The 55,857-nt window shown below is 70.3% G+C and carries 53 protein-coding genes (2 of these 53 cut by a window edge); 24 read left to right on the top strand and 29 right to left on the bottom strand.

Going from position 1 to position 55,857, the window contains the following annotated elements; translation table 11 throughout:
* The 3 genes from G4D86_RS38955 to exoL all read right to left on the bottom strand — a co-directional run.
* Positions 1-454 carry the 5' portion of a serine O-acetyltransferase gene (locus G4D86_RS38955; RefSeq protein ID WP_163999364.1) on the bottom strand. Its footprint begins 65 nt before the window's first position, so only the first 454 of its 519 coding nucleotides appear in the window; the start codon lies at positions 452-454; its stop codon lies beyond the left edge, outside the window.
* 79 nt (positions 455-533) lie between these two features.
* Positions 534-2,069, bottom strand: a complete 1,536-nt coding sequence (exoM, locus tag G4D86_RS38950) for a spore coat polysaccharide flippase ExoM (protein ID WP_163999363.1) — start codon at positions 2,067-2,069, stop codon at positions 534-536.
* Positions 2,066-3,190 (bottom strand): spore coat polysaccharide deacetylase ExoL, encoded by a 1,125-nt coding sequence (gene exoL / locus G4D86_RS38945; protein WP_163999412.1) that lies wholly within the window; start codon positions 3,188-3,190, stop codon positions 2,066-2,068. Before exoL ends, exoM begins: the two co-directional genes overlap by 4 nt.
* A gap of 406 nt (positions 3,191-3,596) precedes the next feature.
* Between exoL and ccmA the strand changes: the two genes are divergently transcribed.
* From ccmA to G4D86_RS38905, 8 genes are read left to right on the top strand one after another with little or no spacing between them, the layout of a single operon-like run.
* On the top strand, positions 3,597-4,253 hold the full coding sequence (ccmA, locus tag G4D86_RS38940) for a heme ABC exporter ATP-binding protein CcmA (RefSeq protein ID WP_163999362.1): 657 nt from the start codon (positions 3,597-3,599) through the stop codon (positions 4,251-4,253).
* On the top strand, positions 4,250-4,954 hold the full coding sequence (locus G4D86_RS38935) for a heme exporter protein CcmB (protein WP_163999361.1): 705 nt from the start codon (positions 4,250-4,252) through the stop codon (positions 4,952-4,954). Before ccmA ends, G4D86_RS38935 begins: the two co-directional genes overlap by 4 nt.
* Positions 4,955-4,957: 3 nt before the next feature.
* Positions 4,958-5,845, top strand: a complete 888-nt coding sequence (gene ccsA / locus G4D86_RS38930; protein ID WP_163999360.1) for a cytochrome c biogenesis protein CcsA — start codon at positions 4,958-4,960, stop codon at positions 5,843-5,845.
* A 2-nt stretch (positions 5,846-5,847) separates the two neighbouring features.
* Positions 5,848-6,033, top strand: a complete 186-nt coding sequence (locus tag G4D86_RS38925) for a hypothetical protein (protein ID WP_163999359.1) — start codon at positions 5,848-5,850, stop codon at positions 6,031-6,033.
* 4 nt (positions 6,034-6,037) lie between these two features.
* Positions 6,038-6,520 carry a cytochrome c maturation protein CcmE gene (locus tag G4D86_RS38920; protein ID WP_163999358.1) on the top strand — a complete coding sequence of 161 codons (483 nt, stop codon included), beginning with the start codon at positions 6,038-6,040 and terminating at the stop codon, positions 6,518-6,520.
* The gene (locus G4D86_RS38915) at positions 6,517-8,541 is read left to right on the top strand and encodes a heme lyase CcmF/NrfE family subunit (protein WP_163999357.1); all 2,025 of its coding nucleotides are present in this window, start codon (positions 6,517-6,519) and stop codon (positions 8,539-8,541) included. The genes G4D86_RS38920 and G4D86_RS38915 overlap by 4 nt, the downstream gene beginning before the upstream one ends.
* Positions 8,542-9,096, top strand: coding sequence for a TlpA family protein disulfide reductase (locus G4D86_RS38910; protein ID WP_163999356.1), 555 nt, complete (start codon positions 8,542-8,544; stop codon positions 9,094-9,096).
* Between the two features lie 26 nt (positions 9,097-9,122).
* Positions 9,123-10,385, top strand: coding sequence for a zinc ribbon domain-containing protein (locus G4D86_RS38905; RefSeq protein ID WP_163999355.1), 1,263 nt, complete (start codon positions 9,123-9,125; stop codon positions 10,383-10,385).
* 23 nt (positions 10,386-10,408) lie between these two features.
* On the opposite strand, the gene G4D86_RS38900 is transcribed toward G4D86_RS38905, so the two are convergent.
* Complete coding sequence (locus tag G4D86_RS38900; protein WP_163999354.1) at positions 10,409-11,287, bottom strand: alpha/beta hydrolase family protein; 879 nt, start codon at positions 11,285-11,287, stop codon at positions 10,409-10,411.
* Between the two features lie 281 nt (positions 11,288-11,568).
* Between G4D86_RS38900 and G4D86_RS38895 the strand changes: the two genes are divergently transcribed.
* The 7 genes from G4D86_RS38895 (at position 11,569) to G4D86_RS38865 (ending at position 18,826) form a co-directional block, all read left to right on the top strand.
* Entirely contained in the window at positions 11,569-11,997 is a 429-nt protein-coding gene (locus G4D86_RS38895) for a hypothetical protein (RefSeq protein WP_163999353.1), read from the top strand.
* 228 nt (positions 11,998-12,225) lie between these two features.
* On the top strand, positions 12,226-12,816 hold the full coding sequence (locus G4D86_RS38890; protein WP_163999352.1) for a peptidoglycan-binding domain-containing protein: 591 nt from the start codon (positions 12,226-12,228) through the stop codon (positions 12,814-12,816).
* A 9-nt stretch (positions 12,817-12,825) separates the two neighbouring features.
* On the top strand, positions 12,826-14,925 hold the full coding sequence (locus tag G4D86_RS38885) for a hypothetical protein (RefSeq protein WP_163999351.1): 2,100 nt from the start codon (positions 12,826-12,828) through the stop codon (positions 14,923-14,925).
* Entirely contained in the window at positions 14,922-16,523 is a 1,602-nt protein-coding gene (locus G4D86_RS38880; RefSeq protein ID WP_163999350.1) for a hypothetical protein, read from the top strand. The genes G4D86_RS38885 and G4D86_RS38880 overlap by 4 nt, the downstream gene beginning before the upstream one ends.
* 107 nt (positions 16,524-16,630) lie before the next feature.
* A complete protein-coding gene (locus G4D86_RS38875; protein WP_163999349.1) occupies positions 16,631-17,137 on the top strand; it encodes a cytochrome c-type biogenesis protein in 507 nt (168 codons plus the stop codon).
* Between the two features lie 3 nt (positions 17,138-17,140).
* Positions 17,141-18,112, top strand: coding sequence for a tetratricopeptide repeat protein (locus G4D86_RS38870; protein WP_163999348.1), 972 nt, complete (start codon positions 17,141-17,143; stop codon positions 18,110-18,112).
* A gap of 21 nt (positions 18,113-18,133) precedes the next feature.
* The gene (locus tag G4D86_RS38865) at positions 18,134-18,826 is read left to right on the top strand and encodes a hypothetical protein (RefSeq protein ID WP_163999347.1); all 693 of its coding nucleotides are present in this window, start codon (positions 18,134-18,136) and stop codon (positions 18,824-18,826) included.
* Between the two features lie 11 nt (positions 18,827-18,837).
* Here G4D86_RS38865 and G4D86_RS38860 read toward each other — a convergent pair whose 3' ends face one another.
* Positions 18,838-20,214 carry an RING finger protein gene (locus tag G4D86_RS38860; protein ID WP_163999346.1) on the bottom strand — a complete coding sequence of 459 codons (1,377 nt, stop codon included), beginning with the start codon at positions 20,212-20,214 and terminating at the stop codon, positions 18,838-18,840.
* 125 nt (positions 20,215-20,339) lie between these two features.
* On the opposite strand from G4D86_RS38860, the gene G4D86_RS38855 reads away from it, so the two are divergent.
* Positions 20,340-22,103: a family 43 glycosylhydrolase gene (locus tag G4D86_RS38855; protein WP_240360713.1), complete on the top strand. Its 1,764-nt coding sequence runs from the start codon at positions 20,340-20,342 to the stop codon at positions 22,101-22,103.
* 138 nt (positions 22,104-22,241) lie between these two features.
* Complete coding sequence (locus tag G4D86_RS38850; RefSeq protein WP_163999345.1) at positions 22,242-22,820, top strand: hypothetical protein; 579 nt, start codon at positions 22,242-22,244, stop codon at positions 22,818-22,820.
* Between the two features lie 56 nt (positions 22,821-22,876).
* On the opposite strand, the gene G4D86_RS38845 is transcribed toward G4D86_RS38850, so the two are convergent.
* The 9 genes from G4D86_RS38845 to G4D86_RS38805 all read right to left on the bottom strand — a co-directional run bounded on the left by G4D86_RS38845 (position 22,877) and on the right by G4D86_RS38805 (position 33,123).
* Positions 22,877-24,079: a GNAT family N-acetyltransferase gene (locus G4D86_RS38845; RefSeq protein WP_163999344.1), complete on the bottom strand. Its 1,203-nt coding sequence runs from the start codon at positions 24,077-24,079 to the stop codon at positions 22,877-22,879.
* Between the two features lie 52 nt (positions 24,080-24,131).
* Positions 24,132-25,301 (bottom strand): DegT/DnrJ/EryC1/StrS family aminotransferase, encoded by a 1,170-nt coding sequence (locus G4D86_RS38840; RefSeq protein WP_163999410.1) that lies wholly within the window; start codon positions 25,299-25,301, stop codon positions 24,132-24,134.
* Positions 25,298-26,416, bottom strand: coding sequence for a GNAT family N-acetyltransferase (locus G4D86_RS38835; protein ID WP_163999343.1), 1,119 nt, complete (start codon positions 26,414-26,416; stop codon positions 25,298-25,300). Before G4D86_RS38835 ends, G4D86_RS38840 begins: the two co-directional genes overlap by 4 nt.
* A 35-nt stretch (positions 26,417-26,451) precedes the next feature.
* On the bottom strand, positions 26,452-27,531 hold the full coding sequence (locus G4D86_RS38830; protein WP_163999342.1) for a gluconeogenesis factor YvcK family protein: 1,080 nt from the start codon (positions 27,529-27,531) through the stop codon (positions 26,452-26,454).
* 113 nt (positions 27,532-27,644) lie between these two features.
* Positions 27,645-29,012 carry a polyisoprenyl-phosphate hexose-1-phosphate transferase ExoE gene (gene exoE / locus G4D86_RS38825; protein ID WP_163999341.1) on the bottom strand — a complete coding sequence of 456 codons (1,368 nt, stop codon included), beginning with the start codon at positions 29,010-29,012 and terminating at the stop codon, positions 27,645-27,647.
* A 95-nt stretch (positions 29,013-29,107) separates the two neighbouring features.
* Positions 29,108-29,845 (bottom strand): CpsD/CapB family tyrosine-protein kinase, encoded by a 738-nt coding sequence (locus G4D86_RS38820; RefSeq protein ID WP_163999340.1) that lies wholly within the window; start codon positions 29,843-29,845, stop codon positions 29,108-29,110.
* Between the two features lie 30 nt (positions 29,846-29,875).
* A complete protein-coding gene (locus tag G4D86_RS38815; protein ID WP_205520123.1) occupies positions 29,876-31,303 on the bottom strand; it encodes a GumC family protein in 1,428 nt (475 codons plus the stop codon).
* A gap of 14 nt (positions 31,304-31,317) precedes the next feature.
* Entirely contained in the window at positions 31,318-32,466 is a 1,149-nt protein-coding gene (locus G4D86_RS38810; protein WP_240360712.1) for a porin family protein, read from the bottom strand.
* An 84-nt stretch (positions 32,467-32,550) separates the two neighbouring features.
* Complete coding sequence (locus G4D86_RS38805; RefSeq protein WP_163999409.1) at positions 32,551-33,123, bottom strand: polysaccharide biosynthesis/export family protein; 573 nt, start codon at positions 33,121-33,123, stop codon at positions 32,551-32,553.
* A 369-nt stretch (positions 33,124-33,492) separates the two neighbouring features.
* On the opposite strand from G4D86_RS38805, the gene G4D86_RS38800 reads away from it, so the two are divergent.
* A complete protein-coding gene (locus G4D86_RS38800) occupies positions 33,493-33,693 on the top strand; it encodes a hypothetical protein (protein ID WP_163999337.1) in 201 nt (66 codons plus the stop codon).
* Positions 33,694-33,922: 229 nt separating this feature from the next.
* On the top strand, positions 33,923-35,959 hold the full coding sequence (locus G4D86_RS38795; RefSeq protein ID WP_163999336.1) for an amylo-alpha-1,6-glucosidase: 2,037 nt from the start codon (positions 33,923-33,925) through the stop codon (positions 35,957-35,959).
* A gap of 41 nt (positions 35,960-36,000) precedes the next feature.
* On the opposite strand, the gene G4D86_RS38790 is transcribed toward G4D86_RS38795, so the two are convergent.
* Together G4D86_RS38790 and G4D86_RS38785 are read right to left on the bottom strand one after the other, a co-directional pair.
* Positions 36,001-36,945: a CPBP family intramembrane glutamic endopeptidase gene (locus tag G4D86_RS38790; RefSeq protein WP_163999335.1), complete on the bottom strand. Its 945-nt coding sequence runs from the start codon at positions 36,943-36,945 to the stop codon at positions 36,001-36,003.
* A 195-nt stretch (positions 36,946-37,140) separates the two neighbouring features.
* The gene (locus G4D86_RS38785) at positions 37,141-37,935 is read right to left on the bottom strand and encodes an SDR family NAD(P)-dependent oxidoreductase (RefSeq protein ID WP_163999334.1); all 795 of its coding nucleotides are present in this window, start codon (positions 37,933-37,935) and stop codon (positions 37,141-37,143) included.
* Between the two features lie 226 nt (positions 37,936-38,161).
* Between G4D86_RS38785 and G4D86_RS38780 the strand changes: the two genes are divergently transcribed.
* Positions 38,162-38,590, top strand: a complete 429-nt coding sequence (locus G4D86_RS38780) for an EVE domain-containing protein (protein WP_163999333.1) — start codon at positions 38,162-38,164, stop codon at positions 38,588-38,590.
* Here G4D86_RS38780 and G4D86_RS38775 read toward each other — a convergent pair.
* The 4 genes from G4D86_RS38775 to G4D86_RS38760 form a co-directional block, all read right to left on the bottom strand.
* On the bottom strand, positions 38,553-40,037 hold the full coding sequence (locus G4D86_RS38775; protein WP_163999332.1) for an amino acid permease: 1,485 nt from the start codon (positions 40,035-40,037) through the stop codon (positions 38,553-38,555). The genes G4D86_RS38780 and G4D86_RS38775 overlap by 38 nt on opposite strands.
* A gap of 76 nt (positions 40,038-40,113) precedes the next feature.
* Positions 40,114-40,710 (bottom strand): periplasmic heavy metal sensor, encoded by a 597-nt coding sequence (locus G4D86_RS38770; RefSeq protein WP_163999331.1) that lies wholly within the window; start codon positions 40,708-40,710, stop codon positions 40,114-40,116.
* 4 nt (positions 40,711-40,714) lie between these two features.
* Positions 40,715-41,308 carry a hypothetical protein gene (locus G4D86_RS38765; RefSeq protein ID WP_163999330.1) on the bottom strand — a complete coding sequence of 198 codons (594 nt, stop codon included), beginning with the start codon at positions 41,306-41,308 and terminating at the stop codon, positions 40,715-40,717.
* Positions 41,305-41,877: an RNA polymerase sigma factor gene (locus G4D86_RS38760; RefSeq protein ID WP_163999329.1), complete on the bottom strand. Its 573-nt coding sequence runs from the start codon at positions 41,875-41,877 to the stop codon at positions 41,305-41,307. Before G4D86_RS38760 ends, G4D86_RS38765 begins: the two co-directional genes overlap by 4 nt.
* 87 nt (positions 41,878-41,964) lie before the next feature.
* Here G4D86_RS38760 and G4D86_RS38755 point away from each other — a divergent pair, with 87 nt between their 5' ends.
* The 3 genes from G4D86_RS38755 to pheA are packed head-to-tail and all read left to right on the top strand — an operon-like array spanning position 41,965 to position 44,337.
* Positions 41,965-42,390, top strand: a complete 426-nt coding sequence (locus G4D86_RS38755) for a GNAT family N-acetyltransferase (RefSeq protein ID WP_240360710.1) — start codon at positions 41,965-41,967, stop codon at positions 42,388-42,390.
* Entirely contained in the window at positions 42,387-43,523 is a 1,137-nt protein-coding gene (locus G4D86_RS38750) for a bifunctional chorismate mutase/prephenate dehydratase (protein ID WP_163999327.1), read from the top strand. The genes G4D86_RS38755 and G4D86_RS38750 overlap by 4 nt, the downstream gene beginning before the upstream one ends.
* The gene (pheA, locus tag G4D86_RS38745) at positions 43,516-44,337 is read left to right on the top strand and encodes a prephenate dehydratase (protein WP_163999326.1); all 822 of its coding nucleotides are present in this window, start codon (positions 43,516-43,518) and stop codon (positions 44,335-44,337) included. Before G4D86_RS38750 ends, pheA begins: the two co-directional genes overlap by 8 nt.
* A 186-nt stretch (positions 44,338-44,523) precedes the next feature.
* Here the strand turns inward: pheA and G4D86_RS38740 are convergent, their stop codons facing one another.
* The 8 genes from G4D86_RS38740 to G4D86_RS38705 all read right to left on the bottom strand — a co-directional run bounded on the left by G4D86_RS38740 (position 44,524) and on the right by G4D86_RS38705 (position 54,143).
* On the bottom strand, positions 44,524-45,642 hold the full coding sequence (locus G4D86_RS38740) for a 3-deoxy-7-phosphoheptulonate synthase (protein WP_163999325.1): 1,119 nt from the start codon (positions 45,640-45,642) through the stop codon (positions 44,524-44,526).
* 176 nt (positions 45,643-45,818) lie between these two features.
* The gene (locus G4D86_RS38735) at positions 45,819-46,385 is read right to left on the bottom strand and encodes a tetratricopeptide repeat protein (RefSeq protein ID WP_163999324.1); all 567 of its coding nucleotides are present in this window, start codon (positions 46,383-46,385) and stop codon (positions 45,819-45,821) included.
* A gap of 147 nt (positions 46,386-46,532) precedes the next feature.
* Positions 46,533-48,776: a caspase family protein gene (locus tag G4D86_RS38730; RefSeq protein WP_163999323.1), complete on the bottom strand. Its 2,244-nt coding sequence runs from the start codon at positions 48,774-48,776 to the stop codon at positions 46,533-46,535.
* Positions 48,776-49,585, bottom strand: a complete 810-nt coding sequence (locus tag G4D86_RS38725; protein WP_163999322.1) for an ActD protein — start codon at positions 49,583-49,585, stop codon at positions 48,776-48,778. The genes G4D86_RS38730 and G4D86_RS38725 overlap by 1 nt, the downstream gene beginning before the upstream one ends.
* Before the next feature lie 136 nt (positions 49,586-49,721).
* Positions 49,722-51,035, bottom strand: coding sequence for a GNAT family N-acetyltransferase (locus tag G4D86_RS38720; protein WP_163999321.1), 1,314 nt, complete (start codon positions 51,033-51,035; stop codon positions 49,722-49,724).
* 54 nt (positions 51,036-51,089) lie between these two features.
* Positions 51,090-52,742: a sigma-54-dependent transcriptional regulator gene (locus tag G4D86_RS38715; RefSeq protein WP_163999320.1), complete on the bottom strand. Its 1,653-nt coding sequence runs from the start codon at positions 52,740-52,742 to the stop codon at positions 51,090-51,092.
* 45 nt (positions 52,743-52,787) lie between these two features.
* The gene (locus G4D86_RS38710; protein WP_240360709.1) at positions 52,788-53,741 is read right to left on the bottom strand and encodes a GGDEF domain-containing protein; all 954 of its coding nucleotides are present in this window, start codon (positions 53,739-53,741) and stop codon (positions 52,788-52,790) included.
* 123 nt (positions 53,742-53,864) lie between these two features.
* A complete protein-coding gene (locus G4D86_RS38705; protein ID WP_163999319.1) occupies positions 53,865-54,143 on the bottom strand; it encodes a glutaredoxin family protein in 279 nt (92 codons plus the stop codon).
* Between the two features lie 21 nt (positions 54,144-54,164).
* Here G4D86_RS38705 and G4D86_RS38700 point away from each other — a divergent pair, with 21 nt between their 5' ends.
* Positions 54,165-55,319 (top strand): DUF4388 domain-containing protein, encoded by a 1,155-nt coding sequence (locus G4D86_RS38700; protein WP_163999318.1) that lies wholly within the window; start codon positions 54,165-54,167, stop codon positions 55,317-55,319.
* A 66-nt stretch (positions 55,320-55,385) separates the two neighbouring features.
* Here the strand turns inward: G4D86_RS38700 and G4D86_RS38695 are convergent, their stop codons facing one another.
* Positions 55,386-55,857: the final stretch of a penicillin-binding transpeptidase domain-containing protein gene (locus G4D86_RS38695; protein ID WP_163999317.1), read on the bottom strand. It continues 932 nt past the right edge of the window; only the last 472 of its 1,404 coding nucleotides appear in the window; its start codon lies beyond the right edge, outside the window; the stop codon is at positions 55,386-55,388.

Genomic DNA, 55,857 nt, shown 5'->3' with positions numbered 1-55,857 from the left:
TCTCCCGCTGGTACGTGGTGAGCGGATCCGGGTCCTGGCGAATCACCTTCGCCGGAACGCCCGCCACCACCGAGCCCGAGGCCACGTCCTTCAGCACCACCGCGTTGGCGCCAATCACCGCGAAGTCGCCAATGCGGATGTTGCCGAGAATCTTCGCCCCGGCGCCGATGCGCACGTAGTCACCGATGATGGGCGCGCCCTCGAGACCCGAGCGGCCGCCGATGGTCACCTGCTGCGAGATGAGGCAGTTCTTCCCCACCTTCGCCGCCTTGTGGATGACCACGCCGATACCGCCGTAGCCGAGCTGCGTCCCTTCCCCGATCTCCGCATCCTCGGGGATGTACGAGCTGTGCAGATAATAGATGGCCTTGCGAAGCACGGCCGGAAGCAGGGGTACGCCCCGCTTCTTCAGTCCGTGCGCGAGCCGGTACAACGTCATCGCGTCGACACCCATCACGCCTCCCTGACCCCGATTTCCCGACGGCGAGGAAACTAGGTACCCAACCGTGGGGAGGGAAGTGCTCCCCACGCGTCTATTTCCCGACGCTCAAACCCGCCCGGCGCGGACGCAGCCCCGCCAGCAGGCTCAAGGGCCGCACGCCCGCCGCGTACAGCACGCCCAGGTAGCCCATGACGAAGAGCACCCCGGCCGACGCCAGTGGCAACACACGCCACACGAAGCCCTCCGGCAGGTGGCTGAAGGCCCCTTCCGCCGCGGCCCTGAGGACGAAGACGCCCAGCGCCGCGGCCACCGCGGACAGCGCGGCCTTGCCCAGCTCCCGCCATGGGATGACGTCCACCACCCGCAGCTTGAGTTGGGGTGTCGACAGTGCGGCCGGCACCCGCGCCAGCAGCATCGCCTTGCCCACCACCTCCGCCACGGCCCACGAGCCGATGCCGCCCATGAGGCCCAGGTGCTTCACGCCCAGCCACACCATGGGCACCGTCACCGCCGCCTTCACCGCGTACGAGGCGAAGATGGCGCGCGTCTGGCCCCGGGCGCGCAGCGTGCCATCCATGGGCAGGATGGACAGCACCACGCCCAGCACGCTCACCCGGAACACGGGCACCGCGGGCAGGAACTTCTCGCCGAACATCGCCCCGACGAACTCGGGCGCCGCCGCGAAGAGGAACGCGGCGAAGGGCAGGAAGACATAGGCCAGCTTCCCCGCCGCCTCGCGGAACGCATTCACGCCCTCCTCCAGGCGCCCTTCCCGCTCCAGCTCGCCCAGCCGCACCATCAGCACCTCGCTGGTGGGCGTGTAGAGCAGGTCGACCACGGGCAGCTGGAAGCAGCCCACCCGGTAGAGCGCGTACATCGCCGGCGCCACCGCGCCCGCCACCATGTAGAGGTGCGCGTTCTGCTGGGGAATCGCCAGCAGCATCGCCGCGCCGAAGGGCGCCGCGTACACGAGCTGCTCCTTGAAGAGCGTCCGGTCCACCAGCGGCCCGGTGACACCGCGCAGCGACACCAGCCACGTCGCCACGTAGCGCAGGCCCGCGAAGGCGGCGACGACGACCATCATCCAATAGAGGGACGCGCCCAACAGCGGCGGCACCACCATGACGGCCGCGCGCACCGCGTCGGACACCAGGTAGACGCCCGCGGACGCCTTGGTGCGCCCCTGCGCGGTGAGCGACACCTCCAGCGGGAAGCTGCCCAGCAGGAAGGCGGTATACGCGGCCAGCGGCAGCCGGTACTCCGCCAGCGCCGGGTTGGAGAACCAGCCCGCCACGTACCCCAGGCTCGCGTACACGCCCAGCGCGCCCACGAGGCCCGCCGCGGACATGAAGAGGAGCGTCTGCCCCAGGTAGGGCCGCTTCGCCTCCGCGCGGGGCAGGAAGTAGTACAGGCTCTGCACCACGCCGAACGGCAGCACGTAGTAGAGCGTCGTGGCGATGAGGAACAGCTGGTAGTACGTGCCGTACTCGTCCAGGTGCAGCACCCGGGCGAGCACGAGCGGAATGGACAGCGTCAGCCCGGCGGTGAACAGCCGGGCCAACACGAGGGGGCCGGCGCGGCCGAGGAACGAACCCCCGGACGCCGCCGGCGTGGAACTGCCGCTCACGGAGCCTCCTTCACCGGCGACGTCGCCGCCTCCGGGCTGATGATGTTGGCGGCGACCGCCGGGCTCACCCCGGATGATGAGTTGCCGAGGTGGTGCGGGCGCTTGCCCGGCACCGGGTGGCTCATGCCGAGCACCCCGAAGCAGTCGTCGAACTGGCACGCGGTGAGCGACGGCGAGTAGTCCCCCGTCATGCCCAGGCTGAAGTTCTCCCACAGCACCTTGCGCTTGAGGGTGAACGGGTCCCCACCGATGCGGTTGGGGAAGTCCTCCGTCGTCACGCCCGAGCGGAAGCCATTGGACGACAGCACGCGGATGACCTCGTCCGAGTACCAGCCGTTGCAGTAGGCGAAGTCGCGGACGGTGATGCCCACCTCGCGCTCGATGGTGCGCTTGGACTCCAGAATCTCGCGCTCCACCACCGCCTGCGGCTCCAGCGTGAGCACGGTGTGGCCGAGCGTGTGCGCGCCGAACTCGAAGCCGTCGCGCGCCATGCGGCGCACCTCGTCCCAGTTCATGACGTCGCCCTGCTCCGGCACCAGCTCCTTGCCGCCGCCGAGCTGCTGCTCCAGCGCGTCGATGATGTCCGTGAGCACGCGCGTGGGGTACTCGCCGATGAAGTCGTCCAGCGCCGCGGACACCGTCTTCTGCCCGGAGAGGATGGGCCCGAGCAGCTCCAGCGACGGGCCGGGCAGCGCGTCGTACTCCGGCCGGAAGCGGCGCTGCTGGACACGGTGGAGCAGGTGGAAGAGCCGGTCGTGGTTGAAGCGCTTGTCGGTGCCGATGAACGCCGTCGGCAGGTACGTAATCGCTGGCACGCCCATCTGCTTCAGGACGGGGTACGCGTACCGGTACACGTCGCGGTAGCCGTCGTCGAAGGTGACGACGCACAGGTCCTTCTTCGTGGTGCGCCGTCCGGCCATGACGTCCACCGCGTCACCGATGGAGGCCAGCTCGTAGCCCGCCGCGTTCGCCTCCTCCAGGTGCTTGCGGAACGTCTCCTGGGAGATGAGCAGCCCCGGGATGGAGCGCTGCAATTCCCCCGTGAAGTCGCTCACCACGCGGTGGTAGCTGACGATGAGGATGCGCCGCCCGCCGGACTGGACGCGGCGGTAGGCCGCCATCGCCTTGCGCACTCCGCTGTAGTGCATCACTCCCGCCGCCGCCGCCTTGACTGCCCTGCGTACCACCTTGCCCGTCGCCATCACGCCCTCCGCGCGGAGAAGAAACCTCCCGCCCGCCTCCACCCTCACCCGGGAAGAGAACCCGGGGCCGCGCCAGTGCAGGGGGAATGCCATGCCGAAGCTAGGCACCCGGTGGGCTCCCGCAGAGGGGAAGCCCAGCAGCCCTGGTGAGCTGCCGAGCGGTGGACACGCCCTCCGGTGGAAACCGGACGGAGCGCACGGGCACCTCAGACCACATGAAGGGGAAAAGCTTTCCTGATCCGGTGGCCCGCTCCTCCACTGACCGGCCGTCCCTCCTTGTTTCACTGGAGGACATTTCCATTTCCGGATACGAACAACGGCGCCGATGCCTGCTCCTTCCGCCCCCGCGCTCGCGCTGCACGACGTCAGCAAGCGCTATGGGCGCCGCTGGGCCGTGGCGCGTCTCACCTACGCGCTCCCCGCCGGACGCTCCCTGTTGCTCACCGGACACAACGGCTCCGGGAAGACCACCCTGCTGCGCCTCGTGGCCACCGCGCTCAGCCCCACCGCGGGCCGCGTGGAAGTGCTGGGCCGCGACGCGGTGGCGGACCGGGACGCCGTGCGCCGCGACGTGGCGCTGCTGTCCCACGCCAGCTTCCTCTACGAGGACCTCACCGCGCTGCAGAACCTCACCGTCCTCGCGCGGCTGCTCGGCATCCCCTCGCCGGAGGACGCCGCCAGCGCGCTGCTCACCCGCGTGGGCCTCACCCGCCGCTCGGACAGCCCGGTGCGCGGCTTCAGCGCCGGCATGCGCAAGCGGCTCGCCATTGCCCGGCTGTTGATGAAGACACCCGCCCTCGCCCTGCTGGACGAGCCCTTCGGCGAGCTGGACCCGCAGGGCATCCACGACATGGAGGGCATCATCGCGGAGCTCAAGGCCGGCGGCACCACCGTCATCCTCGCCACGCACCTCATCGAGCAGGGCATGTCCCTGTGCGAGGAGCGCCTCCACCTGCAGGACGGGCGGGCGGTGGCCGCATGAGCACCCCGCCCCGCCCCCGCCCCGTCGGCCTCATCACCGCCACCGTGGCGCTCCTGCGCAAGGATCTGCTCATCGAGTGGCGCACGCGCGCGCGCCTCAACGCCATCATCTTCTTCGCGCTGGCCACGCTGCTGATGTTCTCCTTCGCGCTGGGGCCGGACACGAAGCTCCTGGAGAAGAACGCGGGCGGCTACTACTGGCTGGCCATCCTCTTCGCCAGCGTGCTGTCCCTGGGCGAGTCGTTCCGCGTGGAGTCGGAGAACGCGTGCCTGGACGGCGTGAGGCTCGCCCCCGCCGACGCGCGCGCCATCTTCCTCTCCAAGGCCGTGGGCAACACGCTGCTGCTCACGGCCCTGGGCGCCCTCATCTTCCCCGTCATGGTGGCCCTGTACGGCGTCCACATCGCCACCAGCGCCGCGGACCTCGGCCTCATCCTCCTGCTCGGCTGCCTGGCCCTCAGCGCTCCGGGCACTGTCTACGCGGCGATTTCCAGCAACGCCCGGGCAAGGGACGTGCTGCTGCCTCTGCTATTGTTCCCGCTCGTCATCCCGGCCCTCCTCTCCGCGACCAAGGCGACCACCCTGGTACTGCAGGGTGACCCCATGAATCAGCTAGGCTCATGGCTGGGGCTTTTGAGTGGATTCAATCTGATTTACTGGGGCGTAGGCTTCGTGCTGTTCCCGCGCATCATCGAGGACTGAAGGATGAAGAGACTCATGAAGTGGGTGCTGCCAGTGGCGGCAGTGGTCCTGCTGGGCGCGGGCTGGTACGTGGGCCTCGCGGTGGCGCCGCCAGACCGGGAGATGGGGGACGTACAGCGCATCATGTACGTGCATGTCCCTCTCCAGTGGATGGCCATGATGGCCATGTTCATCAACTTCGTGGCGGCGGTGGCCTACCTCCTGTCGAGCGGCGGGAACGTGGGCACGGTCAGCGCGAAGCCCCGGAGCTCCAGCCCGTTGGTGAGCCTCCTGGCCCTGGTCGTCAACCTCATGGCGTGGGTGGCCCACATCCTCAAGTCCGGCTGGGGGCTGCTCATGCCCGGCTCGAAGGAGGACGAAGCCCGCGCGAAGCAGGACGAGTCCGGCTGGAAGCTGGACTCGGTGGCGGAGGCCTCCGCGGAAATCGGCCTGGTGCTGGGCACCGCGGGGATGATTACCGGCTCCATCTGGGGCCGGCCGACCTGGGGCGTCTACTGGTCCTGGGATCCGCGCCTCACCTCGGAAGCCATCATGTTGGTGACGTACATGGGCTACCTGGTGCTGCGGCGCTTCGTGGAGGACCCGGACAAGCGCGCCACGTGGAGCTCGGCGGTGGCCATCCTCGGCGCCATCAACCTGCCCATCGTCTGGTTCTCCGTGCGCTGGTGGCGCAGCCTGCACCAGGTCCAGTCCAGCCCGAGGACGGTGGACCCGGCCATGGTGCTGCCGCTGCGCATCTCCGCGTTCGGCATGCTCGCCCTCCTGCTCGTCTTCCTGGGGTACCGCTACCGGCAGGCCATGGCCGAGCGCCGGGCCGAGATGGCCCTCCCCGACGCGCTGCCCGGCGACGTGCCCTCCTCCCTGCCCCAGAACTCCTCGAAGGTGGCCTGAACATGATGACGCTCTCTTCGCTGATGCTCCTGGCCCAGGCGGCCCCGGGACAGGTGGGCAGCGGCCGCATCCAGGGTGGGTGGGGCTATGTCTGGGCCTGCTACGGAATTACGCTGGCCATGCTGGCCCTCTACGCTGTGTCGCTCTGGGTTCGCCGGCCCGGGGCTTCGCCCGACGCCAAGGAGTAATCCCATGACGCCCGTCGCCCGAAACCGACTCATCGCCCTGGGGGCCCTGCTCGTGGCAGGCGCCGGCCTTGCCTTCGTCGCCTTTGGCGATATCGGCAACAACCTCGTCTATTACTGGAGCCCCTCGGAGATGCTGGGCCAGGGGGACCGCGCCTACACGGCCACCATCCGCCTGGGCGGCGTGGTGCAGCCGGGCAGCATCCAGTGGAACGCGGAGCACACCACGCTCCACTTCCGTGTGGCGGACGGCCCCAAGGAAGGCGCGGCCAGCGTGCTGGTGCGCTCCACGGAGACGCCGCCGCAGATGTTCCGCGACAAGATTGGCGTCGTGGTGGAAGGCACCTACGACAAGTCCGGCGTCTTCAGCTCCAACCGGCTGATGGTGAACCACTCCAACGAGTACCGCGCCCCGAAGGAGGGCGAGGACCCGAACAAGTGGCGTGAGACGCTGTCGGACGCCACCACGGCCAGCGCGGGGGCGAAGTGAACGGGACGCTCGGAAACGGCCTGGTGCTCGGAGGGCTCGCGTTCGCGGCCTTCGGCGCCATTGTCGGTCTGGCCAGCGGGCTGCGCCGCAGCGAGGCGGGCTACCCGTGGGTGATGCGCGCGGTGTGGGGCTTCGCCGCCTGCATGATTGGCGCGAACCTCACCATGGTGCACGCGCTGGTCACCAACGACTTCAGCGTGAAGTACGTGACGCAGGTGGGCAGCCTCGACACGCCGCTGCTCTACAAGGTGGTGTCGCTGTGGAGCGCCCTGGAGGGGTCCATCCTCTTCTGGGGCCTCATCATGGGCAGCTACATCGCCGCGTTCGCCTTCATCCACCGGCGCGAGCACGCGCGGTACATGCAGCTGGCGCTGGGCACCATGCTGGCGGTGGGCGTCTTCTTCGCCTTCCTCATCGCCGGCCCGGCCAACCCGTGGGGCGCCGTCTTCCCGGTACCTGCGGACGGCCCCGGCCCCAACCCGCTGCTGCAGAACCACATCCTCATGGTCATCCACCCGCCCATGCTCTACATGGGCTACGTGGGCATGACGGTGCCCTTCGGCGTCGCGGTGGCGGGCCTGCTGCGCGGCGAGATTGGCGAGGCGTGGATGGCGCCCCTGCGTCGCTGGACGCTGGTGGCGTGGGTCTTCCTCTCCGTCGGCATCATCCTCGGCGCCTGGTGGGCGTATGCCGTGCTCGGCTGGGGCGGCTACTGGGCGTGGGACCCGGTGGAGAACGCGTCCTTCCTGCCGTGGCTGACGGCGACGGCGTTCATGCACTCCACCATGGTGCAGGAGCGCAAGCGGATGCTGAAGCTGTGGACGCTCAGCCTCGCGCTCGCGTCCTTCGTGCTCACGATTCTGGGCACGTTCATGACCCGCTCGGGCATCTTCAACTCGGTGCACTCCTTCACCCAGTCGGACATCGGGCCCACCTTCCTGGTGTTCCTCGGCATCCTGCTGGTGGTGTGCATCGGCCTGCTGGCATCGCGCGGCCACCTGCTGGTGCCCGAGGGGCGGCTGAGCTCGGCCATGTCCCGCGAGACGAGCATCCTGGTGAACAACCTGGTGTTCGTGGCGATTACCTTCACGGTGCTCCTGGGCACGCTGTACCCACTGGTGTCGGAAGCGGTGCGCGGCATCCGGGTCAGCGTGGGTGAGCCCTACTTCAACAAGATGGCGGTGCCGGGCGGCATCGCGGTGCTCTTCCTGATGGGCGTGGGCCCGGTGCTCCCGTGGGGCACGCCGGACAAGGCCACGCTGCGCCGGCAGTTCATCATCCCCGCGGTGGTGGGCCTGCTGGTGACGGCGGCCTGCTACGCCTCGGGGCTGCGCGGCGGCTACCCGCTGCTGACCTTCGGCCTGGCGGGCTTCGTCACCGTGGTCACCCTGCGGGAGCTGGTGGCGCCGGTGCGCGTGCGCATGTCCGAGCGCAAGGAAGGCCTCGTCACCGCGCTGATGACGAGCGCCACCAAGGCGCAGCGCCGCTTCGGCGGCTACGTGGTGCACCTGGGCATCGTCCTCATCATCGTCGCGGTGGCCGCGTCGTCCGCGTACGTGAAGCACACGTCCGGCACGGTGCGGAAGGGCGAGAGCCTGCAGTTGGACGGCTACCAGATGAAGTACCTGGGGCTGGTCAGCGGCGAGGAGCCGCACCGCACCTACGTGGCGGCGCGCCTGGAGGTGACGGCGCCCAACGGCACGCAGTCCGAGCAGCGCCCGCGCCTCAACTACTACGAGCGGAGCACGGACCCCATCGGCACCCCGGCGGTGCGCGAGACGGCGGCCGAGGACCTCTACATCTCCATGATGGCCTTCTCCGAGCAGGCCGGCACGGCGAGCTTCAACGTCTGGGTCTTCCCGCTGGTGGGGTGGATCTGGTGGAGCATCCCCCTGCTGGTGCTGGGCACGCTCATCTCCATCTGGCCGCGCCGCAAGGCGGCGATGGCGATGTCGGCGGCAACGGACGTGGGTGCGGCGCCTCCGCTGGCCGGTGGCGACGCGGAGCGGGGGGCGGCCTAAATGGGACGCTGGCGCTATACCCTGGGCTTCGCCGTGCTGAGCGCGTGCCTGCTGGTCGTGCTCTACAAGGGCTTCGGGCGCGATCCGCACGAGGTGCCCTTCATGCTGAAGGGCCAGCCCGCCCCGGGCTTCACGCTGCGCGCGCTGGACAGCGGCGAGCGGGTGAGCCTGGCGGACCTGAAGGGCCGCCCGGTCATCATCAACTTCTGGGCGTCCTGGTGCGGGCCGTGCCAGATGGAGCACCCGGTGCTGGACTGGGGCGCGCGCGAGTTCGGCTCGCAGGCGGTGTTCCTGGGCGTCGTCTTCGAGGACACCGAGGACAACGCGCGCCAGTTCCTCACGCGGCACGGGGCCAGCTTCCCGCAGCTCATGGACCCGCGCTCGCGCATGGCGGTGGACTACGGCGTGGCGGGCGTGCCGGAGACGTACTTCATCGACCCGAGCGGCATCATCCGGGGCAAGCACGTGGGGCCCATCGACCCGCAGACGCTGGCGCTGCGCATCCGTGAGCTGACGGGCAAGGCCCCCGCCGCCCCCGCCGAGGCCACGCGTTAGCAACCCGAGTCAACGAGGTGGGACGCATGCGGTGCCCGGAGTGCGGCGAAGCCTCGGATGCGCGGCTGAAGTACTGCGAGAACTGCGGCGCGAAGATGCCGGAGCGGCCCCAGGCCACCGGCGCGCGTCCTGCGGTCCGCCCCGCGCGTCCCAGCCGCAAGGCGGAGGAGCCAGCCTACGCGGCGGAAATCCTCGAGGAGGTGGAGGAGCGCTCGCGGCCGTACGCCGTCGGTGACGCGCCCCCGCTGGACCCGGAGGAGAAGACGGACCCCGGGCAGGCCCGCGCGCCGTATGAGGGCCCGAAGTGGCTGGAGCACGTGCCGGCGCACTCGCCCACCGTGGCGGGCGTGGGGCTGCTGGCGGTGGCGCTGGTGCTGTCCATCCTCCCCTTCTTCTCTGGCGCGGGCGTGCCCGGCTCGCTGCTGGCGCTGGTGGCCGGCGCGGTGCTGGTGGCGCGCGAGCTGCGCGCGGCCGGCCAGGCCCCGGGCTTCACCGAGCGGGTGCCGGAGGTGCTGCTGCGCCCCGAGGCCATGGCGGCCTCCACGGTGGTGCTGGCGGCCATCGCCGTTCGGACACTGGGCTTCGGCCTCACACCGCTGCTCTGGGTGGCGGGCGTGGGGCTCGTCGGCTACGACCAGTGGAAGAAGGGCCTCTTCAGCGAGGACGGCGTGGGCCGGTACTTCGAGCCGCGCCGGCTGCTGATGATGCCCCGGCTGGCGGCGCTGGTGGGCGTGACGGTGTGCCTGCTGTCGCTGTTCGCCCCGTGGGCCACGCTGCGCTCGGAGCTGGGTGCGGTGCCGGACAACGCACCGGTGCCCCAGGGGCCTCCGGAGCTGCGGGTCGTCCGCACGATTCGCCCCACGGATGACGTGCTCTATTCGCGGGGCGGTGACGTCACCCTGCTCTCCGGCTGGGACTTGCCGGCGTCGGTGGTGGCGGAATTGGCGCTGCTCGTCGTGCTCGCGATGCTGGCGCTGCGCCCGGAGGTAGAGCGTCCGTCCTGGGCGCGCTTCGTGCCCGCGGGCGCGGTGGGCCTGAGCCTCGTCTGGGTGGCCTTGAATATCCGACTCGTGCCCGGCCCCTTCGGCTTCCTCGTGGGCCTGGGCGCAGTGGGCATGCTCGCCGCCCGCGAGTGGATGGGCCCGCACATGGACGCGGAGCCACTGCCCTCCGACGACGAAGAGTCGGAGGTATCGCCCTTCGCCGACGACGAATCCGAGGTGTCGCCCTTCGCCGACGACGAGTCTGCGTTGTCGCCCCTCGCCGACGACGAGTCGGAGCGGGGGTAGCCCCGCTCCGACTCACGTTTCGGCTACGGCGTGGTGAACTGCGTCAGCCAGTCCAGGTTCGTCTTGAGCGACCACGGGGCGGTGCCGCTCCGCCACGTCGAGTCCAGCGTCAGGCCGATGCAGGTGCCGGTGCGCATGTAGCAGTGGTCGGCCTGGAGGTCGGCCACCTGCAAGTCGTCGATGATGTACCAGCCGCTGCCGTTGCTCCGGAAGCACGAGGTCGCCAGGGGGCAGGACAGGCCCGTCGTCTGCGTGTTCTGGCTGCGCACCGCGGACTCGGTGGGGCCGACGAAGACGTCCTGCTCGCCGTTGATGATGCGGAGGCGGTCGCTCGGCAGCGCGCGGTTGCCATCCGCGACGCAGGAGCTGAGGTCGTAGATGGAGTACTGGACGCCGCAGCCCAGTCCGTAGGCGGCGCGAACGCGGGAGTCATAGTTCTTGGCCAGGGTGGCCATGATGGAGCCCTGGCTGAAGCCCGCCACCACGACGCCCTTGGAGCAGTCCGCCTTGGCCCGCGCGCAGAGCCGGCCGATGGCACTGGTGGACCGGCTCGCGTCGTAGGTGCACTTCGCGCGGCTCGAGATCGTGGAGCAGGAGCCGAAGGTGGCGTTGTCATATTCGACGGTGGCAGCGACGTAGCCGCGGGCCGCCATCTCAGACACGGCGGCCAGCGCCGACGAATGGTCATACTGCTCCGTGGTGCCCACCGTGTAGATGAACACGGGATACTTCCCCGTCGCCGCGGGCTCCTGGCCGCGGATGTTGTACGTGGTTCCACAGACCAGCCCGCTGCCGCCCGAGTACGTCGCCGTGAAGCTGCTCAGCGACTGCGCTCCAGCCGCGGGGGCCCACGCCAGGGCCAGGAATGCGCCAAGAAGGAAGCTCGCGCCTACCGTCTTCATGACTGCTCCTCGATGTTTGGGGGTCGCATGGACAGACATCCAGCGGATGCCTGTTGATACATTCTTAGACCTCAAGCCCGAAAGTTTGTCCATACCATTTATTGCCGAATAGCTGCTTTTTCTGGTTTTGTTCCGCAATGCGAAACATTGCCACCTGGAGTTCCGCGAGGCGAAACATCGAGCCATGACAGGAATTGCGAACCAGGGACGCGGGGTGGGGCCGCCGATACACTGAGGGCCGTCGGACGTCCCCAGGTGCACCCACCCGACTCCGAGCCTCCATGTCCCGTCCCTTCACGAAGCTCCTCCAGTCCTGTGTCGTCCTCGCGCTGGGGCACGGGCTCATGGGCGCCGAGGCCCGGCCCCCTGAGCAGGCCTCGGCGGGCACCTGCGTGCCCCAGGCACACGTGCTGGGGACGGGGGCCCGCGACGTCGCCGATGCGTCGGAGCTCCCCAGCGAGCAGCGGGAGCCCGACGACGTCCGGTGCACGGAGGCCCTGCCAGGGCTCGGGAGGCTCTGCTACGTCCGCCAGAGGCGGGCCTTCGCCGCCGCGCCCGGGCAGCCCCCTTCCTGCGCCATCCGGTGTCTCACCCTACGTCCTCGCGAGCCTCACCTGCTACGAAGGGTGTCGCGGACTGGTCATCCTGGGGGCCTGCCCCAGAGCCTCCGCCCACTGGCCGCCATGGACTCGCCGGCGGCCTGCGACTGAGCGCTCGCCGGGGCTGGTGCGCGTCCGGCAGCGATCAATCCCGCTGGACGGCTGGCCGGAGCAGCGTCGCCTCTCCGACCCGGGAGGTTGAGGTTCGTCAACCCAACCAACACTCCGCGAAATTTCACGTGCTTTCGACGCTCGTGGTTCCACGGCCCTGGCGTACCTTGGCCCCGCCAACAACACGGTACAGGCACCATCGCGAGTCCAGGCACGGGGGAGCGCGGCATGGTTGGCCCGAGGACGGCACCCATTCAGACGGGAAGCACGAGCACCTTCACACTGAAGCAGAAGCGCCTGCACATCATCCTGCTGGACCCACGAGAAGCGCCCTACGCCGGACAGGAATACGTGCTCACGGTGGGAAGGACGGAGCACCACGGCCGCACCGCCGCGGACGGCTCGCTCTCCCATGAGGTGCCGGGCCTGCCCGGCGGTGAGCTGGTGTTGAAGCTCCCCGCGCCCGACGCGGCCTCCGCGCCCGAGCCCGCCTCCGTCGCCCCACCCGGAGCGCCACCGCCCTACCCGCCCCCCGTCCGCGACGCCGACTTCCCCGACCCCCCCGCCGCCTCCACGCCCGAGCCGGTGACGCTGCGCTGGACGCTCCAGCTCCAGTCATTGGTGAGCTTCGACGCGGACGCGGTGCGTGCCGCGCAGGAGCGGCTGCACAACCTGGGCTTCCCCGCTGACGGCGAGCGCGGCACCCCCGGCCCCCGCACCCGTGCCGCCGTGCGCGCCTTCCAGCGCACGCACGGCCTGCCCGACACGGGGCAGCTCGCGGACGTGCAGCAAGAGCTCATCCGGCAACACGACGCCTGACGCACGCCCATGCCCCGCATCGCACTTACGGCCTGTGTCGCCCTCACTTCGTCGGGAGGGCGCAACCGGAACCGGCTGCGGCCCGCCAGCTATAGCGTGGCGGACTTCCGGCTCTCCACCCCTGGCGGGACGTCGTCCCGCTGTCACCTGCCCGCTCCCTTCCGCGCTCCCGGCGGCGGAGAGGACGGCTTCCACTTCGCACCCGAAGTCGAGCCGGTGGAGCTCGCCTACCGGTTGAGCAACACGGCGGGCCTGGCCCGCGCCGGAAGGCTGGAGCTCTTCACACGCCACCGGAAGGCGCCGCTGTGGTCTCGCGAGCTGTCCGCCGCGGAAGTCGCCGCGGGCGACCACCGGCTGCGCTGGGACGGGCGCGTGACGGAGTGCGACGCCTTTCCGGACGGCGTCGTCACCGTGGAGCACTCGCCCTACAAGCTGAAGCTCACGCTGCAAGGGGGCGGTTGGGCGGAGTGCCCGGTGGCGTGGACGTACTTCCACGTGCTGGTGGATGGAATGGACCTGGAGCTGGGGGACTCGCGCGTGCTGTCCCGGCAGAGGGACCGCGAGCTGACCGCTGCCCTGGGAAAGCTGCCCGCGCGCGGGGAGAAGGCCGAGGTGCGGCTCGTCAGCAACCTCTTCAAGACGAGCTCGGTCGAGATGGAAAGGGACATCGACTTCCATCAGTACCGGGCCATGTGGGGCAGTGGGCCGGACATCCCCATCTTCGCGCGCGCGTGGCTGAAGGACTCGGCGGGCCGGCGCGTGGATGCGCCGAAGGCGCTGGGACGGGTGCGCTTCCTCTGGGACTGGGAGGACGTGGCCGAGGATCTCACCCCTCACACGCCACATGCGCGCGCCTTCCTGGAGCAGGCGCTCAACCGCGAGTGCACGGCTTCACGGCCCACGGGGGACAACGCGCACCGGGACGTAGGTGGCAAGCGGGGCCTGCCCTCGTCCGCCGTGTTCCCGAAACAGGCGGGCTACGCGCCCCGCGACACGCCGCGCGACGGCGTGTTTCCCTTTCGAGTCGTGCCCTGTGGCCATCGCAAGTGGGCGGCCTTCACCGAGGCGTGGACGTCCGGCGCCTATGCGGGGCGGACGGGCGTGATGTTCCAGCCCTCGCGCATCGCGGGGGACGCGTGGCGTGTGACGGTGCAGCTCGCGTACGAGCGGCGCAAGGACGGGGCCGTGGCGCTGGACGTGGAGGACGCCGCGCCCCTGCCCGCGGCCGTGCGCGCCACCACCGGCACCTTCGAGACCTGGCGCGAGGTCCACATCTCGCGCGTGGTCCGGAAGCACGCGGGCATCGCCGGCTTCTCACTGGCGGCAGTGCAGGCGCAGCTCGAGCGCGCATTCCTCAGGCTGGTGGACAAGAGCGGCGGCGTCACGGACCTCCCGGCGGCGGAGTACAACGCGCGCATCGCGGCGGCGGTGAAGGCGCACCGCTCGTGGGAGCTGCGCGCGGCCGTCGACCCCACGGTGGACCAGCACGCCTCGGGAGACCACGCGTTCACCTTCCGCGCGTATGCGGAGTTCCTGGAGGAGGTGAAGCGCCAGAAGCGCTGTGACGACGCCGCGCTTGCGAAGTGGCTCAGCCCTCCACGGGTCACCGTCCCGCTCCTCAAGGAGGAGGCCTACCACCTGCAGTGCAAGGACTGGTCAAAGGAACTTCTCGTCAAGGCTTTCGACGCGCTTCCGGGCCTGAGGGAGGGCATCCTGCTTCTCCAGTTCTGCGGCCTCTACAATCTGGAACGGCAGCCGGGTGGCGCCTCGGTCAACGGGTTCTCCAAGGAGTTCCCTTCCAACCCCCGGAACCGCTGCGCCGTCGTCCAGTGCGGCTCGGCCGCCAACTACATCCACAACGCCAACTCGCTGGAACAGACCATCGCCCATGAGCTCGGCCACCAGCTCTTTCTTCCCCATGCGCCCTTCCCGGTGCCGCGAGTTCCAGCCGGTGCGCGCGCGGCACTGCATGACCAGGATGGGAGCGACTGCCTGATGGGCTACGACTACTCCGTGGAGCGGCGGCTGTGCGGCCTCTGTCTCCTGCGGCTCCGGGGTTGGAACGCGACGCTGCTGAGCAGCGATGGAAGCCGGAACGCCCACCCATGAGCGCGCTCGTCCTGTCGTGTCCGGCGCTGCTGCTGGTCCTCTCGCTTGCGGGCGGCGCGAGCCCTCCGCCAGTCCCCTCGGCTCCCCGCAAGATGCCCCTCACCGGAGGTCCTTCCTTGAGCATCCAGTTCCGGCTTCCCAAGGAGCGCTTCACCGCGGCGGAGGCCCGCAGCGCGCGCATCATCCTCCGCAACGAGGGCACCGAGCCCCTGGAGCTGCGCGATCCCTTCCGGGACGCGGACCAGTCCTTGGCCTACACGCTGACCGGACCGGAGTTCCCTGACGGGCTGAGCGTCACCTGGCGCTCGTTCGTCCTGCGCAACCCCGCCTACGTCCTCACGATGGACGAGGCTCCACGAATCCGGTTGGGCGCAGGGCAGGCGATTGAGTTCGTGGTGGATCTGCATGAGTGGCTGCCCGCCACACGTCCCGGGCGCTACCGCCTGGGTGCCCGACTGCAGCAGGAGAAGCTCACCGTGAGCGCCGCTCCGGTCGAATTCGAAATCGTGTCCTCTTCCGCGGGGGTCCCCTCGTTGGGCTTCGTCGTGGCCGCTTCCTATGCCGATGCCGCCATGGCGGCGTGGATCCAGGATGTCGACGGACAGCCGATGCTCATGGCCAACGGCTATGACGACCAGAACGCGGAAGACACCGAAGGCGGAGTGACGATGCGGGCGGCGACGCTCCAGGGCCCTGTCGAGCCCGGCTCCACGGAGGCGCTGGTCCCCTGGTCGAACGACGCTCAAGGTGACTTCTCCGTGCACTGGCTCATGTGGCGTCACGGCACCTCGCTCGTGGCGGTGGGGGGGATGGCGGCGACCACGCTCAAGCCGTTCCGCTTCGACCTGGGCGAAACGCCCGAGCGCATCGTCCGGCCTCCCCTGGAATCCGTGGCCGGAGAGCTCTTCGTCCCCGTGGTGGGCGCCGGCGGGAGGACGCTGCGGCTCATCCGCTTCCAGACCTCGAACGACGCCACGGAAGTCACCCCGGGACGCGAGGTGGGACGCGTCATCCTGCCCGGTGTTCCCGTAGCCGCACGTGCCACCATCCAGCCCTCCTCGGTCGGTAATGGCGTCAGCGTGCTGCTGGTGGAGGAATCCCTGGGAGGGCTGGACCTCCATCATGTCCGCACCACCAGCACGGGGCGGCTGACCCGCGTGGCCAGCACCCTGGTCCGAGGCGCGCGCGCCCTGCCCGGGTCCGAGCCCGGATTGTGGATGGACACCGCAGGGCGGCTGCATGCGCTGTTGGTGGCGGCGTCGCCGAAGAACCCCCGGCGGGCCCTCCTCGTGGAGGCACGCTACCGCGCGGATGGTCGGATGGAGGCGCCCCCCCGGGTGACACCGCTGGGGCTGCTGCCGGACGCCCCACGCGCCGCGGTGGCTCGCTACCGCATCGACGCTCATCGTGGCGGTGAGCCGTATTGGGCCATCCTCCTGGAGGACGGTCGCGTCCTTCACAGGGACTCCAACGACTCCCATGGTCCCATGAAGACACGCAACCCCGCCGCCGTGCCTCTCGAGCTGTTCCTGAGCCGGGACGATTACCTGCTCAGCGCCGACCCCGTCCTGGGCCCCACCTTCGAGCAACTGCGCTGACGCCCCCACACCTCCAGGGCGGGCGGCGGGACGGGCGCCCGGCGCGCAGGTTTCGCTGTCCAAGATGGGCCCGGTAGCGCTACGTAGGGACGGTTCCAGGGAGTCCGATGACCGCTGCCCTCCTGTCGCTGACCCTCGCCTTCAGCCTCCTCACCGGCCAGTACGCGCCCCAGCAGGGCGGAAGCCAACCTCTCGAGCCAAAACTGGAGGCCCGCGTCCAGCAGCTCGGCAAGCAGCTGCGCTGCGCCGTGTGCCAGGGTGTGTCCATCGCGGACAGCCCGGCCTCCATGGCGCGGGCCCAGCTCGACACCGTGCGCTCGCTCGTGGCCGAGGGGAAGACCGACGAGGAGGTCGTGGACTACTTCGTCGCCCGCTACGGCGAGTGGGTGCTGCTGGAGCCCACCGCGCAGGGCTTCAACTGGCTCGTGTGGCTGGGCCCCGTGGCGCTGCTCGCGGTGGGCGGCTTCGTCATCTGGAGACAGCTCCAGCGCGGCCCTCCCGAAACGCAGCTCGCGAAGACAACGACCGCCGCCCCGGCGACACCGGCGGGAACCCCGCCGGCGGATGAAGAAGACCCGTACCTCCAGGCCGTGCGCCGGGAAATGGAGCGCTGAGCCATGCAGCAGACGACCAACTGGTTGCCCGGAATCATCGTGCTGGCTGTCGCCTTCGTGGCCGCCGCCGCCTGGCTCATCTTCCAGCGCAGCCGCGGCGCGCTCACCACGAACGAGCCGCGCGACGGAGCGCTGGACGACCTGACGCAGCGGGCGCAGTCGCTCATCGACCAGCTCCGCTCGCTGGAGGCCGACAAGCACAACCTGGGCGCCGAGCAGTACGCGGCGGAGAAGTCCCGCCTGGAGCGCGAGGCCGCCGGTGCGCTGCGCGCGAAGGACGAGCACCTCAAGCGCAAGGCGTCGGGTGAAGGCGCGAAGGCGCGGACGCCGGCCCCGGTGGGCACGGGCTGGGCATCGCGCAATCCGCAGCTCGCGGGCGCGCTGTGGGGCGCGGGCATCGTGCTGTTCTTCGGCGGACTGGGCTACCTGCTCGTCTCCGAGCAGCAGCCGCGCGAGGACGGCCGCGAGGCCACGGGCCGGATGCCGGGGGGTGGCCAGCAGGCACAGCAACAGCAGCAGGGCGACGGCATGGGCGGGCAGGAGGAAGGCCAGGACATGCAGGAGGCCCGGGCGCGGCTCCAGTCCAACGCCGGGGACGTCGAGTCCGCGGCGCTGCTGAGCCACGAGCTGATCCGCCGGCAGGAGTTCGAGGAGGCCGCGAAGGTGACAGCGAAGGGCCTGGCCGCGGACCCGTTCAACGTCGAGCTGCGCGTGCACCGCGGCGTGCTGCGCGCGACGCAGGGAGACCTGCAGGGCGCGGAGACGGAGCTGACGACGCTGGTGGACACGTGGCCGGACGCGCAGGAGGCGCTCATCTTCCTGGGCAGCCTCGCGCTGCGGCGCGGCGACAAGGCGAGGGCGCTGGAGCACTTCGAGCGCTTCTCCGTCGAGGTGCCGCGCAACATGCAGCCTCCGCAGCTCGGGCCCGCGATTGCGCAGCTGCGCTCCGAAGTCACGGGTGGCGGCACGCCGTGAGGTGACGGGGAGGGCTCGGTCATGGGGAAGCGGACGAAGCGCGACAAGCCACTTCCCGAATACACCGCCGAGCACATCGAGAAGCTCACCCCCGCGGAGGCCGTGCGTCGCCGCCCGGAGATGTACCTCGGGCCGGAGAGGCGCTGCTCGCTCCTCGTCGCCCATGCCGTGCTCGACCCCTTCTTCGCGACCGGAGCGCAGTGTTCCCGAGTCGAGGTCTCCTGGACCTCCGACGGCGTCATCCAGGTCGTCGATGACGACGGAAGCATGGACACCGGGGCGCGCCCGCATGGCGGGCCCCATATCGAGCACCTGCTCTCGTACCTCATGGCGGGCGTGGGCCTCAGCCAACGCGGATCAGGGCTGTGCCTCGTCAACCTCATGAGTGAGTGGTTCGCCATCGAGGTCCATCAGCCAACGCGGCTGTACCGTCAACGCTTCGACGCGGGAGAGCCTCGGTCACCCGAGACGGGTGCGGCCACTCCGCCCTGGCACACCCTCGTCACGTTCAAGCCCGACGGGCGCTGCATCGACGCGCGGGTGCCGCTCACCGCGAACGCGATCATCCACGACCTCCAGCCCGTTCTAGCGAACCCGCAGTCGTGGTTCCTACGAACGACCGAGCACCCTGCCCTATCCTTCGAGTCCTCGCCTACGAAGCTCGTGCTGAGGCGTGTGCCGTCAGCGGGCTCGCCACCTGCCGACAACTCCTGAGGTCCGGCGCTTCAGGCCGGCTCGTGGGCTTGCGACAGGCCCCGCGCCCGGACGAGCTGCATGCAGGAGATGCCGGCCGCGATGAGCATGGCGCCGCCATCCAGGATGCCGCCCAGGAACAAGAACGCGCCGCCGAGCAGGACATCGAGCGCGAAGACGCCCCAGCCGACCGCGGTGTTCCGGGTGAGTGTCAGCAGTCCCGCGAAGCCGAGGAACACGGCTGCGAAGCATGCGCCGCCCGCGAGGAAATAGAGCTCCTTGTCGGAGGGAGCACTCAGGGCGCCCAGCACGCCGACGACGACCAGCACCACCGCGACGCCACAATGGACGAGTGCCATGTCGCGCATCAGCGCGCGACGCAGGCGCACCGGGTCCATCACCTTGTCGCGATCCAGGCAGTCAGGACAGTGCGTCCGCTCGGATTCGAGGGCTTCCGGCAGGCACCCGTCACAGTAGAAGCCGCCGCACCGAGGACAGGTGCGTGTCTCCTCCACCTGTGGATGGCGGGGACAGCGAGGGCCCGTGTCGGCGGACTGTGCCGCGGCCACACGCCCTGCTTCCGGTCCGCCCACCGCGCCTCCGTCGGGCGGCAGCGAAGCGACGGCCTCCACGGCCACGGCGACGCCCGCGAGTGACGCGAGACAGCTCGGGCAGAACTCCGTCCCCCGAGGCGACACCTTGCCGCAAGTGCACTGCACTCGGCGGGAGTCTCCCTCACGAAGCGCCGAAGAACTCTCACGCCAGGGTGCCGCGTCGAACGGCTGGCCGGGCTCCCAGACGGTGATGGCAGCCGGCGCTTCAGTCGGTGCCTCCGACGCCGGACCCGCTGTGACTTCGACCACGAAGCCATCAGGCATGGCCCGGGCCGCGTGCTGCTTCGTGCGAATCTCCTCCTGGACCGACGCGCTGGAAGCCCGCAGCAGGGCACCTACCGGCAGACGCCCCATGGCGAGGGAGACCGCCGCGCCCGCGGCCAGCAAGTCCGTGTTCCCCACCGCGCGCGTTTCCTTCACCAACTCCAGCGTGTCGAAGAGGCGCCACGGCGGACGGACGCGCACGGCGCCCTCGGGGACAGGGGCCACGGGCTGGAAGAGCAACTCGCGCACCTCGACGTCGAGGCTCAGTGGCAGCGACCAGCGCAGGACCTGCCCGCGCTCCAGCGAGGGCAAGGGTGCACGCATCAGCTCCCGCCGAGTCTCGGCGTCGAGCACTCGCAGGCTCGCGTCCGGAGCCATCGGAGTGAAGGCCCCCTGCAGCCAGATGCTCGCGGTCGCACGGGTGCCCTCGGGCGAGCGGACCACCGGGTCCACGTGAAGCTGCACCGTGCCGAACTCGCGCGGCTGGCGGCCCACCTGGTCGAGGATGTCCGGGAGGAGGCTTTCGTCCATGCGACGCAAGGAACCTCAAATGCGCCAATGAGCGCAACCGGGTCGCCCAAGACAACAGCGCGCTTGTGCCGCCTCTGATTTGTCGGGAAATTCTGCATTTCCTACTTCAGAGAAAGAGGCCCCCAATGAAGCCGCTCCGGATGGTCGTGCTCCTGTCCACTCTCTGTGCGGCCCTCGCCGGCTGCGGAGATGAGCAATCTCCTGGTTCGCAATCCGCTCCCGACGAGGTCTCGACTCCGCAGGCGCTCGCCGGGGTGTGCGACGGCGTCACGTGCAGTGGCCATGGTGTCTGCAAGGACAACGCGGGGAGCGCGGTCTGCGTCTGTGATGAGGGCTTCACTGGAGGCACCTGCGCCGCGCGGGGCGCGGACTTCGGCGCGCGCACGCTGCTCATGCCGTGGCTGGCCGACCCGGACATCTACAAGGAGAACGACGACCTGTTCTTCCTCACCGGCACCGGCAACGGCGTGCTGCTGCCGCTCTACGAGTCGAACGACCTGCGGACCTTCAACTTCAAGAAGGACTACAACCCGTCGGCGGCGGACCCCGTCTACGACTACTGCTTCCTCTGGGCGCCGGACCTCGGCAAGTACAACGGGGCCTACCAGCTCTACTTCTCGGCGCACCGGGTGCCCAATGGCGCGGCGTGCCCGCCGGCTGGCCAGGAGGTGACGACCTTCGTCGCCACGGCGCCAGACCTGAACTTCAACTTCAGCGCGCCCCAGCCCATCAACGCCAACACCACGTACCCGCGCACCTCCACGGGCACGGCGTGCCTGCCGCAGGGCTGCAACCGGAACATCCGCATCGACTCGGCCACGTACAACGACACGTCGGGCCGCTGGTTCTTCTACGTGTGGTTCGACCGGGGCAACAACATCTCCTCGTTCAACACCGCGGCGCCCGGCACCGTCTACAACCACGCGGGCCCGGCCGTGTTCGCGACGCCCGCCTACGAGGAGGGCATCAACGAGGCCCCCGAGCTCTTCAAGCGCAATGGCCAGTACTACCTGCTCTTCAGCGGCGGTTGGTACAACAGCCAGTACGCCATGTACTACGTGATGGGAGACTCCATTCCCCAGCTCACGCGGGCGCGGGCGGTGCGGCGCCTCTCCCAGCCGCTGCGCAACTCCGCGGGCAGGCTGGTGCAGAGCCACGGGCACAACGTCCTCGTCGAGCGCCGGGGTGAGGTCTTCAACGTCTTCCACGTCGGTGCCTTCGACGCCGCGGGCAACCTCACCTCACGCAGCACGTACAAGCAACGCGTGGCCTTCAAGCCGGACGGCTCGATGCACTCGCTCAACCAGGTGAACGTGCGGTGGAACAAGCTGACGGGCTACAGCTACTCGCTGGATGTCGTGCTGCGCGACGGCACGGTGGTTGGCCCGTGCCTCGCCGTGGGCATCCTCGGGCAGTCCAACAAGACTGTCTTTGACGGCGTGTGCCGCAGCGCGGGCGACCGCGTGGTGACGAAGGGCGACATCGCCGCGTTCCGCATCTTCTATTCGAACAACGGCGCCTGGGGACCCTTCGTCGAGACAGCCTATGACGGCATCTCCGACGACGTCGCCCTCAACCTGCCGGGTGGCTACACGCCCTTCGTGGACCTGAGCTGGAGCGAAGAGGAGACCACCGCCCAGTACTCCATCGACGTGCAGCGGCGGGACACCGGGGCGTGGATTGGCCCGTGCATCGGCGTCACGGCCGTGAACAAGAGCCTCTCGTGGACCTACCAGGGGCGCTGCGACACGCCGGGCATCAACGTGCCGTACTCCAACATCCAGGCGTTCCGCATCTGCTCCGCCGTGAATGGGGACTGGGCCCACGCCCGCTGCGGCGCCACGGCCTATGACGGCCGCAGCATGCAGTCGGAGATCGTCATTCCCTGAGCTGAGCGGTCGCTACGCGGTGCTGGCGGTAGACTGACGGGACGACGTGGCGGCGCGACCGCGCTGCCACGGGTCCGTGTCAGCCATCCAGGCCTCGGACATGGATGATGCTCACCTCGCCGCGCGGCGCCCCTCCCGATGCCCCACAAGCTCATTGCCTCCGAACCCTACTGTTCCTCGTCGCTGGAGCGGCTCCGCGCCTCACTCTCGGAGGCGGTCGCTTGGTGTGAGTCGCGAGCGAGGGCCGACGACCCTCGAGGCAGCCTGCGTCGCCTTCCCGACCCGGTCGATGTCGAGCACCTGGGGCTCCTGGGGCTAACCCCGGCGAACCTCGTGAGGACGACAAGCTGGCGCCGCGATGAAGAGCTGAAGGCGGCCAGGCTCACCGTCCCCACCATCCAGTGGGCAGCCCTGCCAGGCCGTCTCCTCGTCTTCTTTCCCGACGAGGAGACGCAAGATGGTGGAGCGGAAGTCCAGAGCGAGGGCTTCTTCGACGACCACAACACCCCGCCATGGGACACCTGGGTGGGCTTCTTCACGGACCTCCACGATGAGCCCGCCGGTCCAACGGTACGGAGCTATCTCCTGGCCTACGTGCCCGCGGCCTTCGTCGGACACGTCGGGCGTGGGATCGAGGTCAATCCAGAGAGGTGCATTCAGTGGCTGGAGGACTCGGAGACCGCCCTCGCAGTCCTGGTGCAACAGGCGCGGGCCTGAGCCGCGCCGCTACAACTGCTGGACTTCCGCCGCGGTGAGCGAATGGCTTCCGCGCCCTACTCCACCGCGGCCTGACGCCGACGGAAGCGGCGCACCTTCTCCACCAGCGTGTTCGGCATCACTGCCTTGGCGCCGTTGCGCACGTTGCGCGCCAGTTCCTCGGACTGGGTGAACCAGCGCCCGGTCCACGTGCCACTGTGCACGCGCACGGACACGGTGTTCCGCAGCTTCGACACCCAGTCGGACTTGTACGTCTCCGTGCCGCGCAGGAAGTCGTACTCCTTGCAGCCCGACGCCAGCGCGTCCCGGAACGTCTCGCCCACCAGCACCAGGCCCACGCTGCGGTTGCGCCACTCCGGGTCATAGCCGGACTGGAAGTACACGAAGCTGTCCCGGTGGAGGATGCCGTACACCGAAGCCACCGCCCGGCCACCCACCTTCATCGTGTACATGCGCAGCCGGCCCCGCTCGGCCAGCAGCTGCGTGGCATCCCGGTGGAACGCCTCCACGCCGCTGCCCTTGATGCCCTGCGAGCCGCCGTCCGATGCCCACCGCGCCGAGTGCAGCCGGAAGAAGTCCGTCAGCGGCGCCGCCAGCTCGCCCGGCGCCTCCGTGCGCTCAATCCGGTAGCCGTCCTGCTTCTCCAGCCACTTGCGCCGGCGCAGGAAGTTGTCGCGCCGGCCCGTGCGCTTGAGGAACGCGTCGAATGGCTCCTTCGGGTCCAGCGTGTCGTACGGGCACACGTAGCGCTCCGCCACGCGGACGTCGCCGCCGGGGAACGCCTCGCGAAGCACGTCCACCGTGGGCGAGCCCTCACGCAAGTCGGTGAGGTCCAGCACGTCCCACTCGTCGCGCAGCGCGTACAGCATCCGCGCGAAGGTCCGCGCCACTTCCTGCTCGTGGCCGCGCTTCGCCACCACGTCCAGGTAGTCGCTGCCCACGTGCGTCTCACCCAGGAAGCTCAGGCGCCGCACCGGCACGCCCGCCACGCTCCGGTACTCCACGGAGAGCGGCATCAGCCCCACCAGCGCCCCCGTACGGTCCCTCGCCGTGAGCACCAGCGGACGCCGGTTCGTCGCGATGCGCCGGCACCAGGGATAGAGCCACTCCCAGGCGTTGAAGGGGCCCGCGTCGCTCGCGTCGAGCAGCGCGTCCCACTCCTTCCGCATGCCCGCCAGCGCGGAGGGGCTGCCCACGGCACCCACCTCCAGCCACTGCGCGACCTGCGGCCCCTGCGTCAGCTCTTCCTCGCGAATCACCGCCCCGCCCTCCCGGAGGGACGATGTCCCTCCCCTGTACCCTGTGTCCTGTTCAGCCCGCGCGCTTCTTCGTCCGACGGTCCGACTTCAGCGCCTCGCGCACCGCCGCCGCCACGTCCGCCATGACTTCCGGCGACAGGTCCTGGTGGCACGGAATCTCCACAATCGACCGCCGCAGCTGCGCCACCTCGGGGAACGCCGACGCGTCACACGCCGGGTGGAAGCGCTTCCAGAAGTCGATGGCGTCGATGCCCTGCGCCCGCAGCTTCGCCAGCACCTCCGCCTTGTCCTGCACCACCATCGGGTAGAACAGCGGGCTCGCCCCCGGCGGCAGCTGGTTGAACAGCGGCGGAGACACGTCCCGCAGCCGCCCCAGCAGGAAGAAGTAGTTGCGCCGGCGCTGCTCGACGATGGACTCCAGATCCTGCGCCTGGGCAATCCGCTTCGTCAGCGGGCTCATGCCCAGGTCCACGTGCTTGCGGTCGAAGTGCTGCGTGCCCGTGGCGACGCGCTCGATGCTGGCCGCCTTCACCGTGCCGTGACCCAGCGCGCGCACCGTGCTGCGCAGCGAGCGGCCGAAGGCCCCGCCCCGCAGCTCCAGGTTCTGCAAGAGCGCGGACACCGTGTGACTGAAGGTGGACGCGGACGGCGGCGCCGGAGGCTCCGGCAGGCTGTACTGGCGCGGGCCGTTGACGACCAGCGCTCCACCATTGGGAACCGGCAGCGTCTTGTAGAGGCAGAAGATGCCCACGTCGCCCGTGGTGCCCAGCGGCACCGGGCCGTCCGACGACAGCAGCGACAGCGCGCAGTCCTCGATGAGGATGAGGCCGTGCTCGTCCGCCAGCTTGCGCATCTCCTGCACGGGGCCAGGGAAGCCGGCGTAGTGCGTGAGGTACAGGGCCTTCGTCTTCGGGCCGATGCGGCGGGCCACGTCCTCCAGGTCCACGTCCCAGCGGCTGCCCACGCGGTAGAAGCGCGGCGTGGCGCCGGCGTCCACCAGCGCCTCCACCTCCACACCGTGGTGGTAGGAGGGCATCAGGACTTCACCCGCGTCCAGGCCCAGCATCTTCACCGTGAGCCAGATGGCGTTGCGGGCGAAGTAGAAGTAGCGGACGTTGGGCGAGGAGAACGGGGGCAGCGCCCCCGGCTTCGGCCGCGACATCAACATGTGCGGCCAGAGCGTCGGCAGGGACGGTACGAACAGCTTCCCCGTGGGCTTCATCGCTTCCATCTCGCCACCACCTCTTTCATCGCGGGTCCCCACCGGAACTTGGCCGCGCACAGCGCCCGGCCGAAGGCGGAGTCATTGAATACGTAGAGCCAGGTGTGCCGGCGCGCCTTGTCCGTCCAGTCGCGCTTCCACACCATGTCCGGCCCCAGGAAGTCGAACTCGCCCAGGCCCCGGTCGATGCAGTCCCCCACCACCTCTTCCATGAGGAGCTGCCCCGGGCTGCACTCGCGCAGGCTTTCGTCGTAGCCGGGCTTGAGCAGGAAGTAGCGCCCGCCGTATTCCAGCCCGTAGTGGAAGGCCACCGGCTTGCCGTCCACCCGCAGGAAGTACAGCGCCAGGCGCTTGCGGTACGCCGCGTCCCGCGCCAGCTCCGTGTAGAAGCCGCGCGTGCGCGCGTCCTGCGCCATCGCCGTGCCGCGCTCGCCCTTCCAGCCGCTCTGCTCGAGGAGGAAGCCCTCCTCCAGCGTACCCTCCAGGCCCAGCCCGCCGTCCACCCGTTCAAAGGTGACGCGGCCGCGCTCCTCCATCTTGCGGCGCCGCCGCCGGCAGTTGGCCTTGAACTTGGACTGGAGCTTGCCCAGGTACGCGTCCCGGCTCGACGGCAGGGGGATGTAGGGCGACTGGAGTGACTCCCACTCCCCCACCGGCATTCCCGCCTCACGCGCCTGGGCATGCAGCCGCCAGGCCGCGCCGCCGTCCGGCACGTCCGTCAACCGCAGCACATCCCACCCGCCCACCTCTCGCAGGTGCGCGAGGAAGGCCGCCGCGGCGACGTCCGGCTCCCTGGCCAGCAAGTCAAAGCGGCAGGAGTGGACATTCGCCATCGCGGAGAGCTGCCGCGCCGGCACCCCGTACAGGGTGGTGCGCTCCTCCCACAGCGGCAGCGCCGCGGTCAGCCGGCCGTCGCCGTCGCGCAGCGTGAGGACGCGCGGGCGCGCACCGGGCGCGAAGTTGTCCAGCCAGATGCGCAGGAACTCGTGCCGGTAGAACAGCTCGTTGGAGGTGGCCTCCACGAGCGCGTTCCACTCGGCTTCCAGGGTCATGAAGGCCGCCCGGTCGTTGACTTCCACGACGGACGGCCGGGCGTTGAGTTGTCTAGCTTCCATTATCGGGCGCCAAAGGTGGTGACGACTCCGCGCGGCTACAAGCCGCTGCGGGCCATCTTCAGGAGGCAGGAGGCAACCTTGCGGCTGTCGTGTCGGATCCTGGACCCCTCCTTGAGGAGGTCGGCCTGGACCGGCACCACGCCGGCGGCAATCAAGTCGCGGCGGTCCACCGGGACGACAAAGGAGCCACGCCGCGCATAGCGCTTCATGGACTCGTCCGTGGGCGAGGTGCCATTCACCAGCACCGCGTCCAGCACCGGGCCCACGTGGTCGATGACGGCCTGCACATGGTCCAGGCACGTCATGCCGTCCGTCTCACCCGGCTGCGTCATCAGGTTGGACACCATGACCTTCAGCGCGCGCGTCTCCTTCAGCGCCTGGGACACGCCGTCCACCAGCAGGTTGGGCAGCACGCTCGAGTAGAGCGAGCCCGGGCCAATGGCGACGAGGTCCGCGGTGTAGATGGCCTCCAGCAGCCCCTCCACCGGCGGCGGCGAGCGCGGGCTGAGCGACACCCGGCGCACGCGGCCGTGGGCGCGGCAGATGTTGCGTTCGCCCACCACCTCCGTGTCGTCATGCATCTGCGCCACCAGCTGCACCGAGGACAGCGTGGAGGGCAGCACCTGCCCCCGCGCGCCCAGCAGCTCACCGGACATGCGCACCGCCTCGAGGAAGTCCCCCTTCAGCTCCGCCAGCGCGGCGATGAGCAGGTTGCCCACCGCGTGCCCGGCCAGGCCGCGCGCCCCGCCGAAGCGGAACTGGAAGACGTCCTTCATCGCATTCTTCCCACCCGCGAGCGCCACCAGGCAGTTGCGGATGTCGCCCGGAGGCAGTGCCCCGTGCAGGCGGCGAAGGCGGCCCGAGCTGCCTCCGTCGTCGCTCATGGCCACCACTGCGGTGATGTCCACGCCCGGATCCCCGGGCCTGGGCAGCGCGCGCCGGGCCAGGCCGCGGAGCACCATGGGCAGCCCCGTCCCGCCGCCAATGGCGACGATGCGCGTGGGCCGCTCCACCTGGGGCTGCAAAATCTCGTTGCGCTCGCGCTCCTGCTCCAGCCGGCGACGCGTGTCCTCCCAACCTTCCGGGAGCGACGAATCCAAGTCCATCCCCATCATTGCCCGACCCCCATCCACGACGCCCAAGACCCGCCACCCAACACCCGGCGGGCCCGCCGCGCTGGCCTCTCATCCAAGAAAGAGGCCAACGCAGCGGTACTGCCAGCAACGCTCTACCGAGCCCCACGACCGAGAAGCACATGCCTCACGGTGTGGAAGATGATTCCCACATCCAGGAACAACGAGCCGTTCTTCACGTAGTACAGGTCGAACTCGAGCTTGTTGCGCGCGTCCTCCACCGAGGCCCCATAGGGGTAGCGAATCTGCGCCCACCCCGTCAGGCCCGGCTTCACCGCCTCGCGCAGCCCGTAGAACGGAATCTGCTGCTTCAGCTGCTCCACGAAGACCGGCCGCTCCGGCCGGGGCCCCACGAAGCTCATCTCCCCCATCAACACGTTGAACACCTGGGGAATCTCGTCGATGCGCGTGCGGCGGATGAAGCGCCCCACCCGCGTGACGCGGTCGTCATTCGCCCGGGCCCACACCGCGCCGTCCTTCTCCGCGTCGGTGCGCATGCTGCGGAACTTCCACAAGTGGAAGGTGCTGCCCGCCAGGCCGGTGCGCTCCTGCCGGTAGAAGATGGGCCCCTTCGAGTCCAGTTTGATGGCCACCGCGACAATCAGCAGGAAGGGCGAGGCGGCCAGCAAGAGCAGCGAGGCCACCAGGATGTCGAAGCCGCGCTTGAGCGAGCGGCGCAGCGGCGACACCGTCAACTCGTCCGCGAAGGCGAAGTCGCTCGCCCGGAGGAACTGCACCGGAATGCGGCGCAGCACCCGCTCGCAGAACCCGGCCGCCTCGTACACCCGGCGGCCCTGCAGCCGGCAGCTCAGCAGGGACTCCACCCAGTTCGCCCCGCGCATGTCGTCCGCCGCCTGCACGACATAGGACGCGTTGAGCCGGGCCGCCATCTGCTCCAGCGGCTCGGAGGTGACGCGCGGGTCCACCAGGGCCACCACGCGGTAGCTGCCCTCGCCACCCGCCTCGATGGCGCTCGCCACCGCGCGGGCCTTGAGGCCATCCCCCACCAGGAGGACGGTGTCCGGTGCGCCCACCACGGCGCGGATGGACACCCGCACCATCAGGGTGCCGGCCAGGGCGCCCATCGCCCCGCCCAGCAGCGTGCCCGGAGGCAGCGCCACCGGCAGCACCAGCGGTACCACCAGCATCACCCCGCCGGCCACCATGGCGGTGACGCCCGCGGCCTTCAGGAACCGGTAGCCCCGCACCCGGTCCTCGGCCGCCACACGCAAGTCGTACAGGTCCAACAGGTACAGCGTGAACTGGAAGGTGACGACGAACGAAGCGCCCAGTCCCAGCAACGTGGGCCACATCTCGGAAAGCGGGGGCTGAGTCCCCGCGGGAGCGAAGAGTGCCGCGCAGGCCGCCGCGCCCATCACACAGGCCAACGCAATCGCCGAGCTCTCGGCGAGGAAGAACGTCAGTTTCTTTGCAGAGAAATAGTGGTGAAAAACGCGGAGCACGTGCCCCTCCAACCTACCCGCCCGACCAACCTCGCATCCGCCTCCAGCCTCCCGCCCCCCGTTGCCAGGGGGCGAGGGGCGAAGGCCGCCCGGTGCTACTTCTTCTCGTAGTTCTTCAGGTACGGAGTCGCCTGCGTCTCCGCGCCGTTCAGCACGCACCCGAGGATGGGCGCGCCGCCCAGGCTCTCCACCGCCTGGTGCACCGACTTGCCCGGCGTGACGTTGGCGCGGATGACCATCAGCACCCCGTCCACCTGGTGGCCCAGAATCGCCGCGTCCGCGAACGGCAGCGTCGGCGGCAGGTCCACGTACACCTCGTCGAAGCCCTCGCGCACGGCCTTGAGGAACTGCTTCATCCGCGCGCTGGCCAGCACCTGCGTGGGCTCCTCCGGCGTGGCGCCGGCGGGGATGATGGCCAGGCGCGTGGAGTTGAAGCGCCGCACCACGTCCCGCACCTCGCACTCACCCGCCAACAGCTCCGCCAGGCCCGTCTTGTTGCGCATGCCCAGCATGGCCGCCACGCCGCCCCGGCGCAGGTCCGCATCCACCAGCAGGATGCGGCGCTCCGGGTTCGCCCGGGCCGCGGCGAGCGCCAGGTTGACGCTCGTCACCGTCTTGCCCTCGCCGGGCATGGCCGAGGTGAGCGCCACCACCTTCATCGGCCGCAGATCCCGCATCCGCTCCAGCCGGTAATAAAGACTGCGGTACTGCTCCGCCGCCGCCGAAGCCGGTGCCGTCAGCGTTACCACGCGACGGTCCACCACGTTCCCACCCGTCGCGTTGTCATCCACTCGGGGGAGGAAGTTGCCCGCCCGCTCCATCGTCTGATCCATCTCTTGGTCCTCCGTCCTTTCTTCGGCGACTCAGTTCAACGACGTGGGGGAAGACACGCTGTTTCGAGCCCCCGAAGACGGCATCAGAATCCGCCGCTCCGTCTTGCCATGCATATCCGGGACCACCGCCAGCACCGGCAGCGTGAGGCGCTCGCGCACCTCGGTGCCGTCGCGCAGGCTGTCGTCGCGCATCTCGAGCACCGCACCGGTGAGGATGCCCAGGCCGAGGGCCACCAGCAGTGCGATGAGCATGCCCGTCACGCGGTCCGGCCGGGCCGGAACCCCCGGCACACCGGCCGGGGAGATGACGTTGAAGAGGCTCTTGGCGCTCTTGGCCTCCAGCTCCTGCGCCAGCTCGGCCTCGACCTTGCGGCTCACCACGCTCTGGTACTTGGTGCGGGTGATTTCGTAGTCGCGGTTCATCACCGCCAGCTCGTGCGCCCAGCGCGGGGTGTTGGTGAGCCGCGCCTGGTAGACCTCGGCCTGCTTCTGCAGGTCGACGATGTCCTTCTGCACGGACTCGATGAGCTGGGCCACGCGGGTGCGCTCGGCGCGCTCGGCCCACAGCCGGCCTTCCGCGTCCTTGCGCTTGTTCGTCATGGTGTCGAGCTCGCTGGACAGCCGCTTGATTTCAGGGTGGTCCTCCGTCCACTGGGTGCGGGCGTTGACCAGGGCGCGGGTGAGGCCGTTCTCCGCGGCCTCGAGCCGGCCGGCCTCGCTGTCCACCGCGTTGCGGGCGCGGGCCAGGTCGGAGCGGCGGGCCTCGGCGGCGCGCAGCTCCTCGGACTTGGTCTGCATCAGCTGGGACACGCGCTCCAGGCCGCGCATGTTCATCTCCATCTGCTCGGGCAGCTCACCCAGGTGGTCCACCTTGAACTGGGCAATCTTGCGCTCCCAGGACGAGACGGCGACGCCCAGGTTGCCCATCTCGTCGTTGAACAGCTCCGTGGCGCGCGCCGCCTGCGTCTGGCGGATCTTCAGCGTCTCCGCGGAGAAGATGTCCGGCAGCCGGTTGGCCACCTGCGCGGCCACCTGCGGGTCGCGGTTGGAGTAGGTGAGCTCGAAGGCCGTGTCACCCTCGATGCGCACCGTGAGGTCCTTGCGCATCTGGGCGACCGCGGACTCCATGCCCTTCTCGGACACGATGTCCGGGTAGAGGTTCATCTCTTCGATGGCCTTCTGGAGCACGGGGCGGGCGAGCAGCTCCTGCCTCACCGTGAGCAGCCGCTGTTCGATGAGCTCGCTCACCGTGCGCTGCACCATCTCCTCGCCCGGCCGCTGCGGCTCCACGCGGACCACCACCGACGCGTCGTACATGCTCGGCCGCGTCATCACGATGGCCGCGCCCACCGCGAAGACCGCCGCTGCGATGGCTCCCACCAAGGCCTTGCGGCGCCACAGGGCAGCCAGCAGCTGGTCCGCCGTCATCCCTCGCTCCATGTTCCGCTCCTCCTCCATCCCTCTCGCTGTAGCTACCAAGGCGTCACCACCAGTCGGACGGCGAAGACATTGCGCGTCAGGTCCGCCGCGCCCGCCGTTTCCGCCACACCCACCTGAGCAATCCTGTCCACCGCACCCTGCGCGGCTACGCGCCGGTTGATGCGGTACTCCACCCCACCACTCAAGGCATACCCCTGCGACACCAGCGGCGAACCGCTGAAGACGCCCCACTGTTGGTCCGGCGCACGGCCGTTACGGAAGAAGCTGGCCGCGCCGAAGGCGTTGAACCGCTGCGTAAAGCGCCGCGCCAGAATCAGCGACGCATAGTCCGCCCACACCGCGTTGGCGAAGCCGCTCGCGCCCACCAGGTCGTGGCCCACCGCCACGCCCACGTCGAGCAGCTCGCCTTCCCGCTGCAACTCCAGATTCACGCGCGGCACCCAGCCGCGCTCGAGGCCATTCGCACCCACGTAGTAGACCGGGCCCGCCCGGACGAGCAGCGTCGTGGGCCGCGTCAGCCGGTAGCGCAGCCCCGCCGCCACCCCGTTCGCCTGGGCCAGGTCCCCCTGGTAGAGGAAGCCCTGGTACCGGTACTCCAGGCCCAGGCTCAGCCGCCGCGTGGAGCGGTACCAGGCCTCCAGTGACGGGGTGTGAGCGTAGCCCGCCTGCTGCCCCGACTCGAGGATGCGCACCGCCTCGAACTTGTAGCCGGCGCGCACGTCCAGCCGCTCCGTGGTGCGCGCGGTGGCGCTCAGGTTCGCCTGGGTGAAGAACGTGGGCGACGTGGAGCGCGCCAAGCCGTCACGCGGCAGCGAGGACGGGTCCGTCACGCGGAACACCCGGACGGCCGAGTCCACCTTCAGCCGGCGCGTCAGCACGTGGTGGGCCTCGAGCCCCGCGCGGTGGTCCAGCGTCACCTTGCCGGAGCCGTGCCGCATGAGGAGGTCCGCCGCGTAGAAGCCGTCCAGCTTCAGCCGCCCGTCTCCACCTTCCACGCCCAGCCGAGGGGTCAGCTTCGTCATCAGCTGGCCGCCGGCCGCGCCATCACCCAGCCGCAGGTCGTCGTCGTAGCGCTCCTCCGCGGTGAGCCGCACCTTCGGCTCCCACACCGTCGCGCCCCGTGCGGCTGGCGCGACGAGCATCAGGCCCGTGAGCAGCCACTTCTTCCAGTTGCCCTTCACCGTCGCCCTCCGTCCCACACGCCACCCACCGTCCCGAACCACGACGCCCATACCTCTGAAACCCGTCACGACACGCGAAACCACTCACGGCACGACGATGGTGTCACCCGGCCGCAGGAACAGCTCCTGGCCACCGTCGGGCGAGATCAGGTCGCTGTAGCGCACCGGAATCTGTCCGCCGTTGGAGTCGGTGCGGATGACCACGATGCCGTCCGAGTTGGCGAAGTCCGTGAAGCCGCCCGCCAGGGCAATCGCCTGCAGGAGCGACACGCGACCCCGGAGCGGATAGGCGCCGGGGTTGTGGACCTCACCGGTGACGAACACCCGGCTGCTGTTCACCTCGCGGACAATCACTGTCACGCGGGGCTCCTGCACATACGCCTGCAGGCTGTGCTTCAGGGACTCGGCCAGCTCCGTGGGCGTCTTGCCCGCGGCCTGGAGCTCGCCCACCATCGGCATGGAGATGAAGCCATCGGGACGGACCGGCAGCGTCCGCGACAGCTCCGGATCCCGCCACACGGCGATGTCCAGCACATCCTCACGACCAATCCGGTAGGGCTGCTCCGAGTTGTCCACCTTCACATTCGGCTGGTGGGCACAGCCCGCCAGGAGCATCACGCCCAACACCGTCCAGAACCCCGCGCTCGTCTTGCCCATCGTCTGCTCTCCCTCGCTGCGGATGTCTCGCACGTGGCCTCGAAGTCTCGTGCGCCACGCTTCCGGCGGCAGTCCCATAGCAGCGGGTGTGCCACGCGACGTGGGGAGGGAAAGTCCATGGATCGTCGTGGGTTACGAAGTGCCCCACCTGGAGAGGTCCCCGGCTCCAGGAAATTTTTCCGGCATCGTACTGGCGTCTCATCCAGTGATTTCTGCAGGGAGGGGTCAGATCAGAGAAGAGGTTTACCCACCCCAGGCCACACGCCTTCCCATTCCGCACGTGCCGTGCGTGGCACGCGTCTTGATAAGGAAGACGGGCGAGGCAACACGGTACACACAACAGGGGCCGGGGGGCCCGGGAGAAGGCGGATGAGGAAGGCGGCGGGGGCGGTGGCGGCGGCGTTCGCGATGGGCACTGGGGCCATGACGTTGATGGGCGTGTCGTTCGCGTCTCATATGGAAGCTGCGGTGCTGGGAGTCGTGGGTCTGGCTCTCTACGCGAGCAGCTCGCTGCTCAACGGCAAGGCGACGGCAACGGCGCCGACCGGAAGCGTGGCGAAGCAGGCGTAGTCTTTTCAGGAGTCCGGGGCCCGGCCTGTAGAAAGGGCCGGGCCCCTTTTCATTTCGAGGCTGCTCGGCGGCCGAGGAGACAACAGATGTCTCGTCCGCACGCCAGGCCGCTTCCCCGTGCAGCGACGCGTCCCAGTGCTTTCTTCGCACGGTCCGCATGCACAACGTCGCCTCGGCACGTCCCCGGACGGAGCGCGCGGGTGCCGACGAGCACCGAGGAGAAAACGGCGTGACTGTGGACCTTTCCTCCCCTTCTCTCCCCCGCCTTGGCTTCGAGTGGCCCACAGGCCCGGACTTCCGCGAGGCGCTGCACGACGAGTGGCTCGTCACCAACGGCCGCGGCGGCTACGCGTCCGGCACGGTGGTGGGCTGCAACACGCGCCGCTACCACGGCCTGTTCATTCCCAACCTGGAGAAGCGCGGCCGCACGGTGTTGCTGGCGCGTCTGGTGGAGCACGCGGACGTGGGCGGGAAGACGTACGCGCTCGGCTCCGAGGAGCGCGCGGACGGCACCTCGAGCGAGGACGGGGCGCTGCACCTGCGAGACTTCCACCTCGACGGCCTGGTGCCTGTCTGGGAGTACCAGCTCGGCCCGGCGCGGCTGCGGCGCAAGCTGGTGATGGCGCACGGCGAGAACACCGTCTTCATCGCCTGGGAGCACGTGTCCGGGCCGGAAGTGTCTCTGCGACTGCGCCCCTTCCCCGTGGACCGTCCGCACGACAGGCCCATTCCCTCCCGTCACCTGGAGGCCACAGTCGTCCTCGAGGGCCCTCATGTGGAGCTGCGCATCGGCGATGACGCGCCGCCCGTGCGCCTGCGCATGTACGGCAGCCGCGCCTCGCCCTTCGTGGGGCTGGAAGAGACGTCCGCCGTGCAGCGCTACCGCGTGGAGAAGGCGCGGGGGTACGAGCACACGGAGATGCAACACTCCCCGGGCTACTTCGACTGCAAGGTGGCACCGGGCGAGACGCTCGCGCTGGGCATCACCACGGACGCCTGGAGCTGCCTGGAGCGCGACCCGGCCGAGGTCTTCACACTGGAGCTGGAGCGTGAGCAGCGACTCATCAGCCGCGCCCCGCCGGAAGCACGGACCGGAGTACCCGCGCGGCTGGTGCTGGCGGCGGACCAGTTCATCATCGCCCCGATGCGCGCCGCGGACGACGCGTGGGCGCGCTCCATGGGCCAGGACGCGCGCAGCGTCATCGCCGGCTATCACTGGTTCACCGACTGGGGCCGGGACACGATGATTTCGTTCGACGGCCTGACGCTGTGCACGGGCCGCGTCCACGAGGCGGCGGCCATCCTCCGCACCTTCCAGCACTACGTGCGCGACGGCCTCATCCCCAACTACTTCCCGGACGGCGAGAGCGAGGGCGTCTACCACACGGCCGACGCGACGCTGTGGTTCTTCCACGCGGTGGACCGCTACCTCGAGAGCGCGAAGGACGCGGAGCTGCTGCAAGACCTCTTCCCCACGCTGCGCTCCATCATCGAGCACCACCAGAAGGGCACGCGCTTCAACATCGGCGTGGACCCGGCGGACGGGCTGCTGCGGCAGGGCGCGGACGGCTATCAGCTCACGTGGATGGACGCGAAGGTGGACGGCTGGGTGGTGACGCCGCGCCGGGGCAAGGCGGTGGAAATCAACGCCCTGTGGTTCAACGCCCTGCGACTGATGGCCACCTGGGCGGAGCGGCTGGGACACGACGCGCGGCCCTACCTCGCGGCGGCGGAGAAGGCGTACGGCAGCTTCAACCGGCGCTTCTGGAACGAGAAGCTCCAGTGCCTCTTCGACGTGGTGGACGGCGAGCACGCGAAGGAGGACGCGGCCATCCGCCCCAACCAGGTGTTCGCCATCTCCCTGAAGCACCCGGTGCTGCACCGTGAGCGCTGGGAGCCCGTGCTGGAGGTGGTGCGGCGCGACCTGGTGACGCCAGTGGGCCTGCGCAGCCTTGCGCCGGGGAGTGCGGACTACAAGGCGAACTACGATGGTGATTTGCGCGCGCGGGATGCGGCGTACCACCAGGGCACCGTGTGGGGCTGGCTCATCGGCCACTATGTAGACGCGACGCTGAAGGTGAACCCGGACGTCCAGGCGGCGCGCGCGCTCCTGCGGGGCATGGAGGAGCATCTGCTGAACACGGGCATCGGGCAGATCAGCGAAATCTTCGATGCCAGCGAGCCCTTCCGGCCGCGCGGCTGCATCGCCCAGGCGTGGAGCGTGGCCGAGGCGCTGCGCGTGTTCATGAAGACGCATGTGACGTGAGCGGAGGGCCGCGCTTCGACGCGTGGCCCGCCTTCACGGCGTCACGGCGTCAGGCCGGGCGGCGCGGCTTCGGGCGCCGGCATCTCGGCGTCTCGCCGCGCTCGGAGCCGGGGCAGGAAAGGAACCCACTGCCCCCTGCGCGCCGCGTACACCAGGAGCAGGACTCCGGCGGTGGTGCACAACAACACCGCCACGCCGCCCGCCTCCGCGCCGAACGCGCCGCCCGTCCAGGCCGCGGGGCCCTCGGTCCGGCTCTCCAGCAGTGAAGCCACGTCCGTGCCCGAGACGGCGACGCCGAAGAGCGCGCCCTGGGTCCAGTTCCAGGCGACGTGCACTCCGGTGGCGAACCACAACGAGCGGGTCAGCATGTACGCCGCGGCCAGGAGCACTCCCGCCTCCAGGGCAATCGCCAGCGTGGCGAACCAGGTGGCATTCGGGTTCATGGCGTGGACGAGGCCGAAGAAGGCACTGCTGAGGAGCAGCGCCGCAGCCGAGCCCAACCATTCCTCCAGCAGCCGGAAGGCGATGCCGCGGAAGGCCACCTCCTCGAAGAAGCCCGCCGCCGTGAAGATGGCCGCCCACCAGAGCGCGTCGCGGGCCTCGTCCTGGAGCGTCTCCGGAGGCCCGTCCACCAGGTGGTACCAGCCGGCAAGCGCCATGATTCCGACCACCGCGCTGAGCAACGCCAGGCCCAGCAGCAGGCCCCGGCCCAGGTCGCGCAGGGCCCGATGCCGTCCCAAGCCCAGCTGCGCGAGCGTGCGGCGTCCTGTGCCCCACTCCACCAGCCACATCGCCAGCAGGACACCGGTGGCGTTGAACACCGCGAAGAGCAGAAGGCCGGGGTTGCCGGGCAGGAGCCGCTGCAGCCCGAGAAGCCGGCCGAGCCCATGCAGCAGCAGCGCGAGCACCACCGAGAGCACGACGCAGAGCACGAGCCGCGTGAAGGGATGTTGGAGGACACGGCGGAAGGTGGACGGTGAAGCCATGGGCGCGGGTGCTTCCGTGGAGGAGCGTTCCGTCGATGCTCGCACGCGGGCCGTGGCCCGTCACCCGCCCCGCGGCCGAGCACTGCCGGGGGCGGCCTCGGGGACCGTGCTGTTCGGAAATATCGGGACATTTGAGGGGCGGGCGCAACCCCCCGACATTTCCGAACAGGGAGCCCTCCGGCCCGCTCCGCCGCGTCAGGCGATGGCGCGCACCACGCCGCCGTCCACGCGCAGCGCGGCGCCGTTGATGCCGGAGGACTTCGGGCTGCACACGAAGGCCACCAGCGCGGCAATCTCCTCCGGCCGCTCGAAGCGCTGGAGCAGCGAGGAGGGACGCGCGTTCTTGAAGAAGTCGCGCTCCACCGTGGCCACGTCCACGCCCTGCTGGCGCGACAGGTTCGCCAGGAAGCCCTCCACGCCCTCCGAGCGCGTGGGGCCGGGGAGGATGGAGTTCACCGTGACGTTCGTCCCCATCGTGCCCTCGGCGATGCCACGAGCCAGCGCAATCTGCGCCGTCTTGGTGACGCCGTAGTGGACCATCTCCACCGGAATCTGGATGCCGGACTCACTGGAGATGAAGAGGATGCGGCCCCAGTTCTTCTCGCGCATGCCCTTGAGGTAGTGGCGGCTGAGCCGCACGCCGCTCATCACGTTCACCTCGAAGATGCTGAACCAATCTTCGTCGGTGATTTCCTCGAAGGCGTGCGGCGCGAACGCGCCCAGGTTGTTCACCAGGATGTCCACGCGGGGCACCTCCTTGAGCATCCGATTCACGCCGTCGCGTGTTCCCAGGTCACCCGCCACGCCGCGCAGCTTCGCGCCGGGCTGCTTCCCACGAAGCTCCTTCAGCGCCGCGTCCACGCGCTCCTGCGTGCGGCCATTGACGATGACCTCCGCGCCCTCCTGGGCCAGGGCCTCCGCGATGGCCAAGCCGATGCCCGCCGTGGAGCCACTCACCAGCGCAACCTTGTCCTTCAGTTCCAGGTCCATGCGTTCCACTCCCGAAGTTGGCCGCACCCTCTAACGGGGCCCAGGGCCGGGCGCACGCCTCCCGTGCGGAGGGACGCAGCCTGTCCTGGAAGCTCCGGGCGCGCACGCCGCTTTCACCGCGAGTGTCCGATCTCCGGTCCGGGCCTGCGGTCCGGTGCGTCCGCGCGCATGGCGACACATTCGCCGCTGGCCTCCCGCGCCCTCCCCTGCTCTATGTTCCGCCGCCATGGCGAAACCCCAGTACTGGCTCATCAAGAGCGAGCCTTCTGTCTACGCGTATGCCCAGCTGGAGAAGGACGGGAAGACGGAGTGGACCGGAGTGCGCAACTACGAGGCGCGCAACAACCTCCGGGCGATGAAGGCCGGCGACCTGTGCCTCTACTACCACTCGAACGAGGGCAAGGCCGTGGTGGCCGTGGCGAAGGTGCTCGCCGCCGCCGGTCCGGACCCCACCGCGCCGGGCGAGGACTGGGCCTCTGTCGACGTGGGCCCCGCCTTCGCGCTGAAGCAACCGGTGGACCTGGCCACCTTCAAGGCCACGCCCGCGCTGAAGGACTGCCAGCTGCTCACCCGCAGCCGCATCAGCGTGGTGCCCATCACCCCGGAGCACTTCAAGCTCATCCTGAAGATGGGGAAGACCGCGCTTCCGAAGTAGTGCGCGCCGCCGGGGGCCGCAGCAGTGTCACCTGGGGCCCCTTGAAGGTGTGCCGCTGCACCAGTCCCCAGTAGAGCCCCAGCAGCACCAGCGCGCCGGCGAACGTGTAGCCGGCGAGCTGGTTGGGCGGCAGCACGAAGAGCACCATGATGACGGCGCACCAGGCGAGCGCCACCGCGTTGACCCAGGGCGACGCGCGGCCCAGGTCCCAAGGCCCCTGGTGGGACCACGTCCCGGAGCGGCGCGCCCGCCAGCCCACCCAGATGGGCAGCGCATACGACGCGTAGAGCGCCAGCGTGCTCAGCGCCACCATGGCCGCGTAGGCCTGCGCCCACAGCGCCACGACGAAGGCGGCCACGACGGACACCCACACCGCCACGGACGGGCTCCGGAAGCGCGGCGACACGTGCTTCAGCCACCGCGAGCCGGGCAGCCCGTTGTCCCGCGCGAAGGCGAACAGCATGCGCGAGTTGGACGTCACCGACGACAGCCCGCAGAACCACATGGCGCCGATGGCCACCCACACCAGTGCGCCGCCAATGGACGGGCCCAGCGCGTTCGTCAGCACGTACAGGAACGGATTGGGCGCGGCGACGGCGGCCGGCAAATCCTGGATGGCCAGCGTCACCGCGCCCAGCAGCACGTAGCCCACCACGGCGCTGACGGCCACGGACAGGAAGATGCCCCAGGGCGCGTTGCGCGTCGGGTCTCTCGTCTCCTCGGAGATGTGGGCGCTGGCGTCGTAGCCGGTGAACGTCCACTGCGCCTGGAGCAGGCCGATGAGGAAGCCATATGCGTACCAGGAGGGGCTCTCCGCGCTGACGCGGGTGAGGAGGAAGCCAACGTCCTGCCTCGGCGCCAGCGCGGCGAGCGCGCCGATGAGCACCGCCACGCCGACGAGGTGGTACCAGGCGGAGAAGTCGTTGAGCCACGCCACCACGCGCACGCCCACGTGGTTGAGCACCGCGTGCGAGACGAGGATGGCGGCGTACAGCGGCAGCACGTCCCCGCGCTCGCGGGACAGGCCGAGCATGTCCGCGAGGAACTCGGCCAGCCCGTAGTCGATGCCGGCGGTAATCGCGAACTGGCCCACGGTGTTGAGCCACGCGGTGAAGAAGCCCACCCGGGGCCCGCCGAGCATGGCGGCCCAGTGGTAGAGCGCGCCCGCCGTGGGGAAGGACGAGGCGAGCTGCGCGAGGCTCGCCGCCACCGCGAGCGTCATCACCGCCACCAGCGGCCAGCCCACGCCCATGACATAGGGCCCGCCGAAGCGCAGCCCGTGGCCATACAGCGTCACCGCGCCGGTGAGGATGGAGATGATGGAGAAGGAGACGGCGAAGTTGGAGAAGCCGCCCATGTCGCGCAGCAACTGCTGTGCGTACCCCAGCCGCTGGAGCTGGGCGGCGTCCTCCTCGAGCTGGCGCTCACGGTCCGGAGTGGTGGCCATGGCGCGAAAGGATACGCGGGCCCGGGGGTGAGACCTTGGAGGGGACAGCCTCCCGGGCCCGCGTCTGTCCGGAACGCTACGGCTTGCGAGGCGGCGGAGGCGTCCCCGGGCGCGCGTCGCCCTCTTCACCGGGAGCGCCCCGGTGAATCTCGATGCGCTTCTCGACGCGCATCGGCCCCATCTCCGCCTCCAGCTTCTGCCAGAGGTCCGGCCCCAGCAGCTTCTTGATCTGCACCATCAACGACAGGCGGTTGCGGCGCACCGCCGTCTCCGCGCGGCCCACCTCGTCGGACTGGGTGAGGATGGCGCGCTCGTCCGGCGTGGGCGCGCTCAGCAGGCGCTCCAGCCGGAGCTGGGCGCGCTTCAGGTCCGCTTCGAGGGGAATCAGCGCCTCGTTGGACTCGAAGGAGAGGTCCTTGATTTTCTGCGCCACGTCGCGCGGCACGCCCAGCTTCTCCACCAGGTGCGGGGGGATGCCATTGGCGGCCGCGGGCAGCGGACCCAGCGGCATCGGCCCGGGGCCGCCTTTGAGCACCAGCATCCTATGTCCGCCGGGCCCGTTCGACTGGACGACCACGTCCTCGTCGTCCGCCTGGGCCCGGGCCAGCGCGGGTGCCGCCAGCAGCAGGCCGGCCACGGTGGTGCTCCACAGCTTCGAAACGCGAGTCTTCATCGCTTCACTCCTGAGGATAGAGAGGCATGACCGCCGTTCGGAACGGCGGGGTTTCCAGCGCGCGGGAGTCGGGAGGGCGCAGCCACACAGCGAGCGTTCCGTAGGGCCGGTACGTCTCGTCGTGGACCAACAGGTCGCGGCGCGTGTAGCCGCGCACCTCGCCCATCAGGTTCATCAGGGAGCCCCGCCCCGCGAGCACTGCGCGGGTGGGGGCCTCCTCGGGAAAAGCATCCTCACGAGGGGCACCGGTCATCCCCAGCTCGGCCCTGGGGGTGAGCGCGTCCTCGGCGAATTCGGGAGCCGTCCCCTGCTCCACCTCCGGGGCGGGGGGGCGCGTCCACAGCACCAGCCCGGCCAGGCACAGGGAGGCCACGGCCCCGGCAGCGGCGCGGCGGCGGATGACGCGGCGGCGCACCTCACCGAGCACGGCGTCGCGGGAAATGGGGGGCAGTGCCGGAGGCGACGGCAGGCGCAGCGCGGAGGCGGAGGCGTGGAGCGCGGCCAGGGCCCGGCACTCGTCGCAGGTCTCCAGGTGGGCCAGCAGCTCGCGGGGACGGCCGTCCTCCATGAGGGCGGTGGCCGCGTCGTGGCATCTCATGGGGTGTCTCCTTCCAATGCGTCGGCGGCCTTCAGCTTCTTGAGGGCGCGGTAGAGGTGGATGCGGACGGTGCCCCGGCCGATGCGCATCGCCCCGGCGATGGCGTCCAAATCCAGTCCCTCCAGGTAGCGGAGGGTGAAGGCGGTGGCCTGCTGCGCGGGGAGCGTCCGCAGCGCGCGGCCGAAGCTGCGCCAGCGCTCGGCTCCGGCGAAGTGCTCCTCCGGGGAGAGGTCATGGGACGGCCCGAAGTCGAGCGCCTCGCGCACGAGCGTCCACACCCGGCGCCGACGCAGGTGGCCCATGGCGCGGGACACCAGGATGCTGCGCAGCCACGCGGGGCCGGCCTTCACGTCCCGCAGCGCGTGGCGCTTCTCGTATGCGTCCGCCAGGGTGGCCTGCACCAGGTCCCTGGCCTCCTCCCCGTCCCACACCAGCCTCCGGGCGAGGCGCAAGAGGCCGCCCTGCTCCGCCTCCAGGAGCGCGTCGAAGTCCCGCGCGGCCGTGGCGCGCGGCGGGCTCGTCGGCTCGTCCAGGATGGCGGTGCCCTTCACGGTGAAACGACCTCCCATCGACTTCCACGCGAATGAGGACGCACGGGTGGGGAAACCGGCATACTCGAATCCGTGAGTGCCCCAGAAATCCGCCGCATTCCCGCCGTGGAGACCCGACCTCTCCGCCACGCCGTGCTCCGCCCCCACCAGTCGCCCAACCTGGTCGTCTACCCCGGGGACGAGGACGTGGACACCGTCCACCTGGGCGCGTACGCGGCGGGCCGCCTCGTGGGGGTGGCCTCCCTCTACCGGGAGCCGCCGCCGGACGCCCTGCGCACCACCACGGCCTGGCGCCTGCGGGGCATGGCGGTGGACCCCACCCTCCGGGGCTCCGGCCATGGCGCCGCCCTCCTTCAGGCATGCATGGTGCACGCCCGTGGACAGGGCGGCACCCTGGCGTGGTGCAACGCCCGAGCGACGGCCGCGGGCTTCTACCGCTCGCTCGGCTTCTCGCCGAAGGGGGACCCCTTCGAGCTCCCCGGCATCGGCCTCCACCACTTCATGTGGCGAGCCCTAGAGTCTTCTCGATGACCATCCCCGACCTGGAGGCAGTGCGCGTCGCCATCGAGAACATCGACGAGGAAATCCTCGACGCTCTCCGGCGGCGCATGGACCTGGCGGACGACGTGGCGCGGGCGAAGCTGGCCGCGGCGGCGCCCTTCCGAGACCAGCGCCGCGAGGACCTGCTCCTGCGCCGCATCCGCACCCGCGCCGCCGAGCACGGCCTGGACCCGCACGAGGTGGAGCGCGCCTGGCGCCTCTTCATCGACATGTCGGTGGCGCGGCAGCAGGCGCTCGTCACCCGGCTGGACACCACGCCCCTGCGCGTGGGCTACCCGGGCGTCGAGGGCTCCTACAGCCACCTGGCCGCGCGCCAGCGCTACGCGAAGCGGCCCGGTGGCGTGCTGCTCACCGGCTTCGACGCGTCCCGCGAGGCCATGGAGGCCCTGCGCCGCGGCGAGCAGGACCTGGTGCTCCTGCCAATCGAGAACACCACCGCCGGCAGCATGAACGAGACGTACGATTTGCTCGCCGAGGGCGGCGTGGTCATCACCGCGGAGCTGGTGAGCCAGGTGGACCACCGGCTGCTCGGGCTGCCGGGCGCGAAGCTGGAGAGCCTGCGCGAGGTGCTCTCCCACCCGCAGGCGCTGGCCCAGTGCGAGGCGTTTCTTCGCGCGAAGGTCCCCTGGGCGCGGGCGGTGCCGGACGCGGACACGGGCGGCGCGGCGCAGAAGGTGCGCGAGCGCAATGACCCGGCGGTGGCGGCCATCGCCAGCGAGACGGCGGCGCAGCGCTTCGGGCTGGAGGTGCTCGCCAGGGAGCTGCAGCCCGGGTCGGACTACACGCGCTTCGTGGAGGTGGGCCGCGAGCCCACGCCGCTGGCGCCGGGCGTGCCGTGCAAGACGTCGCTGCTGATGGTGCTGGAGCACAAGCCGGGGACGCTGGGGGAGATGCTGCAGCGGCTCACCCTGCGCGGCGTCAACGTGAGCAAGCTGGAGTCGCGCCCCATTCCGGGCCAGCCGTGGCAGTACCGCTTCTACCTGGACGTGGAGGGCCACGCGGCCTCGGCGCCACTGATGGCGGCGCTGGACGACATCCGCCCGCTGACCTCGTCGCTGCGCGTGCTGGGCACGTACGAGCGCGCGGAGGGCCCTCATGGCTGAGCCGAAGCGCCGCATCGCCTTCCAGGGAGAGCACGGCGCGTACGGCGAGGAAGCGGTGCGCGCGCTGCACGGCCCGCAGGTGGAGTCCGTCCCCGTCCTCACCTTCCGCGCCGTCTTCGAGTCCGTGGCGGAAGGACGCGTGCAGGGCGGCGTGGTGCCGGTGGAGAGCAGCCTCGGCGGCCCGGTGGCGGAGAACGTGGACCTGCTGCTGGAGCACGACCTGCAGATTACGGGCGAGCTGTCGCTGCGCATCCGCCACTGCCTGCTCGCGCCGCCGGGGCGGACGTTGGACGGAATCGAGCGGGTGCTGTCGCATCCGCAGGCGCTGGCGCAGTGCGCGGGCTACCTGCGCAGGCGCGGCATCCTCCCGCTGCCGGAGACGAACACCGCCATCGCCGCGCGCCGGGTGGCCGAGGAGGCCCCGCCCCGCACGGCGGCCATCGCCAGCCGGATGGCGGCGGAGCTGTATGGACTGGCGGTGCTGGACGTGGGCGTGGAGGACTCGCCGGACAACCACACGCGCTTCGTCACCCTGGGCCCGGCGCCCGAGCGCGCGTGGACGCGGCGCAAGACGGCGCTGGCCTTCACGGTGGAGAACACGGCCGGCGCGCTGTACCGGGTGCTGAGCGCCTTCTCCTCGCGCGGGCTCAACGTGGCGCGGCTGGAGTCCCGGCCGCAGCGGCGCGCGTGGGAGTACGTCTGGTGCATGGACGTGGACGGCGCGCTGGAGGACCCGCGGGTGCGCGAAGCGGTGGAGGCCGCCCAGGGCGCCTGCATCACCCTGCGGGTGCTCGGCAGCTACGGCGTGGCGTGAGCCCCGGGGCCGGCGTGCTGTCGCCACCGGCCTTCACGGCGGCAGCGGCGCGGCGTCGGCCCCACTCGCGTGAGGCCTCACGCCCGTACGGCTCGAGAAGCGAGCAGGTTGCCTTCGCCACCGTGCTTCACGGCGGCGAAGGCGCGGAGTGGGCCCCACTCTCGTGAGGCCTCACGCCCGTGAGGCTCAGGACGCGGCGGGCTTGCTGCCGTCGCCGTTCTTCACGGCGGCCGTGTACGCGTCGCGGATGATGCGCGTGTAGTTCTGGAGCGCGGGGAGCTGCTCCAGGCGCAGGGCCTGCGGGCCGTCGCAGAGGGCGGCCTCCGGATGCGGGTGGAAGTCCACCAGCACCATCGACGCACCAGCGATCAGCCCCTGGCCGATGGCGTGGAAGATGTCCGGCAGCCCGTCCGGCGGAGCAGCCGCCTGGCCGATGGCGTGCGAAGGGTCCACGCACACGGGCATGCGCGTGAGCCGCCGCACCACCGGCACGTGGGCGAAGTCCACCATGTTGCGGTGCGGGTCGCCCAGGTGCGTCTTCACGCCGCGGAGGCAGAAGACGATCTTGGGGTTGCCCTCGCTCGCCACGTACTCGCACGCGTTGAGGGACTCCTCGAGCGTGATGCCCATGCCGCGCTTGAAGAGCACGGGGAAGGTGCGCTGCTGGCCAATGCTCTTGAGCAGCTCGAAGTTCTGCGCGTTGCGCGTGCCCACCTGGAGCATGACGCCGGTGGCGCTGCCCGAGCGCTCCAGCGCATCGCGAATCTCGTCGATGTGACGCGGGTGCGTCACCTCCATCGCGATGACCTTGATGCCGTGCTTGCCGGCGGACTCGAACACCCACGGGAGGCACGCGGCGCCCAGACCCTGGAACTCATAGGGGTTGGTGCGGGGCTTGTACGCGCCCATGCGGGTGGTCTTGATGCCGCACTTCGCGAGCGCGGCCATCATCGTGTCGACGTTCTCCCGGTTGTCCACGGCGCACAGGCCCGCGAACAGCTGCACCGACTTCTCGTCGAAGGTGACGCCGTTGTACTCGAAGCCAGACGAGGCCACCTGGCCCTTGTGCCGCCCGATGACGCGGTACTTCTGCGACACGCGGACGACCTGGCGAACGCCCGGAATCTGCTCGAAGGGCTCGGTGGGGACCTGCGCGGTGGGGCCGAGCAGATACACCTCGGTGACCGTGTACTCGGCGCCCTCCATGACGTGCGCCCGAGGGGTCACTCCCTTGTACTGCGAAGCGACCTTGAGGACAGCGGACACCACGGACTCAGGCGAGTCCGGTTCGAGCATGACGATCATCTTTTGGTTCTCCCGCGCGGCGTTGTCGTACCTGCCGTGAAGAATAACGCATCAGGCCGCGCGGGGTGTAACACCCCGGACCAGGCCATCGCGTCCATGTGTCTGGACTGACACCGCGGGCCCCCTTCGTGAGGCTCCGTCGAGCGCGTGGGGCGCTCGGCACCCTGCCCGCCCGCTCAGCCCCCGACGGGGCGCAGGCGGCTGGCCATCTGCGCGTAGTGGTCCCGCTGAGCGGTGTCCCCCAGGTGCTCCCAGACATCCGCCAGGGCCTTGGCGGCCTCGACGTAGGCCGGAGACAGCTCCAGGGCCAACTCGAAGACGTGGCGGGCGTGCCGGTAGCGCGCCTTGTCCGGACGGCGCGGGCCTCGCGTCAGGAGCGCGTTGCCCAGCGAATAGACTTCCACGGCGGCGGCCTCGCGATAGCCGGGCTCCGGGTTGAGCTGCACGGCGCGCTGCATGAGCTGCGCGGCGGCCTCGGGCTCCCCCAGCTCGAGCTGGCAGAAGGCCGCGTCGCGGTGCGGGTCGGCCGCGTTCGGGTCGACCTCGAGGGCGCGCTCGAAGCAGGCCAGCGCCTCCTGCGTCCGGCCCAGCTCGGCCAGGGCCGAGCCCCGGGCGGTGAGCGCCGGGACGTGCTTCGGGTCCACGGCGAGGACCTTGTCGAACGCGAGGATGGCGGCCTCGAGGTTGCCGGTCATGGAGAGCTTGACGCCCTCGTTGAATGCCGCGAACAGCAACTTTGACATCGTGCCCCCGAAGCAGTGTTGGCTCGGGGCTGAGCCTGTCACCGCGAGGGAGGGCGTGGAAAGGCGTCCGTCAGGGCGGGTTGCGTCCCGCTGATGGGAACCATCGGTCCACCAGAAGGGACCGCGTAGGACGCCTTATCCCGCGCGTCACAGCCGCACGCCGACCTGCATCCCGGGCCACCAGATGAAGTGCTTGGGCCCCTGCCGCGAGAAGGTGCTCAGCGCGGTGATGGCATCGCCGTCCACGCCGTGCAGGAGGTTCATCGTCGGCCCGCCGATGAGGGTGAAGCTCTTGGCGACCTGGAACCCACCGATGACGCGCACCTGGTGCAGCAGGCGCGTCGTCGTGAAGCTCGAGTCCCAGTCGTAGACGGAGTGGGTCACCCCATCCACGTCGACGAAGAAGCGCTCGGACACGGGGATGTGGCCTCCCAGGCCGAAGCCCAGCGTCCAGTGGCTCGGGCCCTGGGCGCCCGAAACATGGCCCATGCCCACCACCACCGTCGTGTAGAAGTGGCGGCTGCCCACCTTGAGGGCGGTGTTGGCGAAGTTGATGTCGCTGCCGAACGCCTCGATGTGGAACTGGCCGTTCTTCACGATGCTCAGCGCGCCAATCGGCAGGCCGGAGTCCATCTCCCGCGCCACGTTGACGAGGCCGAGCTGCAGGCCGCTCATCTTCCCCGCGATGTTGATGAGCCCCAGCTGCATGCCCTTCACGTCGTCACCGACGTTGAGGAGCGACAGCTGCATGCCCCGCGCGGTGTCCGCCCAGTTCATGCCCACGGACATCTGCACGCCCTCCATGCGCCCCCGCACGGCGTTGAGGCCCACGGTGCCCTGGACGCCGTCGAAGGCGCCCTGCACCCAGTTGGTGCCCACCGACAGCTGCGCGCCGCTCAACGGAGCCCGAGACAGGTTGCCGCCCACTGCCAGCTGTCCCGCCAGGCCGCCTTGCTGCGCGATGTTGAGGCCAGTTGCGACCTGCACGCCGCCCACCGCGCCCGAGGCCCAGTTGCCGCCCACGGCGAACTGGCCGCCCGTCACGTCCGCGCGCGCGACGTTGCCGCCGATGGCGAGCTGGAGGCCCGTGACGGAGTCCGTCGCCCAGTTCGCGCCCAGCGCCAGCGCCACGCCGTTCAGCCTCGCCGTGCGGCCCGCCGCCAGCGCCAGCGAGAAGTTGTTGTCCACCGTGCCGCCGAACAGGTCATTGGTCTGCACCGACGGGAAGAGGCCCAGGTTGATGGGCCGGTGCTGGTGCGCGGGCCCCTCCACGGTGCTCCCGCCCATCGCGGGCTTCACGCCGTCGAGGCGCGGCGTGCCTCCGCCGCGCATGGCCGTCATCTCCAGGCCCACCGGCCGGAAGGCGGTCTCCGCGAGCACGAAGCGCCCCCCCTGGTCCAGCACCAGCTCCGCCTGCGAGCCCACGCCGAGCGACTCACGCATCACCGTGTAGCGCCCCGGCTGGAGGCCGAGCTCGGTGGCGCGGCCGGCGAACTTCTTCAGCTCCACCACGAGCCGTCCCGGCGCGTCGCGCACGTAGAGGCGCCCGTCGAGCATCTCCCCCAGCACGAGCACCGCGGCGGTGGAGCGCAGGTCCGTCATCACCAGCTCGCCGGTGCCGGCCAGCTCGATGTCGTAGGCGGGGTGCTGCGCGCCGGCCCGCGTCTGCTCGGTGCGCGCCAGCGTCTCGTGGAAGGCGAACTGGTAGGCCTCGTGGAGCGTCACCCGGCCGTCGCCGGTGGCGTCCGCGGCGCCGCGCATGCCGGACACCAGGTTGTGCGTGAAGAACGAGCCGCCAATGCGGTCGGACTCCTGGGACACCTCGTCCTCGGACGAGGACGTGAGGATGGCGTGGCCACGCACCGCGGTGGACGCGTCCACCAGGAAGGACGGCCGGCGAACCCCGCCCTTCTGCCGCGCCAGCGTGCCGGACGCGCACGAGTCGAGGATGGCGATGCGCACGTCCGCCGGCAGCGACTCCAGCGCCTGGCGCAGCTCCTTGTAGCCGAAGCGGTCCTGCTGGAGCAGCAGCCCTTCCTCGTCCGAGTGGCCCGAGTAGTAGACGAGCGCTTCGGTGCGCCCACCGGACGTCTTCGCCGCGGCAATCATCGCCTTGAACTTCGCCAGCGCGCCCTCCAGCTCGGCGCGGCCGCCCTCCATCAGCATCATCCTGTCTTGCGGCTGCACGCCGCCCAGTTCCTCCAGCACGTCGCCGAAGGAGCGCGCGTCGGTGACGGCGTAGCGGAGCTTCGCGCGGCCCGGGCCTCCGTCGTTGACGCCCACCAGCAGCGCGAAGCGGCGCACCGGCTGGGAGGAGCCCGCATTGGAAGCGGGGGCCGCCGAGGCCAGGGCGGGGAGCAGCAGGAGCGAGAACAGGAGCGACCGCGTCATCACGGCACCTTCTCCAACGTGAAGGATGTCTGGGCCAGGGTATCCGGCAAGGGGAGCGGCCGGGTGCGAGCTTCGGAGGGCTGGCGGGCGAGCACGCGCGCCGCCTCCAACACCGTGGCCACGTCCAGCGGCGCGTCCGAGGTAACGAAGAGGAAGCGCTCGAAGCCGGGGGCGTCGTCCAACTCGTAGGCATGGCCGAGCGTCACGGCCTCGCCCGGGGCCAGCTCCGTGGAGCCGGTGAGCGTGGCCGGGTGGTGCAGCGTCACCCCGCCGCGCCCGTCCACCGACACCACCACGCCGTGAGGGCTGCCCCCGGAGACGTAGCTGAGTTGCAGGACGTCGCCACGGCGGGCCCGCGCGTGGTTGGCGAGCGGCTCCGGCTCGGTGGCCCCCTGCCGGTGGACGCGCAGCATGGGCTCGCCCTTGATGCGCTCCGAGACGTTCCAGATGATGGGCGCGCGCGCCGGGGCGGGCTCCGGCGGCAGCTCCCGCTGCGTGGACAGGACGAGCAGCACGAGCGACGCGGCCACCGGCATGCCCAGGGACAGGCCGTGCCAGCCCCCACGTCCGGCGGCTTCACGGGCCGAGTCCATGCGGGCGCGGGCGGCGCGGCGGCGCTCCACCTCGGCGGCCACGGCGGCGGGCGGGTGGCGCTCCAGGGTGCGGCGCGAGTCCTCCGCCAGCCGGGCCAGACGCCCGTCCCCATCCCGCTCGTGCTCCAGCCGCGCGCGGGCGTCGGCCAGGGCGTCCGGGGACAGCTCGCCCAGGGCGACTCGCTCCAGCAACCAGTGGGGGATACACAGGGCCATGCTCAGGGAGCCTCCAGCGCGGCACGACGCGCCTACCATCGAACACCGGCGCTGGTGGGAACTGTCACCGGATCACGCCACGTTTCCGTGACGCCCGCTTTGGAGCCGCTCCCGGGTGCGTCTCTGTGGGCCTGACTCACAGAGGCAGGCACATCAGCTCCTCGTCGATGTAGGTCCCGCCAATCTTCAACGCGGCCGGCTCCACGCCGTAGGTGCGGAACCCCAGGGCCCGGTAGAGGTGCTGGGCCGCCTTGTTGCCCACGGAGACGGACAGGAGGATGCGCTCGACTCCCGCCATCTTCCGCCCCTCCTCGATGGCGCCGGTGAGCAGCCGCCGGCCCACGCCCCGAGAGCGGGCCTCGGGCAGCACGTACATGCCCCAGACCCAGGCCTTGTGGGCCGACTTCAGCTCCGGCCCCTGACGCAGGCCCGCCACACCCACCAGTCGCCCCCCGTCGAAGGCCCCCAGGACGACCTGCGAGTCCCCCACCATCCGCGCGCGGACGACGTCCATCGGCCGCACCGCGTCCTCCTCGAGCGACGCGCCGAAGGCCTCCGGATGCTCCTTCAGCCCGCGCAGCCGCAGCGCCCAGAAGACCTCCGCCTCGTCGGGGCGAAGCCTCCGGACGGTGAGCGGCTCGGGCCCACCGGCGCGGCCCTCGGCCTCCAGCAGCGCGGTGAAGCCGGCGACGTAGTCCGGGTAGCGAGGCCGCCAGCCCACCTCCTTGAGGCGCGCGTTGGACACCGCGCGGTCGCCCCTCAGTGACTCGTGGAGGCTCTCCAGCGGAACACGGGGCGGCAGCGGCAGGCCGAGCCGCGCGCACAGCCAGGTGACGGTCTCCTCCTGGGGCGCGGGCCGGTCATCGGCGACGCAGTAGAAGGCCCCGGGCTCACCCCATTGGAGCGCCACACGAATGGCCTCCACCAGGTCATCCACGTGGATGCGCGAGATGCGCCCTCCCCCACCCTCCGGCAGCCGGACGGCGCCCGCCTGCAGGCGCGCGAGCGTGCTCCGCTCCGGGCCGTAGATGCCGGCGATGCGCAGCACCACCGCGCCCAGCGGGAGGAAGCGCGACTCCGCGTCGATGCGGCCGCGCGCCGTGGGCGAGGTCGGCTCCACCGGCGTGTCCTCGTCCACGAGGCCGCGTGCGCCGCCGTAGACACCGGTGGAGGACAGATAGACGAGCCGGGACGGCGGGTGCCGCGCGAGCGCCTCGGCGATGCGCGAGTCCAGCCCCGCGTCCGGCGGGACGGAGACGACGACGCGCGCCCCGTCCGTCAGGGACAGCGCTTCGTCCAGCGAGGTGACGCGGGCTCCCGCGCGCTCCAGGGCCTCACGGCGCGCGGAATCCCTCGTGGCCGCCAGCACGTCGCGGCCCGCGCGGGCTTCCGCCACGGCGAGCCGTGTGAGCGTGTACCCGGAGCCCAGGAGGACGAGTGGAGGCGTCATACCCCCCGCGATAGCGGGACTGCGGGGGGCAACGCAAGTGCCGGTGCAGAAGGATTACAGCTCGGCACTGGAGCGCGGGTCGATGATTCCGCACTCCTTGATCTTGTACAGCAGCGCCTTGTAGCTGATGCGCAGCTTGGTGGCCGCGCGGCGCTTGTTCCAGGCCGTGCGCTGGAGCATGCACAGTATAGCCTCGCGCTCGGCCAGCATCGCCGCCCGCTTGCCGATGTCCTTCAGCGACGGCTCCCCCGCCGGAGCAGGAGGCGGAGGCGGCTGCGGCACGTCGAACGGATTGATGTACCGGGGCGCCGGGATGACCGAGTTGGCGGGCTCCAGCATGACCGGAGCCGGCGTGGGAGTGGCGGACACCATCGCCTGGGCGGACCCACGCGAGGGCATCTCCAGCACCTGCACGGACGAGGACGGCGGCGAGCGCACCGGCTCCTCGTGCGAGCGGCCATAGGTGCCGTCGTCACCACCGTACGCGGTGGGCAGCGACGGCGCGCTCGCGGGGCTGCGGCCGGCCGCGTTGAGCTCGTCGAGCACCAGCGTGGCGTCCTTCAGCACGCACAGGCGGCGCACCATGTTCTCCAGCTCGCGCACGTTGCCGGGCCAGTCGTAGTCGGCGAAGGCCTGGAGCACCTCGCGGGGCAGCTCCGACACGCCGTTGATGAAGTTGCGGCCGTACTTCTTCAGGAAGTGGTCCGTCAGCGGCACCACGTCCTCGCGGCGCTCGCGCAGGGGCGGCAGGCGGATGGCCACCACGTTGAGGCGGTAGTAGAGGTCCTCGCGGAAGTTGCCGAGGGCAATCTCCTTCTCGAGGTCGCGGTTGGTGGCCACCACCACGCGGCTGTCCACACGCACGCTCTTCTTGCCACCGACGCGGAAGAACTCCTCGTCCTGCAGCACCTGGAGCAGCTTGGCCTGGAGGCGGATGGCCATCTCGCCAATCTCGTCCAGGAAGATGGTGCCCTGGTCCGCCAGCTCGAACTTGCCGGGCTTCTCCGCGGTGGCACCGGTGAAGGCGCCGCGCTCGTGGCCGAACAGCTCGCTCTCCAGCAGCTCGCCCGGCAGCGCCGCGCAGTTCACCTTGATGAACGGCTTGCCGCGCCGCTGGCTGCGCGCGTGGATTTCGCGGGCAATCACTTCCTTGCCCGTGCCGGACTCTCCCAGGAGCAGCACCGGCACGTCCGTGTCGGCGATGCGCTCCACCAGCGCCCGGGCGCGGCGCATGGACGGAGACGAGGAGATGAGCACCCGCGCGTCCGCCGTGGGGTCGATCAGCGGAGCTGTCACGCGAGCAGGCGGCAGGCTCGGCGCCACGGCCTGGCGCTCCGGGGCGCGCGTCCCCAGGGCACGGGCCAGCACGTCCTGCAGCTCGTCATTGCCGAACGGCTTGGACAGGTAGTCGCTCGCGCCCATCTTCATGGCGCGCACCGCGTCGTCCGCGCCCGACAGCGCGCTGAGCACGATGACCGGCGCGGAGCCTCCCGCGCCCCGGTAGCGGCGAAGGACTTCCAGACCGCTCATCTCCGGCATCACCACGTCGAGCAGCACCGCGTCGAAGGAACCTCCCGAGAGCATCTCCAGTGCCTGAGCGCCGCCCGCGGCACTGCGCACCTGGTAGCCCGCACTGCCGAGCAACTCGGACAGGAACGTGCGCACCGATTCTTCGTCATCCACCACCAGCACCGCGATCCGATCCATCCCCACGCCTCCGCTCGCCCTGTGCATCGAACCTCCACCCATCCCTTACACCGACAGTCGGGTTGGTCCCCCGACCGTGCGACGAAATTCTCGTGTCCGCCTCAGCTCCTGGAGTGCCGCCGCCAGCAGCTGCGTGGGCGTGCCCACCGCGTCCGGGAAGCTCACCGCGCCCAGCTCCAGCGCCGTGCGCACCACCCGGCCCTCCACCTGGAAGCGCGCCGCCTCGAAGCGCGCGCTCACCCGGGCCATGACTTCCGCAACCGACTCCGCCGGCGTGCCCGGCAGCAGCAGCGCGAACTCGCTGTCGCCCACCCGGGCCACCGCGTCCGCCTCGCGCACCGTCTGTCCCAGCACCACCGCGCTGTACACCAGCAGGCGCTCGGCCATGCCGCGCCCGAATTCCTTGCGGAAGGCGCCGTAGCCCCCCACCTCCGCCGCCACCACGGAGAACGTCCCGCCGTACCGCTCCGCGCGGCGCACTTCCAGCCCGATGAGCGACAGCAGGAAGGCCCGGTTGTAGAGCCCCGTCACCGGGTCATGCAGCGCCAGCGCCGTGCCGGACTCCTCGCCCGCCGCCGCGCGCAGCACCGCCGCCTTCAGCTTCAACTGCGCATGCAGCTTCATGGACAGCTCCGCCTCGCTGCACCCGCGCGAGACGATGTCCACGCACTGCCCCTTCTCCAGGCAGTAGCGGTACGCCTCCATGTCGTGCGGATCCACGAGGTAGAACACCGGCACCGTGCCCCGGCTCGCCTGCCGCAGCCGCCGCGCCACCTGCACCGCGGCGTAGTCCGGCGACTGCGCGGCGAGCAGCACCAGGTCCGGACGGATGACCTCGAACAGTGGCATCGCCGCGTCGAAGCGCGTCAGCGGCACCACCCGGAAGCCGGCCTCCCCCAGGAGCAACCGGGTCCGCTCCAGGTCTTCGGCCCGTGGCTCGACCACGAGTACGGTGGGAGGCTGCCCCGCCTTGCCCACCCGCTTCCGTCTCACGCCCACCGCTCCACCCTCCCCGCCAGAAGTTTCTTCTTCACCGCGCCTCCGCCCCGCACCCGGATTTACAGTCCCGAGCCTTCCCCTGACCTCTACAACTCCTCGGATTTACTGGGAAAGGGCACTGAACTACCCATCCTGGGCAGCGGATTTAGCAATGGCTGTGCCACCTTGGGCCTCACGCAGGCGCGCTTCGAGCTCGGCTGGTTCCACGCGGTGCTTGAAGGCGGGCACCCCGTCGATGACGACCACGGGGATGTCGTAGCGCCAGGCGTCGAAGGCCGCCGCGTCCTCCAGGATGGAGATGATCCGCAGGTCGAAGGGGATGCGAGCGCGCACCGACTCCACGACGGCGGCTGCCTTGTCGCAGAGCGAGCAGTTGGGTTTCGAGTAGATATCGACTCTCATGCGGTGCAGGATGGCCGGTCCATGCGTGGTCTGTCTGGTGACTTCTCGACGATGCCCCTCAAGGACCTCGTCGTCTACCTTGGGAACCGGCGAGTCACCGGCTCTCTGAAGGTGGAGCGTGGGGACGTGCGCAAGCAACTGGAGCTGCGCGACGGCCACGTGGTGAGCGCCAGCTCCAACCAGCCGCGCGAGTTCTTCGGTCAATTCCTCATCAACATGGGGCACCTGACGGAGGACCAGCTCGAAAAGGCTTTCGCCACCCAGGCCCAGACGCGCGTCTTCCTCGGGAAGATCCTGGTGATGACGGGCCTGGTGGCCGAGGCCACCGTCCGCAGCGCGCTGAGTCACAAGTTCCGGGAGATGCTGCTGGACGCCTTCCATTGGAGCGAGGGCGGCTTCGCCTTCGAGTCCTCGGAGACGGCGCCGGAGGTGGCGGGCCTGGACGTCAGCGTGGACCTGCTGGACATCCACCGCGAGGGCGAGTTCCGCGAGACGGCCTGGCAGGCCATCCGCGCCGTCTTCCCTTCCGGGGTCGTGCGGCTGTCGGTGGACGAGCGCAAGCTGCCCGAGCGCAAGCCCGGCAGCATGGACGAGCGCATCGTCCAGCTCATCAAGGACGGGCTCAACATCGACGGCATGGCCCTGGCGCTGCACGCCACGGACTTCTTCCTCTACCAGCGCCTGTACGCGCTCTACCGGCTGGACGCGGTGAAGGTGTCGGAGCTGGAGCCCGAGCCCGAGACGGCCGTGGTGGTGGAGGAGGAAGAGGATGCGAGCGTCATCGGCTCCGAGTCCTCGGCGGACGAGGTGCTCCAGGCGGCGCAGCTCTTCCTGGACGCCGGCAACGTGCGCGACGCCGAGGCCCTCGCGAAGCGCGCGCACGAGCTGGGCCCCTCGCCCCGCACGGCGGAGCTCTTGAAGAAGGCGCAGGAGCGACTGGTGGTGGAGCTGCGCCGGGAGCTGGTGGAGCCGCCCCGGGTGCCCGCGCTGCAGGTGGCGCCCGCGCACCTGAAGACGCTGCAGCTGACCGCGCCCGAGCGCTACCTCCTGTCGCGCATCGACGGCCGGCGCGACGTGGCCGCCATCGTCCACGTGTCCCCGCTCCAGGAATTGGATGCCCTGAAGTTCTTCCAGGGCTTCGTGGACCGGGGGCTGGTGAAGCTCACCGCGCGGTGACGGCGAGGCGCCAGCGCGCGCCCACCACTCCGGCGGAGCCCGGCTTGAGGCCGCCTCCGCCCTGCCTCAGTGCTTGCCCGCGGCGGACGCCGGGGCCGTCATCTCCACGGGAGCCGGCACGCGCAGCAGGCCCAGGCGCAGGGCCTCGCGGCCCAGCCAGGCGCCGCGGATGCGCCACTTCGGGTCATTGACGATGACGGCGGCCACGACCACGCGGGGGTTGTCCTTGGGCGCGAAGCCCACGAACCACGAGTAGTCGCGGAAGGGATTGCGGTCCGCCAGCGTGCCCGTCTTGCCCACGGCGTCGTCCACGCGGAAGGCGCGCTCGCGGAACACGCCGCGCGCGGTGCCGTGGGTGACAGTCTCCTCCATCATGGCGGTGAGGTCCTTCGCCGCCTCGGGGGTGAGGACGGGCTCGCCCTCCGGGGGCAGCAGCGCGCCGGACTCCGGCTCCACCAGCACGGGGTCCACCCACCGGCCGTCGTTGGCCGCCACCGACGCCATCAGCGCGCCGTGCAGCGGGGACAGGTACACGTCG

The sequence above is a fragment of the Pyxidicoccus caerfyrddinensis genome (assembly GCF_010894405.1).
GTDB lineage: Bacteria > Myxococcota > Myxococcia > Myxococcales > Myxococcaceae > Myxococcus > Myxococcus caerfyrddinensis.
The sequence above is the reverse complement of the archived record's forward strand: the minus strand, read 5'-3'. Positions and strand labels throughout refer to the sequence as shown.

Excerpts from the sequence above, each read along its gene's own strand:
- G4D86_RS38740 (WP_163999325.1), bottom strand. The coding sequence starts at position 45,642 with ATGATCGTCATGCTCGAACCGGACTCGCCTGAGTCCGTGGTGTCCGCT.
- G4D86_RS38895 (WP_163999353.1), top strand. The coding sequence starts at position 11,569 with ATGTCCCGTCCCTTCACGAAGCTCCTCCAGTCCTGTGTCGTCCTCGCG.
- G4D86_RS38715 (WP_163999320.1), bottom strand. The coding sequence starts at position 52,742 with ATGGATCGGATCGCGGTGCTGGTGGTGGATGACGAAGAATCGGTGCGC.
- G4D86_RS38860 (WP_163999346.1), bottom strand. The coding sequence starts at position 20,214 with ATGGACGAAAGCCTCCTCCCGGACATCCTCGACCAGGTGGGCCGCCAG.
- G4D86_RS38780 (WP_163999333.1), top strand. The coding sequence starts at position 38,162 with ATGGCGAAACCCCAGTACTGGCTCATCAAGAGCGAGCCTTCTGTCTAC.
- G4D86_RS38785 (WP_163999334.1), bottom strand. The coding sequence starts at position 37,935 with ATGGACCTGGAACTGAAGGACAAGGTTGCGCTGGTGAGTGGCTCCACG.
- G4D86_RS38770 (WP_163999331.1), bottom strand. The coding sequence starts at position 40,710 with ATGAAGACTCGCGTTTCGAAGCTGTGGAGCACCACCGTGGCCGGCCTG.
- G4D86_RS38720 (WP_163999321.1), bottom strand. The coding sequence starts at position 51,035 with ATGACGCCTCCACTCGTCCTCCTGGGCTCCGGGTACACGCTCACACGG.
- G4D86_RS38730 (WP_163999323.1), bottom strand. The coding sequence starts at position 48,776 with ATGACGCGGTCGCTCCTGTTCTCGCTCCTGCTGCTCCCCGCCCTGGCC.
- G4D86_RS38885 (WP_163999351.1), top strand. The coding sequence starts at position 12,826 with ATGCCCCGCATCGCACTTACGGCCTGTGTCGCCCTCACTTCGTCGGGA.
- G4D86_RS38920 (WP_163999358.1), top strand. The coding sequence starts at position 6,038 with ATGACGCCCGTCGCCCGAAACCGACTCATCGCCCTGGGGGCCCTGCTC.
- G4D86_RS38900 (WP_163999354.1), bottom strand. The coding sequence starts at position 11,287 with ATGAAGACGGTAGGCGCGAGCTTCCTTCTTGGCGCATTCCTGGCCCTG.
- G4D86_RS38700 (WP_163999318.1), top strand. The coding sequence starts at position 54,165 with ATGCGTGGTCTGTCTGGTGACTTCTCGACGATGCCCCTCAAGGACCTC.
- G4D86_RS38765 (WP_163999330.1), bottom strand. The coding sequence starts at position 41,308 with ATGAGATGCCACGACGCGGCCACCGCCCTCATGGAGGACGGCCGTCCC.
- G4D86_RS38850 (WP_163999345.1), top strand. The coding sequence starts at position 22,242 with ATGCCCCACAAGCTCATTGCCTCCGAACCCTACTGTTCCTCGTCGCTG.
- G4D86_RS38880 (WP_163999350.1), top strand. The coding sequence starts at position 14,922 with ATGAGCGCGCTCGTCCTGTCGTGTCCGGCGCTGCTGCTGGTCCTCTCG.
- G4D86_RS38760 (WP_163999329.1), bottom strand. The coding sequence starts at position 41,877 with ATGGGAGGTCGTTTCACCGTGAAGGGCACCGCCATCCTGGACGAGCCG.
- G4D86_RS38705 (WP_163999319.1), bottom strand. The coding sequence starts at position 54,143 with ATGAGAGTCGATATCTACTCGAAACCCAACTGCTCGCTCTGCGACAAG.
- G4D86_RS38815 (WP_205520123.1), bottom strand. The coding sequence starts at position 31,303 with ATGGAGGAGGAGCGGAACATGGAGCGAGGGATGACGGCGGACCAGCTG.
- G4D86_RS38800 (WP_163999337.1), top strand. The coding sequence starts at position 33,493 with ATGAGGAAGGCGGCGGGGGCGGTGGCGGCGGCGTTCGCGATGGGCACT.
- G4D86_RS38775 (WP_163999332.1), bottom strand. The coding sequence starts at position 40,037 with ATGGCCACCACTCCGGACCGTGAGCGCCAGCTCGAGGAGGACGCCGCC.
- G4D86_RS38750 (WP_163999327.1), top strand. The coding sequence starts at position 42,387 with ATGACCATCCCCGACCTGGAGGCAGTGCGCGTCGCCATCGAGAACATC.
- pheA (WP_163999326.1), top strand. The coding sequence starts at position 43,516 with ATGGCTGAGCCGAAGCGCCGCATCGCCTTCCAGGGAGAGCACGGCGCG.
- G4D86_RS38835 (WP_163999343.1), bottom strand. The coding sequence starts at position 26,416 with ATGGAAGCTAGACAACTCAACGCCCGGCCGTCCGTCGTGGAAGTCAAC.
- G4D86_RS38875 (WP_163999349.1), top strand. The coding sequence starts at position 16,631 with ATGACCGCTGCCCTCCTGTCGCTGACCCTCGCCTTCAGCCTCCTCACC.
- G4D86_RS38790 (WP_163999335.1), bottom strand. The coding sequence starts at position 36,945 with ATGGCTTCACCGTCCACCTTCCGCCGTGTCCTCCAACATCCCTTCACG.
- G4D86_RS38840 (WP_163999410.1), bottom strand. The coding sequence starts at position 25,301 with ATGAAGCCCACGGGGAAGCTGTTCGTACCGTCCCTGCCGACGCTCTGG.
- G4D86_RS38805 (WP_163999409.1), bottom strand. The coding sequence starts at position 33,123 with ATGGGCAAGACGAGCGCGGGGTTCTGGACGGTGTTGGGCGTGATGCTC.
- G4D86_RS38865 (WP_163999347.1), top strand. The coding sequence starts at position 18,134 with ATGGGGAAGCGGACGAAGCGCGACAAGCCACTTCCCGAATACACCGCC.
- G4D86_RS38855 (WP_240360713.1), top strand. The coding sequence starts at position 20,340 with ATGAAGCCGCTCCGGATGGTCGTGCTCCTGTCCACTCTCTGTGCGGCC.
- ccsA (WP_163999360.1), top strand. The coding sequence starts at position 4,958 with ATGAAGAGACTCATGAAGTGGGTGCTGCCAGTGGCGGCAGTGGTCCTG.
- G4D86_RS38820 (WP_163999340.1), bottom strand. The coding sequence starts at position 29,845 with ATGGATCAGACGATGGAGCGGGCGGGCAACTTCCTCCCCCGAGTGGAT.
- G4D86_RS38925 (WP_163999359.1), top strand. The coding sequence starts at position 5,848 with ATGATGACGCTCTCTTCGCTGATGCTCCTGGCCCAGGCGGCCCCGGGA.
- G4D86_RS38890 (WP_163999352.1), top strand. The coding sequence starts at position 12,226 with ATGGTTGGCCCGAGGACGGCACCCATTCAGACGGGAAGCACGAGCACC.
- ccmA (WP_163999362.1), top strand. The coding sequence starts at position 3,597 with ATGCCTGCTCCTTCCGCCCCCGCGCTCGCGCTGCACGACGTCAGCAAG.
- G4D86_RS38905 (WP_163999355.1), top strand. The coding sequence starts at position 9,123 with ATGCGGTGCCCGGAGTGCGGCGAAGCCTCGGATGCGCGGCTGAAGTAC.
- G4D86_RS38870 (WP_163999348.1), top strand. The coding sequence starts at position 17,141 with ATGCAGCAGACGACCAACTGGTTGCCCGGAATCATCGTGCTGGCTGTC.
- G4D86_RS38725 (WP_163999322.1), bottom strand. The coding sequence starts at position 49,585 with ATGGCCCTGTGTATCCCCCACTGGTTGCTGGAGCGAGTCGCCCTGGGC.
- G4D86_RS38830 (WP_163999342.1), bottom strand. The coding sequence starts at position 27,531 with ATGATGGGGATGGACTTGGATTCGTCGCTCCCGGAAGGTTGGGAGGAC.
- G4D86_RS38735 (WP_163999324.1), bottom strand. The coding sequence starts at position 46,385 with ATGTCAAAGTTGCTGTTCGCGGCATTCAACGAGGGCGTCAAGCTCTCC.
- G4D86_RS38935 (WP_163999361.1), top strand. The coding sequence starts at position 4,250 with ATGAGCACCCCGCCCCGCCCCCGCCCCGTCGGCCTCATCACCGCCACC.
- exoL (WP_163999412.1), bottom strand. The coding sequence starts at position 3,190 with ATGGCGGCCTACCGCCGCGTCCAGTCCGGCGGGCGGCGCATCCTCATC.
- G4D86_RS38910 (WP_163999356.1), top strand. The coding sequence starts at position 8,542 with ATGGGACGCTGGCGCTATACCCTGGGCTTCGCCGTGCTGAGCGCGTGC.